The organism is Corynebacterium sp. HMSC072A02 (assembly GCF_001810085.1).
Lineage (GTDB): Bacteria > Actinomycetota > Actinomycetes > Mycobacteriales > Mycobacteriaceae > Corynebacterium > Corynebacterium hesseae.
On the sequence record NZ_KV799855.1, the window covers coordinates 1 to 57218 of the forward strand.

The window sequence follows — 57218 nt, forward strand, 5'->3', positions numbered from 1 at the left end:
CGTTTGGCTGTGGCCGGAAAGCAGACCTTGGTACTCGGGAACCAAGGTGAAACGTGAACCATGGGGACCACTGAGCCGTCATCATCGTGCTTGCGCCTACCCCGGCCCGGCGGCGAGCGACTTCCCACTGCATGAGGAGTACAGCGTCAGTCCATGCCGGCGCATGCAACAACTTTCGAAGAATGGCAGTGGTGAGGTGAAAGGGAATGTTTCCCACAATGACGCAGGGAGTGGCGGGTAACCGGAAGTTAAGGAAATCATCATGGACCACTTCGACCGCCGCCGAGGCGGTCTTTTTTGTGAGTTTGGCAGCTAGTTTTGCGTCTACCTCAACTGCCGTTATCGCCCTCCCCAAGTGGGCCATCGGGTGAGTGAGGGCACCGCTTCCTGGCCCGATCTCAATGATGGGGCCGGAGGTTTGTTTCACAAGATCGACGATGGAGTTGATGATCTTGTGGTCTGTGAGAAAATTTTGGCCATGCTCGTGACGGCCGTATCCGTATGCAGACATCAGGTGTGCTCCTTGGAGTTGAAACGGAGCCGGGCATGACAAATAGCCGCCCGGCTAAAGGACCGGAGCGGTTTCTAACCTGCGGGAGGGAGAAAACCGCCTTAGCGGCTGGTGAGCGGCCGCATGAAAACGGAACCTGAAATCAACATGGGCCTATCGTATCCAATTAATTTCGCAGGGTCCAATACGGTGAGAAAGAAGACAACCGCACCGCAACAGTGCAAGACCTCTCTGGATTGGAATTTGTCCTACCTTCGGCTCGTCGTACAGACGCCACTGGCGTATTTTGTCTCTGGGCAACGAGGGGGAGTTACCCCCACCTCCGGATGTTTTTAAGGTGCACCCCTTATTACGCTGTGGTGCGGGAGTAGTTTTGTCCGACTGATCGGACTACCCACCGACGTGGGGCGGGTAGTTCGAGGTCCCAGCAGATGATCGCGTCGATTTCGCCGCGTTCAAAGGATGCCACCATGGCGTCGTAGTCGGGGCGAGCCACATTCTTCTTTGACGCGGAAATGGACTGATCGACGTAGTTATGTCCTATGTCCAACGTCCAAGCCACGCTGCTTTGCAATGGCTTCACAGTCCTGACGCTGCCGGTCGATGGTGAGGCCATCCACGTCAGCGTCTCGCGAGATACGAAGGTAAATAGGAGCGCGTGTTGCCAAACGCTTTTAATAAGGCCCTTAGCTAACATTGAACTTAAACTCGACCACGTTCCGTAGCCGAATAACCTTTGGAGCCGCGCCGTCAGTTAGCAGAGATGTGGCACCGCAGCGCCTAGGCAAGAGGAGGCAGATGAGTATCGACGATATCGCGGACCACGTCGATGTCGACGCCGAAATACTGGTGCACCAGGATGTTGCGGAAATCCCGAATCTGAGGCCAGACGATCTCAGGGTGCGCGCCGGTGATCTCATCGGGAAGATGGTTCACGGCTTCGCCGGACTGCGACTCACAGCGGCACCGCCTCGGCGAGCGTCGAAGCGGATACCGGGTGCCTGAGCAACTGGGCAGGAAACACGTCGATGCCATCGCGCCCGAACAGAGCGCGACTCTCCTCGAGCAGACCAGACGCACGCATCAGGAGACGTCCCTCCGCAGGGTCCATCCCGACGAGGATGTCGATGTCCGATCCTGCAGACGCGGTGCCGCGCGCGACGGACCCGAACAACTTCGGGTTGGTCGCGCCGTACCGATCGATGAGCACCTGGAACTAGTCAAGACGCGCAACGAGAATCCCGCGTAGGGCAAGCGTCTCAGGCGTCATGACGGTCTCAGACATGCTTCCGGGGGAAACGGGCCCGGCAGCACGTCGACATGGAGCTTTGACATTGAAGCGGAACTCCACCGCGTTCTTAAGGGCCGACGACATTCTCCCGTCTCACCGCCGCACCAGGCGGCACTGACGCGCTGCCACCACTTACAGCCGGTCGTCTCGCCCGCCCGCCATGACGCACTCAACGAACGAGCGATAGAGCAGGCTTACACGCGTCTCGCACTAAACGACCGGGCAGCAGCGTCACGGAGGTTCCGAAGTAGCGGCTATCGCAGTGCACCTAAGGGTTTGGTGAGGGAACCAGCCATTCGGCAGCGGTACGGAACGTAGCCCTCAGTTGCGGGTGCTCCCGCACGATCTCTCGCTGCCGCTCCGCCGGCAACCCGAGCTCGTGCAAGACGTTGAGGATTACGACCGCGGTCGTCACCTCGACGACGGCGATCAGCTCCTCGATGGAATGGTTGGGCGTTCTGCCCTCGTGCGCGAGGTCATTGCGGGCGCGCGTCGTCCACTTCGCCCAATGGTCGACATCCGGTAAGAGCTGTGCGATCGCTTCCTGATCGGGTCGCGCGGCGAGGGCATGGAGCCGATCACGGAGGGTCGGGTCGTTGCGGATCGCCCCCTTGAACCTGTTTCGGTGCTCATCGGGAACCTGCGCCAGCATCGCCTCTCGCATCGCCCTGAACTCCGCGTTGGGGAACGGTTTCTCGTCGATGCGGAGGTTGCGGTGCAACACCTCGGCAGCATCGACTGCCGTCAGAAGATTGTTCTCAACAAAACGGGCCGGTGCGTAGCGCAAGCCCAAGATCATGTTTGTCGCTGCCTCCAGGCGGCCATGGGCCTCGCACCATCGGGGCATGACCTCCTCAAATGGGATCGAGCCGCAGGTGAAGAACATTCGGTGGTGATCGACGACTTTCGCGTCGTGTTTTCCAAGCGCGGCCGGTGAGTAGAGCACATCGGCACGTCGGCGCGGCAGCGGGCGGCCATCAGGGAAGTGCGACTCGGTCCCGGCAACTTCCAGTCGGAGCCAGATCACTCCGGCCGCGCGATGCGTCGCCAGGGAGATCAGGTCCTGCACCAGGCTCGCCTCCTGCAGAGCAACACTCAGAGAGAATGGTTCGGCTGGCACGACGCAGATGGACACCGTGTCCCGCATACGTCCGACGCTTCCTCCCTTGCGCTGGTCGAAGAATGGAAGCGTGTGCGTGTGCTGAAGGCGATACTCAGTGTCGTCGACCACGACCGATTGCGCCTCGACCGGCTTCACCGAGATACGCCCGGTCCCATCGATCTTGCCGTCGGGAGCCCCGAGGGATCCTTCGAACACAGAAGACGCCGCCCAGAGACTCAGATCCTCGACTGAGACTTCTGCCCTAGCGAACGCCGGATCCGCGTCACCGCTGACATGCGCGCCGATGATGGCGACCGTCGCGGTCACGGTCTGCTTATCAGGGCTCGCCACTCGCGCACCCATGGTCCTTCTGGTGCTCCTAGGAACACAGCCAAGCAGTGTGATCTCCCTGAGCTCGGCCACACCGTGCATGACTTCCCAGGTGCGGGTTCCTTCGTGAACAGCAGTCCATCCAGACGAGTCCGTCGTCAAGATCCGATCCTCGAAGGTGCCGATCAGCGACAGAGAGAGACCATCTTCCGGGTCGTACCGTAGGACACCCGGGACCTTCTCGCTAGGGGCTTCCGGCAGCCACCACACGCCAGCCCACTCGCCGGCCTTGTCGAGGTTGAGAGGATCATTAGGCATCGTACTCCCGGTCCCGGGCTCCTTCCTGTCTTGCGGCCAGATGTCAGGTCGAAAATCTTTACTCCACCACATGCCCCCCACGTAGGACAATCTACAGCGAGATCATGGTCAACTGAGATCGGATGCGGCGACTGGCACACAATCGCAGTTCGACGCGACGGCACAGCCCTCGCAACTGGCAACAATCAGCGAGGGCAGACCGACGTCGCCCGGTGGACACACGTGTCCGGGGTCTTTGCCGGCTACCTACACACCGTCGGCTTACACGAAGACGGCACCGTCGTCGCCGTCAGCGACGACAGCAGAGGCCAGTGCGATGTCCAGTCATGGACCGGCATCACAGCGATCGCAGCCGGAGCGAGACACTCGCTCGGGCTGCGGGCGACCACACCGAGCAGCAATGCAATGTCAACGCCTGGGCCGCTCGACCACAGATGAACTGAAGTCCAGCGTGCCCGATAATCGGCGGTCGATCACACGTTGAATCTAAACTCCACGCAGACGACATCCTCAGCCTGCTAGACCTCGCAGACCGCCAGCTCGCCAGCAGCCGCTTTGACACGAAGCTCTCACCGCCTACCGGGCGCGCAGTTCCACGGGCACAGCCTTAAAGCTTGCGGATAAGCTCTGCATCAGCCACGAGGTTTTGCGTGAGCTTCTCAGCTTCAAGCCCACTCAAGTCACAGCTGTCGAAACGGGCCAGCCAGTCGGCCCGAACAGCGGGGGAGTCGAACCAGGTTGCGCGCTCGGCTTCAATATCCTCGATGCCGCTCAAGGTACGGCCGTCGCGGGTGCGGATCTCGAGGTCGTCGACAAGCGGGGCAATCGCTTGAAGCCCTGGGACGATGGCTTTAAAGCCCGACGTATGGGAAACCTCATTGGTCCAGCGCGGGTAGCGGCTCACACGCTGCGCCTCCAGGTAGCGCTGGACGACGCCCAGCCTTGAGACCTCCTGCGCCACCGCCAAGCCCACGACCTTCACGCGGAAACCCGCAGACCGAAACTTGGCTATCTCACCCGCGATGAATTCCGGGTTGGACAGCGTGTTCTCAATGATGAGGGAGTGCCCGTGCTGCCGACCATATTCAATCAGCGAGGACATCCAATAGGGCACCGGTCCATTGGTGAGCACGTCCATGCGCAGGGGGTCGCGCTCCATGATCTCGTCGAGGGCGGGGTGCAGCTTCCGAACCTCATCGGAATCAAGGACCGCGTGACCATTCTTTACAGATTCAATAGCCGTTGATTTGCCTGACGCTGGCTGCCCCGCCACATAAATGACCTCTGGAACAGCCGGACCATGAGCATTCGACCGACCAAAATAGCTAGTTTGCAGAGTCTTTAGCCGTTGCTCCATGACCTGCGGATCAACGGGGAAGTCAGCGGCGGAAAGCATAGGCTATGCCGCTTTGTGCTCGGAGGAGAGGGCTTCAAGCCGCTGCGCAAAGAGAGCCGCAGCGGCGCGGATGGCTTCAATGTCGGTTGAATCAACACCACTGACTATGTCCTCTACCAGCCAATTCTGACGAATCCACCATTGTGATTCAACATCGTTGCCTGCTTCAGCGGCCCGAGTGAGGTAGGCAGCTTTCAGCGAGGACGCAACCTCCTTCATGGCGTCGAAGGCTGCGTACTCGATCTCCGGGACTTTGGCGGTGCTCATGGCGCTAAGAATAGCAGCGCCATGGCGGTTTTAGCCGTTGATGATCTGCGGGTACGCCAGGCCCTTGAGGCCCTCGGTACCGAACTCCACACCGTAGCCGGAGGACTTGATGCCACCGAAAGGCACGCGCGGATCCACAGCACCGTGGGCATTGATCCAGGTAGTGCCTGCCTCCAGCTGCGCAGCGACGTCCAGAGCGCGCTCACGGTTGGAGGACCACACGGAGGAGCCCAAGCCCACGTCAAGCTTGTTGGCCTGCTCGATGGCCCATTCCAGGTCTGTGTACTTCACGATCGGCAGCGCAGGACCGAACTGCTCCTCGACGACCAGCGCGTTATCCGGGTCGATATCCGCCACCAGGGTGGTGGGGTAGAAGTAGCCCGGCGCGTCGTAGTCCGGGTCACCACCCAGCAGCACGCGGGCGCCGGAATCCTTGGCGGCGCTGACAAGCTTGTCCACGATGTCGAACTGCTGCTTGTTCTGCAGCGGGCCGAGCACGTTCTCTTCCTCGAGGCCCACGCCCATCGGGGAGGCCTTGGCTACCTCGACGAGGGCTTCGCAGACGGCGTCGTACAGCGACTCCGGCACATACACGCGCTTCATCGCCGCACAGGTCTGGCCGGTGTTGATGAACGCGCCCCAGAAGAGGTCGCCGGCGATCTCCTTCGGGTCAGCGTCATCCAGCACGATACCGGCGTCATTGCCGCCGAGCTCCAGCGTGAGGCGGGTGAGGTTGTCCGCGCTGGCCTCCACGATCTTCTTGCCGGTGGCGGTAGAACCGGTGAACATGATCTTGTCGACGCCCTCGTGGGTAGTCAGCGCCGCGCCAACCTCACCGGCACCGCTGACGACTTGGAGCACACCCTCCGGCAGCACGGAGTTGACCACCTTGAGCAGGCCCAATACGGAGAGCGGGGTGTACTCGGAGGGCTTGACGACGACCGCGTTGCCCATACGCAGCGCTGGCGCAATCTGCCAGATGGTGATCATCATCGGCCAGTTCCACGGGCCGATAGCACCGACGACGCCGAGCGGGCGGTAGTTGACGGTGGCGGTGATGTCATCATCGACGGCGGTGTAGTTGGGGTGCTCGAAGGAGGCGGTAGCATTCAGCCAGCCGGAGCAGGCACCGACCTCGAAGCGGGCGTTCGGGCCGTTGAGCGGCTTGCCCTGCTCACGGGAGAGAAGCTCAACGAGTGCCTCTGCATTAGCGTCGATGGCGGCGGCGGCCTTGGTGAGAAGCGCGCACCGTTCTTCGTCGCTAAGCTTGGCAAAGTCCTTCTGCGCTGCGCGTGCGGTCTCCACCGCAGCGTTAAGGTCCTCAACGGTGTTCTCTGGCGCGCGGCCAACAACCTCTCCGGTGGCGGGGTTGAGGATTTCGCGTCCGTTCTCGTCCGTGATGGCGTTGAGCAGATCAGCGTAGGTGGCGAACTGAGTCATGAGATCTCCTTGTGAAGAAGTCGTGGGCCCGCGAACAAAGCCCGAAGAAACTTTTATTCGGCATGTTACCTGCACCACATCAATCCGCTTGACTCTGCGTGCATACAATTTGTCCACAAATGTGTGAGCTCTCACGATATGATTCCAGCTATGTCTGCTTCAGCCGTTGAGCATTTCGATATCGCGTCATGGCGCACCGCGTCTTCCGATTCCTTTGGTCAACTCGACGTGGACACCGAAGACCCCGCTTCCTTTCACGCCACGCTGCGGTCAACGAAGGTGGGGGATATTTCCCTCTTCGATATGTGCACCTCGCCCCATACGGTGAACCGATACAAGGTTTCTACCGACGAGGCTCCCTTTTGCAAGCTCAGCCTGCAGATTTCTGGCTCATCAACCATGAGCCAGGACGGGCGAACGTGTGAATTGCATCCAGGGGACCTAGCTCTGTACGTGACCCAACGGCCCTACACGCTGCGCTATCCGGAGGAGCAAAACACACTCATCGTGCACTTCCCGCAGAGCTTCCTCGATATTTCACCAGCGCAGATCCAACGCCTCACAGCGAACCCCATCTCCCGCTCGCACGGCTTGGGTGCGGTGGCAGTTCCCCTCTTTGAGCAACTGGCCAAGAACCTGGACCTATTGAAGGGCCCGCACGCCACCGCCTTGGTCCGCTCCGCGCTCACCATGCTGGTTTCGGTCCTCGCCTCCGATGTGGCCGATGAACCCTCAGCGGGCACACTGTTGTTCAACCAGGCAACCGCCTACATCGAGAAGCACCTGGGCGACCCGGACCTAGGCCCCAGCACCATCGCCCAAGCACTCTTCGTGTCGGTGCGCCACCTCCACGCCAAGTTCTCCGAACAAGGCCTCTCGGTCGGCAGCTACATCAGAACCAGGCGCCTCGAGCACATCCGCCGCGAACTCGTGGACCCGCGGCACTCCGAAGAATCAATCAGCCACATCAGCGCCCGCTATGGCCTGCACGATCCCTCGCACCTCTCGCGCATCTTCAAGGCGGAGTATCACGAATCACCGAGTGCGTATCGTTCATACAATCAGGCGCAGTAACTTTTCCCATTTAAATTGGCCTTCATTAATGCAGCTACACTGCTATTTGCACCGAAGGCAATGCCCACATGTAGCCGCAAAGAGCCCTCACCCTAATAAGTATGTCGCGGCCTTTTCAGCGATCATGATAGAGGGCGCATTAGTGTTTCCCGTCGGCACGAGTGGCATTACAGAAGCATCGGCGATTCGGATCCCCTCAAGCCCATAGACCTTAAGAGTGCGCGGATCAACTACAGCCATCGAGTCAATTCCCATCTTGCAAGTTCCAACTTGGTGGTGATACGTGATAGCGGTGCTGCGAACATAGTCCTCAAGATCCTCGTCGGCTACATCTGGACCTGGGTAGACTTCCTCGGGCCCCCACTCGGCCAATGCCTGCTGGCGGCCAACTTCGCGGCACTGCTTTACGGAAGCTACCAATGCATCGACGTCTGCCTGCACCGACAAAGCGCCGAAATCAATAGCAATGGGATCCGAGGGATTTGGCCCCGTCAGGGTCAACTCACCGCGACTGGCAGGCCTAACAATGCCACCCATTAGCGTAAATCCATTATCTGGCCCCTCCATGCCTTCGTTGTACATGGGGATTGAGAAATATAGCGGCTGAGTATCAGGGACGGCAGCCTCAGGACGCGACTTTGAAAACACGTGTACCTCGGCTGGCAGAACTTCCGGGACGGGTACTTCCTTCTTCGTCGTAGTGAAGATAACAGGGGAGAGTAAGTGATCATGGAGATTCTTGCCTACGCCAGGAAGATCATGAGTCGAGGTAATCCCCAACGCCTCGAGTTCTTCTGCCGGCCCAATACCGGAACGCAGGAGGATTTCCGGCGAATTCAACGCACCCGCACAAAGAATCGTCTCATCAGCACGAAGCTCCTGAAGTTCACCAGCAACTTCGACATTAACGCCAAGGATGGCACCACTTTCAACGAGCAGTCCGTGGACGTGCGCGCTTGTGATAATGGTGAGATTGGGTGCATCCTCGACTGGTTTCAGGTACGCGTGCCAAGTGTTGAAGCGGTTTCCGTTGCGAACATTTGCCTGAATCTTGCCCACGCCTTCCACGTCACCGGAGTTGTAATCCTCGTTAAGTGGAATACCCGCTTCCTGAGCTGCTTGGAAAAGGTCATTTTGAAGCGGGTGACGAGTGTAATTCTCCATTACATCAAGCAATCCCTCGCTTCCACGGACCTCCGAAGCGCCACCATCGTAGTTTTCAATCGATTTGAAAACGGGCAGCACGTCCTCCCAGGACCAGCCGTCATTGCCTAAATAGGCCCATGTGTCGTAGTCCTGCTTAGCGCCACGGACCCAAATGGTGGCATTGAGCGCATGCGAGCCGCCCATTACCTTTCCGCGGGGAATGTGCAGGCTCCGGCCAGCTGCCCACGATTGAGGAACCGTACGATAGTTCCAGTCTTGAGGTGAACCCCAAAGGAGTCCCAAGGTGTGCACCTTCTCAATGTCGGGATTGACGTCATAATCGCCAGCTTCAAGAACTACGACATTCTTTCCCGCGTCAACAAGCCGACGGGCAATAACGCACCCGGCTGACCCAGCTCCTACAACGATGTAATCAAAGCTCTTGGTTTTTTCTTGAGACAAATTCAAACCTCCCTGGGTGCAGACGACTCCGCGTGAGCCGATGACTTGGAATATATTCTGCGACACATCAACAGGGCTTGAGTGATAGCGCACACACTTTGGCTAAATGTGCAGAATGCATACCAAGAAGAGATTGAAGAAAAAGAAAGCCGCCCCGTAGGGCGGCCTTCATCAGTATCGCGAAGCTATTGCACTAGTTATGCATTCGCATAAGGGTTAGGCATGGCAATGTACTGCAGCGACGTGTACTCTTCGATGCCCTCGGCACCGCCCTCGCGGCCCATGCCGGACTGCTTGACGCCACCGAACGGGGCGGCGGCGTTGGAGATGACGCCAGCGTTGAAGCCCATGAGGCCGAACTCGAGGCCGTCGCCAACGCGCCACATACGGTTGGAATCCTCGGTGAACACGTAGGAGGCCAGGCCGTACTCCGTGTCATTCGCAAGCGCGATGGCTTCCTTCTCATCGGAGAAGGTCAGAATCGGAGCGATCGGTCCGAAGATCTCCTCCTGGGCAACGCGGGCATCACGGGAGACGTTCGTGAGAACAGTAGGGGAGTAGAAGTAGCCCTTGCCCTCGCCCGGCTTGCCACCGATGAGGACCTTGGCACCCTTGGCCACGGCGTCGTCGACAAGCGCGGTGATGTTATCCAGTGCCTTCTTCTCCACAAGCGGACCGCAGGTAACGCCCTCATCAAGGCCATTGCCCACCTTGAGCTCACCGATGCGCTTGGCGAACTTCTCCGCAAACTCATCAGCGACGGACTCGTGAACGATGAAACGGTTAGCCGCGGTGCAGGCCTCACCGATGTTGCGCATCTTGGCGCCCATTGCACCCTCAACGGCCTGGTCGATGTCAGCGTCCTCAAAGACGATGAACGGAGCGTTGCCGCCCAGCTCCATCGAGGTGCGCAGGACGTTGTCAGCGGCTGCCTTGAGCAGGGTCTTGCCCACCGGGGTAGAGCCGGTGAAGGAAATCTTGCGCAGGCGGGAATCCGCCATGATCGGCTCAGAAATGGCAGAGGCCGACTTACCGGAGACCACGTTCACCACGCCTGCCGGAACGCCGGCATCAATCATGGTCTGTGCGAAGTACTGGGTGGTCAGCGGCGTCAGCTTGGCCGGCTTCACCACCATGGTGCAACCAGCGGCGATGGCCGGGGCAATCTTGCGAGTAGCCATAGCCAGCGGGAAGTTCCACGGGGTAATAAGCAGGCACGGACCCACGGGCTTGCGGCGGGTAATCATGCGCAGGGTGCCCTCCGGCGCCGGCAAGGTGCGGCCGTAGTTGCGTACGGCTTCCTCACTAAACCAGCGCAGGTACTCAGCGCCGTAGGTGACCTCACCATAGGACTCCGCCAGCGGCTTGCCCATCTCAAGGGTCATCAGCGCAGCGAACTCATCCTTGCGCTCCTGCACCAGGTCAAAGGCGCGGCGCAGCAGGTCGGAACGTTCACGCGTAGACGTGCGTGCCCACTCATCCTGCACGGCGCAGGCGGCATCCATAGCCTTCTTCGCGTCCTCAGAAGTAGCGGACGCAAGGGTGGCAATAACCTCACCGGTTGCCGGGTTTTCTACATCGAAGGTGGAGCCATCGGAGGCGTCCACCCACTCACCGTTAATCAGCAAGCCGGTCGGAACCTTGGCCAGCAGCTCGTCAATATTGACCTTGTTGTTTTCACTCATGGTTCTTTTTTACCCTCCCAAATGGAATTTGTCTGCCAGTTGGCGCGCCGCACCTGAAAGAAGCTGAACATCAGCCCCAACCAGGGCAAATGATGCTCCAGATTCTAAATATTTCTGGGCCTGCTCAAGGTTGAAAGCGTTGACGCCTACCTTCTTTCCGGAAGCGCGGACTGCTTCAAATGTGTGATTGACCGCCTCGAGTACATCCGGATGGGTCTGCTGGCCCAGGAGCCCCATCGAGGCCGCTAGGTCCGAGGGCCCGACGAAGATGTTGTCCACGCCTTCGACGGCCACGATGTCTTCCACGTTCTCCACTGCGGTCGCAGACTCGATCTGCACCGTGAGGCTCACCGTGTCCGAAGCGTTGGTGAGGTAGTCCTCCACGCCGTTCCACCGCGAGGAGCGGGCCAGAGCCGAGCCGACTCCGCGTACACCGCGGGGCGGGTAGTGCATAGCCGCGACTGCCGCCTCAGCTTCCTCGGCCGTATCAATCATGGGCACCATGAGGTTTTGTGCGCCCAGGTCCAGGTACTGCTTGATCAGCGCCGTGTTGTTCACCGGCACGCGAACCACGCGCGTCAGGCCATAGGCATCGGTGGCGCGCAGCAAGGAGAGGATGGTTTCGAGGCCATAGGGCGAGTGCTCGCCGTCGATCAGCGTCCAGCTAAAGCCAGCTGAGGCGATGATCTCTGCCGCGGCCTCCGAGCCAGAACAAATCCATGCGCCAACGAGTGGCTGCTCGGCCTTCTCGAGGACGTCCGCGAAGGTGGGCGGCAACTTTACTGGAATCGGCATGTGATGGACCCCAACTTTCCGTAGTCTGCGTGGACGGTATCGCCCGGTTCGACCCACATGGGCTTGGTGAAGGAACCGGCCAGGATGATGTCGCCGGCGGCCAGGCTATCGCCGTGCGCGTGGAGCTTATTGGCAAGCCATGCCACACCCATGGCCGGGTGGTTCAGCACAGCCGCGGCCACGCCCGTATCTTCGATGGACTCGTTGCGATAGAGCAGCGCGGACACCCAGCGCAGGTCGACGTCCGCGGGATCCACCGGGTTGCCGCCGTAGATCATGGCGCCGAGGGCTGCGTTATCCGAAATCGTGTCGACGATCGTGCGGCCCTCCATCTCGATGCGGGAGGAGAGGATCTCCAGCGCCGGGATGACGTACTCCGTCGCGCGCAGCACGTCGAAAATGCTGCAATTCGGCCCCTTCAGCTCTTCCTTGAGCACGAAGGCCAGTTCGACCTCGATGCGAACATTGGAGAACTGTGCGTGCTCGATGGTGGAGCCGTTCTCGTAGACTTGGTCCTCAAAAATCGCGCCGTAATCGGGTTCGGTGATTCCCGTGGCCTCCTGCATGACCTTTGAGGTCAGGCCAATTTTGCGGCCCACGAGGCGGCGCCCACTTTCCTCACCGCGGCGTACCCATTCGCGTTGCACCGCATAGGAATCCTCGATGCTCATCTCCGGGAAACGGGCAGTCAGCAGCGGGACCATCGTGCGGTCCTTTTCGGCTTGCGCCAGTTCATCTGCGATAGCGATGTGCTGTTTCTCATCCAGCATGTACTTCGCTCCTTAAGGTGTTGTAGAACGTGTTTGTTCTGTTTAACAGGTTTGTTGAACCTGAAGGTTTCACGTGAAACGACAACGCGGCCCCGCGATATGTGCGCTTGCTTCTCGACGCCACGGGGCCACGTTCATCAACCTGAGTACTTAGGTCGTTTTAGAGCTGGTGTCCCAGCTTGTACTCGCCTTGCTTCCACTCCGGCATCTCCTCCGCATCTTCCTTGCGGGTGTAGGAGAAGCCATCCGCGCCAATGGTGGCCTCCAGCTCGGACTCATCCTCACGGGCAACCAGCGGCACCGGGTTTCCATCTAGGTCGAGGACCGTGGAGCCATCGCGGTACCAAGAAGGAACAACCGGGGTTCCCCACCAGTCGCGGCGCTGGTTATCGTGAACATCCCAGGTCACGACCGGGTTATCCGGGTCGCCGGTGTAGTAGTCCTGGGTGTAGATCTCTACGCGGTGGCCGTCCGGGTCGCGCAGGTACAGGTAGTACGCGTTGGAGACACCGTGGCGGCCCGGGCCGCGCTCAATGCGGTCGGACTCGCGCAGCGCACCCAACTTGTCACAAATCGCGATGATGTTGTGCTTCTCATGGGTAGCAAATGCGATGTGGTGCATACGCGGGCCATCGCCACCGGTCATGGCGGTGTCATGCACCGTCGGCTTACGGCGCATCCATGCAGCGTAGACAGTTCCCTCCTCATCGCGGATGTCCTCGGTGGTGCGGAAGCCAAGCTCCTCCATGTACTTCACAGCGGAAGGAACGTCCGGGGTGATCTGGTTGAAGTGGTCGAGACGAACCAGCGCGCCAGGGATGTGGGCGTCGTATGCCCAGGCAAGACGCTCGACGTGCTCTACCTCGTAGAAGAACTCGTACGGGAAGCCCAGCGGATCCTGGACGCGGACGGAATCGCCGATGCCCTTGACAAAGCCATCCTTGTTGCGGCGCACCTCGCAACCGCGCGCCTTGTAGAACTCCTCCGCAAGGTCCAGGTCTTCCGGGGAACGGACGCGGAAGGAGAAGGCAGCGACGGCAGCGACGGGGCCCTGACGCAGCACGAGGTTGTGGTGGATGAACTCCTCGAAAGTGCGGAGGTAGATTTCGTTCTCGTTCTCCTCGGTCACGACGAGACCGAGGGTGTCAACGTAGAACTTACGGGAGGCAGCGAGATCGGTAACGATGATCTCCATGTAGGCACAACGCAGAATGTCGGGGGCCTGAATGTCAGCCATGATGGCTCCTTAGTTAGTTAGTGGTGGGGGAGTAGAGAGTGGACGGCTTAGTCCTGCTTGCCAAAGACCGGGTTGTGTACCTTGTCCAGGTTGATGTGAACAGCCTGCTGGTCGGTGTAGAAGTCGATCGAGCGGTAGCCGCCCTCGTGGCCCAGGCCGGAGGCCTTGACGCCGCCGAACGGGGTGCGCAGGTCACGGACGTTATTGGAGTTGAGCCACACCATGCCGGCCTCAACGTTCTGAGCGAAGTTGTGGGCGCGCTTCAGATCCGAGGTCCACACATAGGCGGCAAGGCCGTACTTCGTGTTGTTGGCCAGCTCGAGGGCTTCTTCATCGGTATCAAACGGGGTGATGGCCACGACGGGGCCGAAGATCTCTTCCTGGAAGATGCGGGCGTCCGGCTTGACGTCAACGAAGACGGTCGGCTGAACAAAGTTGCCTTCCTCGAAGCCCTCCGGGCGCTCGCCGCCGGCGGCCAGGGTGGCCTCCTGCTTGCCGATCTCGATGTAGGAGGTGACCTTCTCGTAGTGCTCCGGGTGGACCAGAGCGCCGACCTCGGTGGTGGGGTCGGAAGGCAGGCCCACCTTCACGCGCTTAGCCTGTGCGGTGTAGCGCTCCACGAACTCGTCGTAGATATCGCGCTGAACCAGGATGCGGGAACCGGCGGTGCAACGCTCACCGTTAAGGGAGAAGACGCCGAAGATGCAGGCATCGATCGCGGTCTCCAGGTCGGCATCGCTGAAGACGATGGCGGGGGACTTGCCGCCCAGCTCCATCGACAGACCCTTGAGGTGAGGGGCTGCGTTGCCGAAGATGATCTGGCCGGTGCGGGACTCGCCGGTGAAGGAAATCAGCGGGACGTCCGGGTGTTTGACCAGCGGGTCACCTGCATAGCCTTCCTCACCAAAGCCGTTGACCAGGTTAAAGACGCCCTTCGGCAGACCGGCCTCCTCAAAGATTCCTGCCCACAGCTGTGCGGAAAGCGGAGTGAACTCGGCTGGCTTCAGGACGACGGAGTTGCCGGTGGCGATAGCCGGTGCGAGCTTCCAGGACTCCAGCATGAACGGGGTGTTCCACGGGGTAATCAGGCCCGCCACGCCAATCGGCTTGCGGTTGACATAGTTGATCTGGCGGCCCGGCACCTTGTAGGCGTCGTCAGCCTGCGCCACGATCAGGTCTGCGAAGAAGCGGAAGTTCTCAGCAGCGCGCTTAGCCTGGCCGTTGGCCTGGGTGATGGGCAGGCCGGAGTCGAAGGACTCCCACGCGGCAAGCTTGTCTGCGCGGGTTTCGACAATGTCCGCAATCTTGTTCAAGACGCGGGCGCGCTCGCGCGGCAAGGCCTTGGACCACGGGCCGTTCTCGAAAGCATCCTTAGCGGCGGCCACCGCCTTCTCAATGTCTTCCGGCTTGCCGGAAGCAGCCTTGATGTAGGGCTTGTTCGTGACCGGATCCAGGACCTCGAATTCATCACCATCTACCGACGAGACAAACTCGCCATTGATGTAGTGAAGAATCTTCTCGGGGAGATCGGTGGGCTTAGCTGCATCGTTGTTCGTAGCCATAGGTGGTTTACACTCCTTAGTCGTTTTTCTTGCGATAGGTGCTGAGGGTGGTCAGTCTGTGTTGCCTGGCCACCTTTTCTATGTAGGTGGGTTCCGCGCCAGCCTCGATGAGGCTGAGCAATTGCTCGTGTTCTCGTGTGGACTCTTGGGCTCTCTCGGGCACGTACCGAAAGGTGGAGACGCGGTGGTATTCCAATTGCTTCCATTGGTCCACCACCAAGTTCTTCAGCCTCTCGTTCGGGCACTTGGAAAAGAGAACGCTATGAAATTCTTTGTTGAGCTGGGTAAATACCTCTGGATCGTGGTGGATATCAAGCTCCCGCATGCGCTGGTTAATCTCCCGCGCCTGGGCAATATCCTCTGAGCCAAGATGCGGGGCGGATTGCGCCGTGGCGTTGGCCTCCACGGTGGCAACGATGTCCATGGATTCGTAATAGGCCTCGCGGTTATACGTGGTCACGCTGGCACCGACGTTGCGTTCGTAGGTGACCATTCCTTCCGCCTCAAGCTGGCGAATGGCTTCGCGGACGGGGACCACGCTGATTCCCAAGTCATCCGCGATTGCTGCCAGCACGAGGCGGTAGCCGGGTTCATACTCGCGAGTACGAATCTTTTCACTTATCCAGTTATAGGCTTTCTGGGACTTGCTCTCCCCAGCTGGTGCCGCGGGTTCCGTCATTGACCACCCGCCTTTCCATCACGGAACGCGATGTAGGCTTCCTTGTTCGCTCCGGTCGGCGGGAAGAGGCCATCCAAGCTGGCGCCCGTCTCCACCTGGGTAGCAACCCACTCATCCTCGTGCTCCTTGGCCAGAGCGGCCTCGGCAACCTCGGCTGCGATGTCGCGGGGAATCACCACGACGCCGTCATCGTCGCCGACGATGATGTCACCGGGAAGGACGGTGGCGTTACCGCAGGAGACGGCGATGTCGCTATCCCACGGAACGTGTTTGCGTCCGAGAACGCAGGGGTGCGCGCCCTGGGTGAAGACGGGAAGGCCAATCTCCTTGACGGCCTCGTAGTCGCGCACGCCGCCATCGGTCACGACGCCGGCAGCACCGCGCACCTTGGCGCGCAGCGCCAGAATGTCACCGAGCGTTCCGGAACCGGATTCCTGGCGAGCCTCGATGACGATGACCTCACCCTCCTTGACCGTGTCGAAGACCTTCTTCTGCTCGTTGAGGCCGCCCCCGTGAGACTTGAACAGATCCTCACGGCCAGCCACGAAGCGCAAGGTGCGGGCGACGCCCACCATCTTGGTTCCCTTGGCTTGCGGGTACACGCCTTCGATCACGGATTGGTTGATTCCGCGCTTGCGCAGCTGAGCGGATAGGCCGGCGGTCGGGGCCTTCTCCAGAGCAGCCTTAAGCTCCGGGTCGAGGCCGCCCTCATCCTTGGGGGGAAGGCCAGCAGATTCGCGGTCACCGTAGGCATCCTCGCGCTGCTTATCGTCAACGTAGGGCAGATTGCCCAGCTGCGGATCGAAGGAGGCGGGGACTTCCTTCACGGTGGTCTTCAGCTTGCCGGAGCTCACGCCTCCTGGAACGTCGACCTCAACCTCCACGACGTCACCAGGCTCGATAACGGAAGATCCAGCAGGGGTGCCGGTGAGGATGATGTCACCGGTCTCCAGTGTCATGTGCTGGGAAAGGTCGGCAACAAACTGGGCGAGAGGGAAGATGAGGTCTTCATCGGACGAGGTTCCCTCCTGAACAACCTCGCCATTGACCCACGTGCGCAGGCGCAGGCCCTTGGGGTCGATCTCCTGGGCGTCGATAAGCTCCGGCCCAATGGGGGTGTACCCATCGCGCGACTTGGAACGGGTGTTGGAGCCCTTGTCCTGAACCTTGTAGTCATACAGGCCAATGTCGTTCGAGGCGGTCACGTAGGCAACGTGCTTCCACGCATCCTCGAGGGATACGTTGCGGGCCGGAGTGCCGATGATGAGTGCGATTTCGCCTTCGAAGGCCAACAGTTCGGTTCCTTCGGGGCGCTCGACTACCCCGTCCGACTCAGCCAGCGTGCTCGTCGCCTTGAGGAAGTAACTCGGGGTCTTGGGCCAGCGACCGCGCTGTGCCGCGCGGGACTCAAAGGCCACATGGACAGCGATCATTTTGCCCGGTTTAACCGGCAAGAACTCAGGTACAGCCATGAAGAATCCTTAATTGTGAACAAATCCTTGCCCAGATCGTATATTATCCTTGGCACCACCGCAAGTGGTTCAACTCACACGTTTTTCCGTATATGGCACACCCCATGCCGAAAGGAATCTCACTATGTCGCACGCAACTGTCACGCCGACAATTTCGACGGCCGAACGCCGCCGCGTCGTCGCCGCGACGACCATCGGTACCGCCATCGAGTGGTACGACTACTTCCTCTATGCAGCAGTGGCCGGACTCGTGTTCAACCACCTCATGTTCGGTCCGCTCGAAGGCGGCCTGGCCACCATCATCTCCTTCCTGACCGTTGGCTTGTCCTTCCTGTTCCGCCCGGTCGGCGCCTTCCTGGCCGGGCACTTTGCCGACCGCTTCGGACGCCGCGTGGTCCTCATGGTCACGCTCATCGCCATGGGCGGCGCAACCACCCTGATTGGTGTTCTGCCAACCTATGAAACCGCTGGAATCTGGGCGCCGATTCTCCTCATCACCCTGCGCATCATCCAGGGCATCTCTGCTGGTGGCGAATGGGGCTCCGCGGTGCTCATGGCGGTGGAACACGCCCCGACTGACAAGCGCGGCCTCTACGGCGCAGGCCCCCAGATCGGCGTGCCCGCCGGCCTGCTGCTTTCCTCCGGCGTGCTGTCCATCATGAACACCATCGCGCCTGGCGACGCCTTCATGGACTGGGGCTGGCGCGTTCCCTTCCTCCTCTCCTTCGTGCTCGTCTTGGTGGGCTACCTCATCCGCATGGGCGTCGACGAATCCCCGGTGTTCGCGGAGATTGCGGAGCGCGAAGAGGAAGAAGCCACCAACCCCATCGGCACGCTGTTTAAGAAGTTCACCCCGCTCGTCCTGGTCGCCGCGCTCGTCTTCGCAGGCAACGGCACCGTCGGATACATGACTACGGGCGGCTACATCCAGCGCTACGCCACCGACCCCGAGGGCCCCGTCGCACTCGGCCGCGGTGATGTCCTCAACGCCGTGACCGTGTCTGCCTTCTCGTGGGCCTTGACCACCTTGTTCGCCGGTTTTATCTCGGATTACATCGGCCGCCGAAATACCTACCTCCTGGGATTCATCTTGCAGGGCATCGGCGCTGCCGCCCTCTTCCCGCTGGTCAATACCGGAAGCCTCGGGCTTCTCTACGGCGCACTCCTCTTCCTCACCGTGGGCCTGGGCCTGACCTACGGCGCGCAATCCGCGATGTACGCAGAACTATTCCCCGCCTCGATTCGCGCCACGGGTGTGTCCATCACCTATGCCCTCGGCTCGGTCCTGGGCGGCGCCTTCGCCCCTATGATCGCCGCCGCACTCGTCGAGGCAACTGGTACCACTTTTGCGGTGTCGGGCTACCTCGTTTCCGCTTCGATCGTCGGCTTCATCTGCACCTTCATCCTGCGTGAGCGCAAGGGAATCGCGCTCGGCGCGGAACACGAGGCCGAGCAATCCCGAGGACACTTCATTTTCAGCCCGCGCTAATCGACGCCCCTCCACATGAGCCCTCACAGTTTCGCAAGGGCCATTGTGCGAGGCGGGCATATCATATATGATTCCCTTCTAAGACCCAGCTCACATCTCAGAGACGCCTTGAACTGAGTCACCACCCTCAAGAGCAAAGCTCACATGGCAGTAGGGGAGTGGCAGCTACCCCCACCACCCCTTCGTTCTCGTTCATTACAACCGCTGACTAAGGAGTCCACAGTGCAGTTCCACCACAATGGCTACGTTTCGGAAGACCCCCGCGTGCACGAGCCCGCCGGGTACGGCGTCGATCGCGCTTCTGAACTTCCAGATGAAATGGACGTTCTCATTGTGGGCTCCGGGCCCGCAGGCATGATCGCCGCGGCACAGCTCGCGATGTTTCCCAACGTCAATACGCGCATCATTGAGCGTCGCCCGCATCGCCTCGAGCTCGGACAGGCCGACGGCATCCAGTCCCGCTCCGTAGAGACCTTCCAGGCCTTTGGCTTTGCCAAGGAAATCACGGAAGAGGCCTATGAAATCACAGAGATGGCCTTTTGGAACCCGGATCCGAATGATCGCTCCAAGATTGTCCGCGGTGCCTGCCCTGTTGATGACGAACAAGGAATCTCCGAATTCCCACACCTCATTGTCAACCAGGCCCGTGTGTTGGATTACTTCGCCCGCTATGCACACCGCGCGCCCGGCCGCATCACCCCGGACTATGGCTGGAATTTTGTCTCCCTAGAGGTAGGGGAGGGCGAGTACCCGGTGACGGTGCACCTCGAGGACGTCGACGGCAACCCGCGCGACGTTCGCGCTAAGTACGTCGTCGGTTGCGATGGCGCTAAGTCACGCGTCCGCAAGTCCATCGGTCGCTCGCTCAAGGGCGACCAGGCTAACCACGCGTGGGGTGTCATGGACGTTGTCGTTGACACCGATTTCCCGGACTGGCGCACCAAGTGCGCCATCCACTCCCAGGCCGGTTCTATCCTCCACATCCCACGCGAGGGCGGCTACCTCTGCCGCGTGTACGTCGATCTCGGCGTGGTGCCAGAGGATGACAACCACAAGGTCCGCAACACGCCGATTGAGAAGATCATCGAGAAGGCGAACGAGATTTACGCCCCCTATTTCGTCGACGTCAAGATGGTGGCGTGGCATTCCGTCTACGAGGTGGGCCACCGCCTTGTCGACGCCTTCGACGATAACGACGACGACCCACGCGTCTTCCTCACCGGCGACGCCTGCCACACCCACTCGGCAAAGGCGGGACAGGGCATGAACGTCTCCATGCAGGATGGCTTCAACATTGGATGGAAGCTCGGCCACGTCCTCGACGGCCGCGCGCCGAAGGAGCTTCTCAGCACGTACCACGGTGAGCGCCAGCCGGCCGCCCAGAACCTCATCAACTTCGACCGCGAGTGGTCGACCCTCATGGCCACCCCGACGGAGGAGCTCGATGATCCGGAGGCAGTGGAGAAGTACTACGTTGCCGCGGAGGAGTTCGCCGCTGGCATGATGACGCAGTACGAGGAAAACCTTATCGTCGGCACTACCCAGCACCAAGACCTTGCTACCGGCTTCCCGGTGGGCAAGCGCTTCAAGTCCTTTGAGGTCCTGCGCCGCTGCGACGCCTACCCTCAGCACCTGGGCCACCAGCACACCGCAGATGGCCGCTACCGCATCTACGCCTTTGCCGATGCCCCCAAGGCCGGCGAGGACTCCACGCTGAGCCAGTGGGCCGAGAAGGTCGGGCCCATCCTGGCCAAGTTCACCCCCGAAGGGGCTGAAGAGAATACCTACTTCGATGTGAAGGCCATCTACCAGCAGACGAACCACCACGACTACGAGATTCTCGACGCCCCTCTTCTCTTCCGCCCTCGCAACGGCAAGTTCAATGTTCCGAATTGGGAGAACGTCTTCAACGCACTCCCCGGGGACAAGGACATCTTTGAAGGCCGCGGCATTTCCCGTGACGGAGCCGTCGTCATCGTTCGCCCGGACCAGTACGTCGGTGCCGTCCTCCCACTCGATGATCCATCAGCAGTCGAGGACTACTTCTCCTCCGCGCTTATCAAGCTCAAGTAGTTCCGCTCTCAAGCTCATGTAGCTTCACACGTGTCAGGGCCCGGCATCGTGCCGGGCCCTTTTTGCCGCCTTGCCGAAACCACCCTCATGGACACAGGGAGGTCGGGACCGCCAAGTACAGCACCTAGGTTTCACGTGAAACACTCACGCATCGACCCCTTCGGCCCGTCCCTCCACTCACCACGGGGGTACCCGCCGGTACATTATCTGTACGGCGGAAGGTATCGGTGTTAGAGTCAGTGATATGAAGAACACAGTTAACCTTTGGTGGTGGCGCGCGTAACCCGCGGGCCTCGTTGTTCTCCCATATTTAAGGCCCGCAGCTGCGGGCTTTTCGGCGTTTTGCTCTCTTGCGAAGCTCGCGGCAGCACACAAAACCGTTAAAGAAAGACAGAATATGCCGTACACAGCCACACGCGAGGTCAGGTACACATCCGACGCCAGCGCACTCTTTTATGCCCTCGCCACCCCACAGAACTCCCTGCTCTTAGAGTCCGCGGACATCGAGTCCAAGAAAAACCTCACGTGCATCGCCATCACCAAGGCCGCACTCAAGGTGGTGTGCCGGGGCCAGGAGGCCACCGCCACCGCGTTGACACCATCGGGTCACCTTCTTATCGACGAACTCCGCGCGGACTTCCAATCACGGATCATCCACAGCTCAGAAGGCAGCGTCACCTTCCGCTTCGCTCTCCCCACCGAGCACGACGAGCGCGCCCGCCTCCGCGCCACCTCCACCGCCGATATTCTGCGCACGTTGCAGTTCAGCCAGCTCTACTCCGGCGATTCCCTCCCGTTCCTTGGTGGCGGATTCGCCTTCGACTACGTCGCGACGTTCGAAGAACTGCCACCGGTACCGGACGGCCCAAACGCGTATCCGGATTATGAGTTTCTCGTCGGCGAGCATGTCCTCACGGTGGACCACCTCACCAAGAGAGCAAAGATTGAGGGGTGGGGCGTCGACAAGCGCGCGCTCGAAGGGGAGCTCGACCGTGCCGCTGCCACCGAGCCCGTCACCCCAGAATCCCCGGCACCGCGCGAGACCATCAGCGCACGCGCCAGCATCGATGACGCTGCTTTCCGCCGCCACGTCGAGCGCCTCCAGGGCAACGTCCATGCCGGCGATATCTATCAGGTCGTTCCTTCCCGCGCCTTCAGCCTCGACTGCCCCGATGCCTTCGCTGCCTACCGCACGCTGCGCGAGACCAACCCCTCGCCGTACATGTTCTACCTGCGCGGGGAGGAACACGAGCTTTTTGGTGCATCCCCTGAGTCCAACCTGAAGTACACGGCCTCTGACCGAAAGGTTCAGCTCTACCCGGTTGCCGGCACTCGGCCGCGCGGTGCCACTCACGAGCTGGATATCCGCAATGAACTGGAGATGCGCACCGACTCCAAAGAAGTCTCGGAGCACATCATGCTCGTGGACTTAGCCCGCAACGACCTCGCTCGCGTCGCCGTCCCCGGCACCCGAAAGGTCGCCGACCTGCTCCAGGTGGACCGCTACTCTCGCGTCATGCACCTGGTTTCCCGGGTCGTCGCCACGCTGCACGAGGATTTCGACGCCCTCGACGCCTACCGAGCCTGCATGAATATGGGCACGCTCACCGGCGCTCCGAAGCTGCGCGCCATGGAGCTCATCCGCGAAACCGAAGGTACTCGCCGCGGCTCCTTCGGCGGCGCAATCGGCTACCTGCGCGGCGATGGCTCGATGGATAACTGCATCGTCATCCGTTCCGCCTACGTCAAGGATGGCACGGCCGTCGTCCAGGCCGGCGCGGGAGTCGTGCGCGATTCCGTCCCACAATCCGAGGCCGATGAAACGGTACATAAAGCCTACGCGGTGCTCAGCGCCATTGCCCAGGCACACAACGCATCTCTGGAGGTCATCCGATGAATCCACACGTCGTCCTCATCGATAACCACGATTCCTTCGTCTACAACCTCGTCGACGCCCTCGCCGGCTATAACACCACCGTCTTCCGCAACACCGTGCCCGTGGAGGAGGTCCTCGCCGCCCAGCCCGATATCATCATCCTTTCGCCCGGCCCGGGTCATCCCCGCGACGCCGGGTCGATGATGCAGCTTATCGACGCCTCCCTCGGCCGCATCCCCATGCTCGGTATCTGCCTGGGCTTCCAGGCGCTCCTTGATCACTTCGGCGGCACCGTCGAGCCCTGCGGCCCAGTCCACGGTTCTTCCGTACCCATGACGCTGACCGACGCCGGCGCCAGCCACCCTCTCTTTCAGGGTCTCACCACCGATTCCGAGCCCGATAACCCGAACTATGTTGGCCGCCTCGTCCCCGTTGCGCGTTACCACTCCTTAGGCTGCGCGAACGTTCCCGCCCAAATGCGCAGTCTCGCCGAGACCAAGACCGCCATTGGTTCCGTCACCATGGCCGCAGAAACACTCGACGGCACGGCTCTCGGCCTCCAGTTCCACCCAGAATCACTTCTCACGCCGACGGGACCGATCATGATCGAGCGGTGTATTAATCAACTTTCTGTTTACCCCACCATTGAAGGATCCAAGTAATGACTGATAATAAGGCATTGACGACATTGCAAGCCTTCCTCGACATCCAGGAGCCGACCCTGGAGCAAGCCATCGAGGTCTTCACCCCACTGACGGTAGGGGAGTATGACGATATCCATATCGCCGCTCTCCTGACCCACATCCGCACCCGCGGAGAGACCTTCGCTGATGTCGCCGGCGCGGCACGCGCTTTCATCAAGGCCGGCCGGCCATTCCCTGTCACCGGCAAGGGGCTTATGGACACCGCGGGAACCGGCGGCGATGGCGCTAACACCATCAACGTCACCACCGGCGCTTCCCTCGTCGCCTCCGCGGGCGGAGTCAAGATGGTCAAGCACGGCAACCGCTCTGTCTCCTCCAAGTCTGGCTCAGCCGACGTCCTGGAGGCCCTCGGCATCCCACTCGACCTCGATCCCGAGCGCGCAGTCCGCCAGCTCGAGGCATCCAATTTCACCTTCCTCTTTGCGCCGGCCTACAACCCGGCCGTCGCCCACGTGCAACCGGTGCGCAAGGGCCTCGGCGTCTCCACTCTCTTCAACACCATGGGCCCGCTCCTCAGCCCCGGCCGCCCGGAGTTCCAAATCATGGGCATAGCCAACCCCGAGCAAGGCCAGCTCATCGCTGAGGTCTTCAAGGACCTCGGCCGCACCCGCGCGCTCGTGGTCCACGGTGCTGGCACCGATGAGATTGCCGTTCACGGCACCACCCAGGTCTGGGAGCTTCGCGACGGCACCATTAGCCACTACGAGCTCACCCCCGAAGACCTCGGCATTTCCCGCCATGACTTGTCCGACCTTGCCGGCGGCAACGGGGAAGAAAACGCGAAGGCCCTCCGGGGGGTCTTCGCCGGTGCGGGCAAGCCGGCCCATCACGACGCGATCGTCGCCACCGCCGGCGCCATGTTCTATCTCAACGGCACAACCGGCACCATCCAAGACGGCGTCGCGCACGCCAACCAACTCATCCAGGACGGCACCGTGGCCGCATGGCTGAAGAAGCACGAGGAGGCGAATTATGGCTCTGCCGACCGTGCTTGAGGGGATCGTCGCCAAGCGCCGCACGCACCTACCAGCTATCCGTGAACGCCTCGCCCACGTGGACCTCACGACTCTCCCGCGTTCTGAGCGTTCCTTCTACGACGCGCTCAACGGGACCAACCGTTTCATCATGGAATGCAAGTCCGCGTCCCCGTCGCTCGGCCTCATCCGTGAGCATTATGAACCGGGAGCCATCGCCCGCGTGTATTCGCGCTATGCCTCAGCCATTTCGGTGCTGTGCGAGCCGGACCGTTTCGGCGGCGACTACGACCACCTGCAGACGGTGGCCCTGTCCACGCACCTGCCGGTCTTGTGCAAGGACTTCATTATCGATCCAATCCAGGTGTATGCCGCGCGTTACTTTGGCGCCGACGCCATTTTGCTCATGATGTCCATCGTCGATGATGAGACTTATGCAGAGCTCAAACATCTAGCAGATTCCCTTGGGCTCGACGTACTCACTGAGGCGATCACTGTGGACGAGGTCGAGCGCGCCACTGCCTTTGGCGTGGACGTCATTGGCATTAACAACCGCAACCTTCACGACCTCAGCATCGATCTCACCCGGTCCGAGCGCCTGTCTCGCTTTGTGCCCTCCGGCAAAGTTGTGGTTTCGGAATCCGGTATCCGCAACAACCAGACCGTGCGCCGCCTTGGGTCTCATGCCAACGCATTCCTTGTCGGCTCCCAACTCACGGGTACGCCTGATATCGATCGTGCTGCACGCGAGCTTGTCTATGGTCACAATAAAGTCTGCGGACTCACGGCGTGGCCTGCAGCTCAGGCCGCCCGCGCCGCCGGTGCAGTCTACGGCGGGCTCATCTTCGAAGAGGCATCGCCGCGCAATGTTTCACGTGAAACCGCGCTCGACATCATCGCCCACGAAGCCGATCTCAGCTACGTCGCGGTCTCTCGCCGCACCACTGGCTGGGAAGAGCTCGCTTTCGACGGCATTGCCGCCCTCCAGATCCATGCCCCCTACCAGGGGAGCACGGAGGCCGAGCTCCAACTCATTGAGTCCGTCCGCGCAATAGCGGGGGAGCGGCAGGTATGGCGCGCCATCGATATGACAGCGCCGCACGGCCCGGAGCTCGCCACTGCGCTTGCCGACGCCTCCGATATGCTCATCCTCGATTCTGGCACCGGCGGTACGGGTAACTCCTTCGATTGGTCAACAATTCCCGACAACGTCAAAGATAAGGCACTTCTCGCGGGTGGCCTTAAACCCGAGAACCTTCGCGATGCGCTTCGCGTCGGCACAGCCGGACTGGACATCAACTCCGGCGTCGAAATTAGCGGCAGGAAGGACACCGCCCTCATCGCTACGGCCTTCAACACCATTCGTCACTTTACGTATTAACCCTTAACCCAAACCTACCCAAAAGGAACACCATGACTAACCCAAAGGACGCCAGGGAGACCATCCTTCCCGCGTATTTCGGCGAGTTCGGCGGACAATTTGTTCCCGAGTCTCTCATTCCCGCACTCGACCAACTCGAAAAGGCCTTCGTCGAAGCGCAAAACGATCCCACCTTCCGTAAAGAACTATCAGGCTATCTTCGTGACTACCTTGGCCGTCCCACCCCTCTCACCGAGGCGACCAAGCTCGGTGGAAAGGCACGTATTTTCCTCAAGAGGGAGGACCTCGTCCACGGCGGCGCCCACAAGACCAACCAGGTGATTGGCCAAGCGCTCTTGGCCAAGCGCATGGGAAAGACCCGCATTATCGCTGAGACCGGCGCGGGCCAGCACGGGACCGCGACTGCGCTCGCCTGCGCGCTGCTCGATCTTGAGTGCGTCATCTACATGGGCGCTAAAGACGTCGAGAGGCAACAGCCCAATGTCTACCGCATGGAGCTCATGGGCGCGAAGGTCATTCCCGTGGACTCCGGATCTGGCACCCTCAAAGATGCCGTTAATGAGGCGCTGCGCGATTGGACCGCAACGTTCCACGAATCCCACTACCTGCTCGGCACCGCTGCCGGCCCCCATCCTTTCCCCACGATTGTCCGCGAGTTCCACAGGGTGATTTCCGAGGAAGCCAAGGCCCAAATGCTTCAGCGCACGGGCGGGCTTCCCGACGTGGTCGTCGCCTGCGTCGGCGGCGGCTCCAATGCCATCGGCATGTTCGCGGATTTCATCGACGAGGAGTCGGTCGAGCTCGTCGGCGCCGAGCCTGGGGGAGAGGGCCTCGATTCCGGACACCACGGTGCCACGATCAACAATGGCACCATCGGAATTCTCCACGGCGCCCGCTCCTACCTCATGCGCAATGCCGACGGTCAAGTTGAGGAGTCCTATTCCATCTCCGCTGGCCTCGATTACCCCGGCGTCGGTCCACAGCATGCTCACCTGGCGCAGACGGGCCGCGCCACCTATGTCGGCATCACCGACGCGGAGGCACTTGAAGCGTTCCAAATCCTTAGCCGCCGCGAGGGCATCATTCCCGCCCTTGAATCCTCACACGCCCTGGCCTATGCGCTTAAGCGCAAAGATGAGGACATCACCATTATCGTTTCCCTTTCCGGGCGCGGCGACAAAGACATCGACCACGTCCGCCGCACCCTCGACGCGCACCCCGAATTCAAGATCACGGAGGACAAGTAATGAGCCGATACGAGAAACTCTTCTCCAACCTTGCCGCCCGCAATGAAGGGGCCTTCGTTCCCTTCATCATGTTGAGCGACCCCGACCCGGACACTGCCCTCGACATCGTTCGCGCGGCCGTCGCCGGCGGGGCCGACGCACTCGAGCTCGGCGTCCCCTTTTCGGACCCTGTTGCCGATGGTCCCACCATTCAGGCCTCACACATCCGCGCGCTTGAAGGAGGGGCAACGGTTGATTCCGCCATCGCCCAAATCCGCCAGATTCGAGCCGAATTCCCAGACCTTCCGATTGGCATGCTCATCTATGGCAATGTTCCCTTCACTCGTGGGTTGGAGACCTTCTACTCCGAGTTTCAAGAAGCGGGTGCTGATAGCATCTTGCTTCCCGATGTCCCCGTCCGCGAAGGCGCACCTTTCGTCGCCGCCGCCGACAAGGCCGGCATTGACCCGATCTTCATCGCCCCGGCACAAGCCTCGGAGCAGACCCTCCAGGGCGTGGCTCAATACTCGAGGGGCTACATTTACGCAATCTCGCGCGATGGCGTCACCGGCACCGAGAAGGAATCGGAAACCCGCGGGCTCGTTGATGTAGTGAACAACGTGAAACGCTTCGGCGGGGCACCGATTCTCCTTGGCTTCGGAATCTCAACCCCTCAGCATGTCGCCGATGCCATCTCCGCTGGCGCAGCTGGGGCCATCACCGGATCTGCTTTAACGAAGATTGTCGACGCTCACCTCGACGAGAACAACAAGCCCACCGACGGACTCGCCTCTGCAGTCACCGACTTCGTATCCAAGATGAAGGCTGCTACCAAGCGTGCCGTTGGCTAAGCGCTTTCCCGAACAATCCTGACCCGCCACGGCCTCTTCCATCACGTCGTGCGCCACCACGCATCACGATGGAAGGGGTCGTTTCACGTGAAACAGCGCGTGTTCCATATGCACAAGCCCATCGGCTACCGTCGTTGTAGCCAGCAGTCACTAATAATGCCGCCTTCTATGCCTTCCAAAGCCTCCTTAATTCCCTAATCCCCAGCAGCGATAGTCTCTTGGCCCTCAGAAGGGGATATCATCGGATGCGTTCGAGTAGCGATCCGCCGGGTCCGTCCTGTCGAAGACTTCGACCAACTCTCCGCCATCAAGCTCAACCTTCAAGGCTTTGGCCTCTTCGTGCATCTTCCGCCGGTGAGCAATGACATCTTCCGCGACGGTTCGTGCCCACACCTTAGACGCCGGGGCCAGAGGACCGGTTGCTTCAGTCACCGCCCAGGTGCCGTCCTCGAACAACCAGACGACATCACCAGTAACTGGGTCCAGGATATAGAAAGCCCGTCCGTCAGTTTTCATGTTGTGGTGGTGCTGGCAAAGGGCAACCAGGTTAGATGGGTGCGTAGGGCCACCGTCGGCGTAGTTAATCCTGTGGTCCAGTTGGCATGTCCACGCCGGTCGATTACAGCCAGGCGCCCGACAGGTCCCGTCGCGCCCTTCGACATACTTTCGCGTCACATCTGATGGCTGGTAGCCTTCACAAGGTTCTGGTGCTTCACTAAAGTCTCTCGTCATAGTCCTCGACGCTGGGACTCCTTCACCGGTCCAGCCGTGTCCCTGAACATAGACCGGCGCTCCCTCCACGTCAGTGGCTTTGAATTCATGCACAACGACTTTTCCAGCCTCCGGCTGAATCTTGCCCGTAATGAGGAGAACTAAGGCATCCGCCATTGAGACGTCATGCTCCTTTGCGGCCAGCTTGATTGTCTCGTGGATTACGACGCCGACGTTGCTATCGACCTCTAACTCGATCGAGGCACGTTCTCCCCGGGTGAGGAGTGAATACCGGTTCTTCTTCCGCTTATCCCGGAACGCGATCGAATCATCCAAGACCTTAGCGATGTCGCGTACCTTGCGCCGAATCTTTTCTGCGCTGGGAAAGACCTGGTTGGGTTTAGTCGGTGTTAGCCACGCCGCCAATTGACTATCGATCTCTGAGATAACTGACTGAATAGGGTTGCCCAGCTTTGCCATTACTTGATCAATAGCAACCAAGGCTTGCATATCGAGTAGGTATTCAGAGTCTTGCATCGCCTTCACCTTCGGCAATTCACTGAGACGAATAAGCCCCATGACATTCCGCGCCACATGTGCCGGAGACTTTCCCGTCTTTTTGCCAAGGGCCATAAATGCAGTGTCTGAATCTGCGTCGAGCGGCGGCTGGACACGTGACCAAAACTCATACTCTATTCTTCGCATGAGTTGCCCCGCCATACATTCTGGATCATGCGGGTTTGAGTGAGAAAAATACGCAGTAGGTACCGAGGTTGAAGAATTTGTTGTGATTCCCATGGGGAGCTGCATCCCTAAACTAACCGGATAATTGCTTCCCCCACTCCCACCTTTAGAATACATGTTCTAAGTTCGTCCCACAAGAGCCACTTCGGTTTTAGGGAAGTAATTTGGCAACACCTTGCACGACCGAGCGGCCCGCGACGTCGGCAACAAGGCATACAAAAATCCCCCTCCCGCAGCCAACCTTCCAATTGATTGGTCTAGACGTATAGACCAGAAATGGAACGCAAGCTAGGGGAGGGGGGAAGCTCTCAGGGTTTCACGTGAAACCTAAGCTTGAAACCTAAGCTTTGCTGAGCTCCTCGTCGGCAGCAGAGGCGTCGGCCTCGGCCTCCAACCCATCAATTTTATTACGAGCGAAACGGTCAACAATCATGGCGATAGCGCCGTCGCCAGTAACGTTCGCGGCCGTACCCACGGAATCGATAGCGATGTAAGCGGCAATCATCAGTGCCACCATCGAATCATCAAAGCCCATATTGGATTGCAACAGACCAACGGCAACCATCACGGCACCGCCCGGAACACCGGGGGCCGCGATCATCATGATTCCAAGGAGAAGAATGAAGCCCAAGGCCTTACCCAAATCTGCTTCCATACCATCAGCCATGTACACAATCGCGAAGGCGTACAACGTCAGCTTGATCATCGAACCAGAAAGGTGGATGGTCGCACAGAGGGGAATAACGAAGCCAGCAACGGGCTTGGAAATGCCGTTCTTCAACGTGGCGTCCAGCGTCACCGGAATCGTCGCCGCCGAAGAAGAAGTACCCAACGCGGTAAAGTAGGCCGGTGCCATGTTCTTCAATGCGCGGAATGGATTCTTACCCGCAATTGCGCCGGCGATGATGTATTGAAGCACGAGGTAAACCAGCGTCATGAGGACCGCAAGCAAAAGAACCTTGGCGAAGGCAACGAGGACCGTCCCGATATTGCCATTCATACCCAAGGAGAGGAACATGCCAAAGATATAGAACGGCAGGAGGGGGATCACAAAGCCCCAGATCACCTTGATGACGACGTTCTCAAATTCCTTGGTAATCGCGTAAAGATTATCGGACTTCACAGTAGTCATCGCCACGCCAACGCAGAAGGACAACAGCAGCGCCGTCATAACTTCGAATGGAGCCGGCATCTCAACGGTGAAGTAGGGCTCGAGCGCTCCGGCATCGATGTCAGCCACATCAGTGTTGAGCGTCTGCCCACCAAGCAACGTGGGGTACAGGACCTGGGTCAAACCGTAGGCAACGAGGCCTGCCACGATAGTGGAACCATACGCAATTCCGGCAGTAATACCCAGCCACTTGCCGGCACCGCGACCGAGGCCCGCGATTGCCGGTGCCACGAGAGCAAGAATGAGAATGGGGATGAAGAAGCCAAGGAAGTTCGAGAACAGTCCGTTGTATGTTGCGAAGGCCCTGCCGAACCATTCCGGCGCAAATTGGCTAACTATGATGCCCAAGACTATCGCTACGAGGATCTTGAACAGCAGAGAGTTGAGAACACTCTTGAATGTCATGATTGAGTCTTTTCTATGGTTGATACCACTACGAGTTTCTCGCCCGGCGATAAACGCTTATTTATCTACCAAGCGACACGAAATGTATATTACAGCACGAAACGAATAAATTGAACCAGCTTTCTCGCTAGCTAGGAGGCGGGATAGACTTAGACGCATGCTCGTAGTCGGAATCATCTTCCTCGTCCTTGCCGCGGTCCTCATCATCGTCGGCGGCCTTGCCACACTCCGTAAACTCCCCGGCAACAGTGTTGTTGGATTGCGCCTCGCAGAGATCCGCAAAACCCGGGAGGCATGGGACAACGCCCACGCTCTTGCGGGCCCGTTCTGGTTCCTGGGAGGGATCGCTCTCGTTTTCGGTGGCGTTATCGCGCTTCGCGCTGAAGGTTGGATGTGGCTAATCCCCGCACTCACAGCCGTCGTAGCTGTCCTCGCGCTCTCCATCGGCTCCAACATGGGTGCCCGCGCGGCCTACCTGTGGGACCAAGCCCATAAAGACGACGATGGTTGCGGCGATTCCTGCAACTGTGGCGACGGCGGCTGCGGGGGAGAGGCGCCGGCTGTCGACGTCTCCGCGATCCGTGCCGCAGCACAACACGCCGATAAAACGGGCCGAGACTAGAGCGGCTTTTTCAGCACAGTGACGTATTCTGGGCAAACAGAAGTCCCCATATGATTTCATCACAAACTATATTTTAGGTGGCCAGCTCAACGCCGGGTAGACCCGATGATTGGTGTGGCCACCTTTCTTTGTCCTGTGCGAGCACTGAGAGCTAAACATCAATTGCGTGGGAACACGGCAGTGTGACGTGACAACAGGAGTCGGGCGGCGCACGATCGTGTTCATGACCAAGAGCACCAAAACTAAAGCGCTACGGCTCGTCGCTGCAACAGCGCTCAGCCTCAGCATCCTCGGCGCGGGGGCCACGTATGCACTCGCCGGAGAACGTCGCGGAGCACACAACGAAGCTGGGACGATCTATAGCGATGTCGGCACATCATACGGTGCCTACGATTTCAGCGGCAGCAGGGAAGAGGAGCTTCCCGTGTGGGACGGCAAACTTAGCTAACAGCACATTGTCCTCTCCCTACACAGCCAACGAATCAGATAGAGTAATCCACATGACTACGTGTTCACGCCGCCTTTTCCTGCTCGGTACTGCGACCACCTTTGCTGGGGCCTACCTCGCCGCCTGCGGTAAGGAACCTTCCGCGGAAGTCGCAGCGACGGAAATCCCCGTTGGCTCCGCCATCATTGTGGACAAGGTGATCTTCGCTCAACCCACCGAGGGAGAGTTCAAAGCATATTCGCAGACCTGCCCGCACCAGGGTTCCCTCATCACGAAGATTGAAGGCTTGACCGCCACGTGCACGAGCCACTACTCAAGCTTTGACCTCAGCAGCGGCGAAGTCACCGGCGGCCCCAGCCCTAAACCGCTCACTGAGTACGGAGTGGAAAACAACGGGGGAACAGTCAAAAACGTCTCCGCCTAATGGATATCCCCGGAGACTCAGGGGGGGTTTGAAAAGATGTTTCACGTGAAACCGTGAGGGGCGTCTAGACTCTCTTCTATGATTGAGCGCCTAAAAAGACTCGACCCCCTCATCGTCCTCATCCTGTGCGCCGTCGCAATCGCTATTGCTTTTCCCGCGCGGGGAAGCTTTGCAGACAGCTTCGATGTCCTCACGAATATAGCGATCGCCCTTCTCTTCTTCCTCTACGGCGCCCGACTCTCAACGCGCGAAGCCATCAACGGGATCAAACACTGGAAGCTCCATCTCACTATTCTGGCGTTTACCTTTGTGGTCTACCCAATCATCGGCCTCGCACTGCGCCCGCTCACCGCGTTCATCCCAAACGATCTTTACTTGGGAATTCTCTACCTCACGCTTGTACCGTCAACAGTGCAATCGTCGGTAGCCTTTACCTCGATCGCCCGCGGAAATGTTCCCGGAGCAATCGTCTCTGCGTCTGCCTCAAACCTCGCTGGAGTTCTGCTTACGCCATTGCTCGTCATGGCACTCATGGGGGCCGGCGATGGGATTCACATCGATAGCTCTGTTTTCTTTGAGATTTCTGTTCTTCTGCTCCTACCTTTCGTGCTCGGCCAGCTCACCAGAAAATGGGTGGGCAAACTCGCAGCAAGCAAAGCCACGAAAGTGGTGGACCGAGGCTCCATCGCGATGGTCGTCTATGCGGCCTTTTCTAAGGGAATGGTGGACGGGATTTGGGCGTCGATTAGCGTATGGCAAATCCTATTCCAGATTGCCTTTTCCGCCGCGCTTGTCTTCTTTATGCTCTGGCTCACCAAGGCGGTCAGCCAGAAGCTGGGGTTCAACAGAGAAGACACCATTGCTATTCAGTTCTGCGGGTCAAAGAAATCCCTGGCCACCGGATTACCCATGGCCTCGGTGATTTTTGCCTCCGGCGGCACCTCGTTGGGGCTGCTCATCCTTCCCCTCATGATTTACCATCAGGTCCAATTGATGATCTGCGCGTCTATGGCGGCACGCTACGCCCGGGGAGAGTGAGAGCACATGAAAAAGCTTTATGTTCGCACCACCATGACCATCCCGGAGGTCGGCACCGCCACACACATCGCGGAGCTTGAGGAAATCAACGCTGAGGCCTGCTCCATGCTGCGCATGATCGCCCTCGCTCCGAATGACTCCATCGTCGGCGCTGCAACACCGGAGACCTCAGTGGGCAATGCCGAGGTCCCACAGCGCGTGGTTCCACACCCCGACACCTACGACGCATTCCCCGACATCAACGCCGAGCTTATCGACGCCTTCCAATTCCACTCCTTGTGGACAGAGGCCATCGCCCTCTACGGGGACTTTTAAAGCACCACGTTCACCAACAGCATGTACACGGCGGTGCCTCCGAAGATGGACAAGCCGGAGTTGCGGCGCCACAGATGCAGCAGGGCAGTAGCCGCGGCGCCTACAAGAGGAGCCACAAAGCTTCCCGTGTCTTGGGTCTGGCTAAACAAGGTGTAAACCACCAGGACCGTCATCACACCCACGGGCATAGTGAAGCCCAGCATGCTAATGAATTGGCTATCCTTTAGGGCCTTCACAAAGACGAAGGGAAGCCAGCGCAAAACAACCGTCACCACCCCGACGGGGATAAGCACGGCGAGGATGCTGAGCAGGGTTACTCCAGCTGGCATTAGGACTCCCTGCGTAGAATCATCGCGCTGTCGACACGAGGGGAAAGGTAGCGCACCACCAAGAGCAGGAAGTAGGCGCTCAGCGCCACCATGAGTAGCTGCCCTGGAAACAGAAAGCCCGCGAGGACACCCAGGACCGCAGCAGACAGCGGAAGCGAGTAATCCTTGTTGTTCTGGAAGGAATCAATCGCTAGGACAATGAACAAGGCGACGAGGGTGAAATCCAGACCCTTCACCGAGGGCGGAATAGCCTGGCCTGCCAGCGCACCAATGATGCCCGAGACAACCCACAACACCTGGCAGAAAAGCTGCACGGTGAAGACAAATGCACCACTCGGGCGCGAGCCGCGGGGAAAGGCGGAGAGGACGGCATAGGATTCGTCGGTCAGCGCGTACGTAGAATAGGCGCGGCCGAAACGATTCCGAATCTCATCGCGCGGAAAGGTTAACCCATAAAAGATGTGGCGGAAGTTCACCATGAAACCCGTCACCGCGGCAACGGCGGGCGTCACGCCGCCGGTCACCATGGAAATGCCGAGGAATTCCATCGAACCAGCGTAAATAACGATAGAAAAGATGGGGGTCCCCCACCAGTCGAAACCGGTCTGGACCATGAGCACGCCGAAGGCGAGGCCCAGCGGCACCACCCCCACGGCGATGGGCATGCAGGTCCGTATTGCCTTGATGATCTCCGCACGCATGGCAGAGATGTTAGCGCAGAGGGTGGAGAGGAACTCTAATTATCTTCATCGATATAGCGCGGGAAGGTGGCAAACAACGGCAGGGGCATAGCTTGGCGGCGCATGACGTCTGACCACGTATCTGTTGATCCGGAGGAGACCACGTCCTGGGGCAGCGCAGGGGCCACGTACCACTCACCGCGATCGATTTCCTCATCGAGTTCGCCCGGTCCCCACTCGAAATGACCGGCGAAAAAGCGCATACCTTCCACCAGTTCGGTGACGGCATCGGGACCCACGCGCAGATCGACGAGTGCCACCCGTGGGGCGAGACGGCTCAACGAAGGCTGTTTCTCGATGTCGACGCCCTGCTTGGTCAGCGCCACGCCGATGGCAGCCTGCTGGTCGTGCGGGCCGCCGATGTAGAGGGCCTGCGGCTTAGCCACCACAGGAAGCCACTCCGGCATGACGTTGAAGACCGCGACCTCGGAGCGCTTGGTCAGATCCACTCCATACGTGCGCCCCGCATGCTGCTCGGTGATGAGGATGACCGAGCGATTGTACTGGGGCGCGAGAGTGTCGGGAGCCGCCACGAGGAGCTGGCCAGGGGCGGGATCATTGCGCTCAAGGGCGTTGAAAAGTCTGTCTGCGTACATCCCTATCTAGAATTCCACCACTCGCGCAGCTTCGCAATAGCAACTTCGCGCTCCAAGGGGCCTTCTTCGAGGCGCAGCTCCTTGAGGTAAGACCAGGCCTTGCCTACCTCCGGGCCGGGTTCAAGGCCGAGGATCTCCATGATCTCGTTGCCGTCGAGGTCTGGGCGCACACGGGCGAGGTCTTCCTTGGCCGCGATATCCGCGATGCGTTCCTCCAGCTGATCGTAGATGCGCTGGAGGCGGCGGGCCTTGCGCTCATTGCGGGTGGTGCAATCGGCGCGCACAAGTTTGTGCAGGCGCGGGAGAAGATCGCCGGCATCGGTGACATAGCGGCGCACGGCGGAATCGGTCCACTGGCCATCGCCGAAACCGTGGAAACGCATGTGCAGGTAGACCAGCTGGCCGATGTCCTCCGTCGTGGCCTTGGGGAACTTCAACTTGCGCAGGCGCTTGCGGGTGAGCTTGGCACCAACAACCTCGTGGTGGTGGAAGCTGACCTTGCCGTCGGTAGTGTCGCGGGTATCCGGCTTGCCAATGTCATGGAGCAGGGCAGCCCACCGCAGGATCAGGTCGGGACCGTCTTCCTCCTGCTCCATGGCTTGCCGAAGTACAGTCAGCGAGTGCGCGTACACGTCCTTGTGCTGCGCGTGCTCGTCGGGGGCCATGCGCAATGCCGGGATCTCCGGAAACACATAGTCCGCAATACCTGAGTCAACGAGCAGGTCAATACCCTTCCACGGCGCGGTGCCGCAGATGAGCTTGTTGAGCTCCACCTGCACGCGCTCCACGGTGATGCGCTGGATTTCAGCGGCCATGTCCTTCATGGCATCGCGCACGCGCTGGGCGACGTCAAACTCCAACTGCGCCGCGAATCGCGCAGCGCGGAGCATGCGAAGAGGATCATCGTGGAAGGAAATCTCCGGCGCATCCGGGGTATCGAGAATGCGGTTCGCTAGGTCTTCGAGTCCGCCCATCGGATCGTGGAATTCGCGGGTGCCGTCTGGGCGCAGCTCGATGGCCATGGCATTGACCTTGAAATCGCGGCGCACGAGATCGCCCTCGAGGGTATCGCCGTAGACCACTTCGGGGTTGCGGGAATCGCCGTCGTAGCTATCAGAGCGGAAGGTGGTGATCTCAATCTGCTGGCCCTTATAGGCCGCCGAGACCGTACCGAAGTCAATGCCGGTATCCCACACGGTTTCGGCCCACTCCTCCAGAATCGAATACACCACGTCGGGCCGGGCCGGGGTGGTGAAGTCGAGGTCATTGCCCAGGCGGCCGAGCAGGGCATCGCGGACGGAGCCGCCGACGAGGTAGAGGGGGGCATCGTGAAGCGCGAAGCGTTCCACCAGGCCACTGAGGAGGCCACTGAGCTGGGCGACGGTGGCGTCCGCGCGAGCAAGAACGCCGATTAGCTGAGTGTCCTGAAAATTCACGGATCGAAGTCTACTACGATTAGCAGGGATGACTAAGAACACGCCAGGGTCCAAGCGCCGCCGCCGGCGGGGCGCGGGCCACCGGAACCACCGCACGGGACGCCCCCAGCGCACGTCCACCAACCGCATGACCACGCGGGATGAGACGTCCGCAGGCGGACTCGTCGTGTCCGGATTGGCGGAGGCCGTCGACGAAGACAGCAACGTCGACCTGTCCCAAATCTATGTGGCACTCATCGGCAGGTTGGACCGCCGCGGGCGCCTGCTGTGGTCCATGCCGAAGGGCCATGTGGAAAACGGCGAGGCCAAGGAACTCACCGCCGAGCGCGAAGTATGGGAGGAAACCGGAATCCACGGCAAGGTCTTCGCGGACCTGGGCATGATTGATTATTGGTTCGTCTCCGATGGCGTGCGCATTCACAAGACCGTGCACCACCACCTGCTGCGTTTCGTGGACGGCATCATGAATGACGAGGACCCGGAGGTCACCGAGGTGTCCTGGATCCCGGTCTCCGAGCTCATCGAGCACCTTGCCTATGCGGACGAGCGCAAGCTGGCCCGCATCGCCCACGACCTCCTCCCTGATCTCGCGCGAAAGGAAGCTGCCGCAGGAAAGGCGACTCCGCGGTGAGTTGGCGCGCAGCGGTTGCCATCACGGCGCTGGCGGTGGGCTGCGCCGTCCCCGTGGCCCAGGCACAAACTCCCGACGCCGAGAGCAACGACTCCCACTATTGGCTCGGCTCCCGCGGCCCCGATGAGCTCGAACTCAGCTTGCTCAGCGCGACGGAGGCGCGAGTAGGGGAGACGCTTAAAGTCCAGCTGCGCATCCACAACCCGACGGATAGCGCCGTTGATGACTTGCAGATAACCTCCCGGCGCAGCAATGCTGTGAACTCCACGACGGAGGCCCGCCAAGAGCTCGCTGCGGGATCCTTTCCTTATTATGGGGCTTCGCTCGGCGCAGGAGCACTGGAGCCGGGGGAGAGTCGCGACGTAACCGTTCAGGTTCCCACCGCGTTGGGAGATGACTCCACGCTGGCCATCACCGATCCCGGCGCCTACCCGCTCCTATTTACGCTCACCGGCACCCGCGACGGCCAGGCCGCGAGTTTTGCAGAAGAGCGGACAATCCTGGATTTCAGGGGCGGAAATCAGGATCCGACGCCCGACGCAGAAGACGACGGCAAACACGAGTTCTCACTGATCTATCCCCTCACCGCCCAGGTCGACGTCGTGCCGGGGGATACCGGCGGCGAAGAGCTCATCTTAGAAAGCGAGCAGCTCGCTGAACAGCTCTCACCGGGCGGGCGCCTCGATCAGCTGCTCGACGCCTACCTGCAGCATGATCTGCACGGTTCAGGCTGCGTGGCCCTGGACCCCGCGCTTGTCGACGCCGCCGACCGCATGTCCGCCGGCTACACCGTCAACGAGACCCGCCCCTCCACTGCCAAACACCCCACGCGCCTTCGCGATTCCTGGTTTAGCAGCACCGATTCCAATCGCGGCAAGCCGGGCGCGGGCGCCCAAGACGCCGCCGCGTGGCTGGAGAAACTGAAGAAGGTGGACTGCCGCATGCTCATGCCGTGGGCTAACGCAGACACCGATGCCGTGGCCCAGGTAGGAAACGAGTGGCTCACCCACGAGGCCGTCGAGCAGGGCGCTGACACCATCGAGCGCGTCCTCGGCGCCCCGCTCAGCACGCCACTGACCGCACCGGCCTCAGGGACAAGCGAGCACGCGATGCCCGTCCCGCTGCTGGTGGCGGATAATTCCGAGTGGGCCGGCAAGGCCGCCACCTTTGATGCCTCCCTCGGAGCACTGTTGGCCCAGACCGGTTCCAAGCCGCAGACCACTGGGTACTCCAACCCGGAGCTGCGCTACGACTTTTCGATTGATTCGGAGCAGGCGAGGGCGTTGACGGCGGGGGCGTCGATAAGCGTGGCGTCCGCGCAAGAGGAGACCGTGGCCAAGCTGCCGAACTTCCAGGACCCTGCCGCCGCGCGCGCGGTGATGGAAGCAGCGCAGCGCCTGCTCAATTCCGGGCGCCTCGAGCCCCGTCCCGTTGCCGCGCTGCCCATCGAGCCCGGCAGCGGCAGCCCTGGAAGTCCCTACCCAGATCCCGCAGCTTTCCACGACGCCGAGATCACTCAGGTGACGCAGCAGGCCCGCTATACCGATGAGCTGATGTCCATCATGGTCAACGATCCCGGTATCGCCATGACGCGCTATAACTTCACGGCGCCCCTGCGCCGCGATCTCCTCACGGCGCTCAGCGCTACCGAACGCTCCAGCATCCACGGTTTTCCATCCTCGGTGGAGCGGAGCCGCGCCCGGCTGGAGAAAAACGCGGATATGCTCCGCGAGCTTCGCGCTTCCGTGGCGCTCATCCCGCCGGGCAACGTCTTTACCCGCGTTTCGGAGTCATCACCGCTGCTCATCGTGGCGGAGAACGGCCTGCCGCTGCCTGTCGACGCCCACCTAGCCTACGACGCCCCCGACGGCGCCACGTTGAACACGCAGGACTTGATTCACATCCCGGCCAAGGGATCTATTACCGTGTCCATGACCGCTGACCTGCCCAGCAACGTTGACCAGATGTCGTTGCGCCTATGGCTTGCAACACCATCTGAGCACCTCATATCGGATCCAATCGATATCACGGTGCAGACGCGTGCCGGTATCGTTAGCGTCTATGGAGTCGGCGCGATCGCCGCGCTCGCCCTCGTCCTTGCCGCATTGTTCCGGCTGGGTAAGTGGAAGAAAAAGAAGTCTCACGGATAGTTTTCTCAATGACACATGAACCTAAGTCTGGTGCCCGCCGACGCATTGTCACGCCTTCGCCGCCGGCGCCGGTACCGGAAAAGCGCGCGCCGAGTGGCGTCGTTGCTGTCGACGACGAACTCGAGGACCGCTCGGGACTGAAGGGCAAGGCAGCCGCTGCCTCGAGTGAGCCCTCCGGCGAAAAGAACTCCGACGGCGCCGTCGTTCGCGCAACCGGCTCCATGGCCATTGCGACGATGATTTCCCGCATCACGGGATTCATCCGCAACGTGCTCATCGGCTCGTCGCTCGGCCCGGCTATTTCCTCCGCCTTCACCACGGCGAACCAGCTGCCCAACCTCATCACGGAGATCGTGCTGGGCGCGGTGCTGACTTCGCTCGTCGTGCCCGTGTTGGTACGCGCGGAAAAGGAAGACGCTGACCGTGGCGAGGACTTTGTCCGGCGCCTCTTCACGCTGGCCTTCTCCCTGTTGGCCACGATCACGGTGCTTTCCTGTATCTTTGCCCCGCAGTTGACACGCATGATGTTGCCGGAGGACGGCGAGGTCAATGCCGTGCAGGCCACCTCCTTTGCCTACTTGCTGCTGCCGCAGATCTTCTTCTACGGGCTTTTCGCGCTCTTCCAAGCGGTGCTCAACACCAAGAGCATCTTTGGGCCAGGCGCGTGGGCACCGGTGGTCAATAACATCATCTCGATCACGGTGCTCGTGGCCTACCAGCTGCTGCCGGGCAGCTTGCATCCCGATGCGCCTTCGCCGATCACGGACCGGCACGTGCTGCTCCTAGCCCTAGGTACCACGGCCGGTGTGGTGGTGCAATGCCTCATCCTTTTCCCTTATCTCAAGAAGGCGGGCATTAACCTCAAGCCGCTGTGGGGCCTAGATGACCGCCTCAAGCAGTTCGGCGGCATGGCCATGGCCATCGTGGCCTACGTGGCGGTTTCCCAGCTGGGTTACGTCATCACTTCCCGCGTGGCGGCCCATGCGGACAAAGAAGCGCCGTTTATCTACCAGCAGGCATGGCTTCTCCTGCAGGTACCCTATGGCGTCATTGGCGTCACGCTGCTCACCGCAATTATGCCGCGCTTGTCCCGCAACGCCGCGGACGGTGACGTCAAGGCCGTGGTCCGGGATCTCACGCTGGGCACGAAGCTGACGTTTATCGCCCTGATTCCCATCGTCATCTTCATGACGGGATTCGGCATCCCGATCGCCCGCGGCCTTTTCCAATACGGCGCCTTCAACGCCAAGGCGGCCGAGGTACTCGGCCTCACGCTGAGCTTCTCTGCCTTTACCCTCATCCCATACGCCCTCGTGCTGCTGCACCTGCGCGTCTTCTACGCCCGCGAAGAAGCGTGGACGCCGACGTTTATCATCGCCGGCATCACGCTCACCAAGTCGGTGCTCTCCCTGCTTGCCCCACACGTGGCGGATTCCCCCGACCGCGTGGTCGTCCTTCTGGGCACTGCCAATGGCTTCGGCTTCGTGGCCGGCGCGGTGATCGGCGGCTTCCTGCTCAAGCGAAAGCTGGGCAGCCTGGGTGGCCGCGCGGTTATCGCGACGACTATCTGGTCAGTGCTGGCCTCCCTCGTGGGCCTCGTGGTGGCCTTCGTCATCAATTACGTCATCAACCTCGTGCTCCCGGAGCAGGTGCCGCCGTTCGTGTACCTGCTGAAGCTTGCCGTGGCGGGCCTCATCTTCGTGGCTGTCACCGGCATCGTGCTTTCGCGCTCGGGCTTGCCGGAAGTCATCAACCTTGGCCGCCAGCTGCAGCGCATCCCCGGCATGTCCCGCATCATCAAGATCGAGCATGCCGAGGCCATCGAGGTCGAGGCCCCAGAGCAGCTGGAGATCCAGCCGATCTTCAGCGTGGATGCCTTCAACTCCTCGCCGGTACCGCCGCCGATGTCTGCCGGTATCGTCCGCGGTCCACGCCTGGTGCCGGGCGCCCCGGTCTCCGATGGCCGCTTCCGCCTCCTCAAGGACTACGGCTCCGCCGCGGGTACCCGCTTCTGGAAGGCGCGCGAGCAGGCCACCGGCCGCCTTGTATCGCTGACATTCGTGGACACCACGGGCGAGGCTCCGATGGCACCGGCCACCCCGGCGGTAGCCGCCCGCCGCTCCGCGGAGGTCTCCCGCGCCACGCGCCGCCTGGCTGAGATGGAACTGGATGCCATGGCGGAGAACATCGACATCCTGTCTTACCGCCAGGGCTGCCTCGTCGTGGCGGACTGGGTGGAGGGCACCTCCCTGAAGACGGTGTCGGAGGATGAAGACCTCGATCCGCGCGCCGTCGCCCACGCCTTGGTCCCGCTGGTGCGCACCACGGCTGCCGCCCATGCGGCGGGCCTCGTGCTGGGAATTGAGAACCGCAACCGCATCCGCATTTCCACTGAGGGCATTGCCACCCTGGCCTTCCCCGCGGTGTTGCACAGCAACGATGAGGAGACTGACCGCTCGGCGCTGGCCTCCGCCATCTCGCTCCTCGTGGAATCCACCAGTCCGACACCGGAGGTGCTACAGGAGATTGCTGCCGACGCCGAGGAGGGCCAAGACTCCGATCTCGAGGACATCGCCAACCGCTTGGCGGCCTTCGCCGGCGATGGCGACGACGGCGAGGAGACCCTCCAGATTCCAGTGGAGGAGACCCCGCGCAAGGAGGACCCGAGCCCCGCTCCGGGTTTCGGCGGCCGCGGCTATTCTGGCTCCGGCATCATCGTCCTAGGCGCGCTGGCCACCCTCTTCGTCGTGGCGATGGCCGCGCTCAGCGTGTGGATCCTGTCTCATGTGGGTAATGAGAAGACTTCCCCAGTGGTGACGAAGAGCGAATCGACGACTGAAACCTCATTCCCCAACGTGCCGCCGGTGCTCCTGAAGGACGTCAAGACCACCTCCGTTCCGGAGGGCAAGGAAGTTTCTGGTTCATGGTCCACGAAGAAGGCAGACACTGGACTCCTGCTCAGCATTGACAAGCCCACGCAACTCCGAGCGCTTCCGCTTCAGCAGAGCAAGTCCACCGGCGCCAAGTACGAAGTCTATGGCGTTAATACCAAGGATTTTGACCCCACGGATCCTGACTCCGGCAAGCTCACCGAGCTCGCACACGGCACGCTAACCAACGCGCGCCAAGACATCGAGCTCAAGGAGAAGCCCGTGGCCTTCGACGGCGCCCTCATCGTCTTCACCGACATGCCCAAGTCCGGCTCCGTCACACTGAAGGAGGCCACCCTGGTGGGCATCCCAACCAACTAACCCACCACCTCACGCATTTCCCCAGACCTCGATCCCGAAACTCCCTGCTCGCTGACTCAGACGCGCCACGCGCTTGACGACGCCCACCTGCAGGTTTCGGGTAGCAGGTCTGGGGCTTTAGTGTTCTTGCAATTTCTTCCCTTGACAGATAAGTGAAGGAGCGTATAATTCTTGTTGTCACGTCAACAATCTAGAGAAACCTAGAAGAAACGAGGAACCCATGACTATCACCGCAGGAACCTACGCACTGGATCCGGCACACACCACTATCGGCTTTGTAGCTCGCCACGCCATGGTCACCAAGGTGCGCGGCAACTTCAACGAGTTCGAAGGCACCCTGACCGTAGGGGAGAACATTACTGACTCCGCCGCCACCGCCACGGTAAAGACGGCATCCATCGATACCAAGAACGCCGACCGCGATGCACACGTGAAGAATGAGGACTTCTTCGATGTTGAGAAGTTCCCAGAGATGACCTTCACCGCGACCAAGTTCGACGTTAACGACGAGGGTGAGGGCACCGTCACCGGTGACCTCACCATCAAGGGCATCACCAAGTCCGTCGATTTCAAGGTAGAAGAGACCGGCGTGGCCGAGGATCCCTTCCGCAACACCCGCCTTGGCTTCGAGGCTAAGACCTCCATTAACCGCACCGACTTCGGCATCGACTTCAACGCTCCGCTGAAGACCGGCGGCGTGCTCGTCTCCGAGGAGATCAAGATCGAGCTCGAGGTCTCTGCCATCAAGCAGTAAGCCATCAAGCGCGATACCTCACCTTGAGAAGTAGTTTTTAGTTGTTGCCCGTAGTGCCCATTTCGGTACTGCGGGCAACAACTTTTTAACAATTAAAGGCACCACAACCGAGTAATAAACAACTCTAAAACAACCCCTCAACAACTCGCGCAACGCTGTGGCTTGCACTTTTAAGAACAAATCTGCGTCAGAGGCTGTCATATTAGTCAATAGTTGTTTATTAGTTGTTGCGGAGTTGTTTGAAACAACTCCGCTATACTACAGGCCATGAGAGAGGACGAACTCGACTTCATCATCCAGGCACTGCGCTCGATTGAAACCGGCGCAACCGCCGATAGCCTGGAATCCGAGATTCTCGGTTTCAAAGAGGACCCTGCAGTCCACCCAGGAAATCGCAATCCAGACGCAACCCTTGTTGAATTCCTCATCGATGAAGCCGTGTGCTTTTCCAATGCCGATAACGGGAACGCTTTCATCGTGCTTGGAGTCGCAGACAAGAAATCAGGACCAGAGGCATTTACAGGCACCCAGAGGGAACTGGACTGGCTCATAAGAAAGATCTTCGAAGGAACACAGCCCAACATCCACGTCGAAGCAGAGGAGCTGGAGTGGTGCGGAGCCCGGCTCATCGTCTTGCGAGTTCCCCGTGGTATCACGCTGTATCAGCGCCCGAAGGGACAGGCAAGCAAGCGGGTTGGTACTCGCTGCGTACCCCTCACCGAGCACCAACGCCGCGCACTCTTTTTTGAACGCGCTAACCCGGATTACACCGCTCACCCCTCCCGGCGAGGACTTGAGGAACTCGATATGACGGCCGTCGATCAGGCGCGGCACCTACTAGCTCAAGCTAGAGCGATGTCCGGTTCCCAGGAGCCTGTTCCCGCGACGACCCGCGAACTTTTGGGAGAACTAGGGCTGCTGGATGGCTCACAAAACCCCACATACGCGGCCGAAATCCTCTTCATGCCTCCGGTATCCCAGCAGGTTACAGTTCGGCACCTCCTCCGTCTTGTCCCTGGTGGTGAGCCGAGAACAACGGAAATCTCTGCACCCCTCATCACCGCATACTTGCGGTTGAAAGAGCTAATTCGAGTCAATGCCCAGCAAGAAGTGGAGCGCATCGCACTTGCCACAGGTCAAGAAGTATCGATCAAGGCTTTCCCAGACACCGCTGTCGACGAACTCGTCTCCAACGCCTTAGCCCATCGCGACTGGGACGCATCGGCTGCAGTAGTCATCGACCAATCTCCCATAGCCTTCTCTGTATGGTCACCCGGTGGTCTTCCCACAGGTGTACAACGCAATCGAGTTCTCACAACACAATCAATTCCCCGAAATCCCCGCCTTATGACGGCGTTAAGGATGCTGGGGTTAGCAGAGGAATCCTCCCGTGGATTCGACCGCATGTGGGCATCGATGCTGTCGAGTGGTCGCCATATTCCGGAACTTCGCGCCGAGGAATCCTTCGTCGAAGTTATTTTGTCCTCTGGCCGCGTTGACACCGCGTTTGTTAAGGCCTTGACCGAACTCAAAGGTGCTTTCGGCGCTGAGCCTTTCGACAGCGTCAATGGTCTCATCATTGCCCGTCACCTTATGGACAACCAGATCCTGCTGTGCCACACTGCTGCCCAACTCATGCAAGTCAGCGAAGATCAGGCTGCGGATACCCTTCGGTGGTATGAGAGCCTCGGTTTCGTAGAACAACTACGGGAAGCGCGAGAGTGGATACTTACCACCAAGGCCCGATCACTGATGGGGCTTCACATAGAAGGACACATCGCAGCGACCTCCGTTCAGGACTGGATCCTGGCTCAACTCAAAGAAGGAGCTGCACTGACTACGCGTGAAGTCGCCGAAGAACTGGGAGTAGACCGGGCAACTGTCACGGGAATACTGCGCCACCTGCGGACTATAGGCCAAGCGCGCATCGATCCTGATGGCCCACAGCGCGGGCCCAACACGCGGTGGGTTCTATCTTGACCGCCCTGTGATACGCACCGCAGCGACGTTTAAGATGTAGCGCATGACTACCGCAAACCTCACTCATGCAGAAGCCACCGCCCGCAGCGCCGCGCTGCGTTTGAGCACCTACGAGCTGCACCTCGACGTCACGAGCGCGCCAACCGACGCCGACTCCTACGAGGTCACCTCACGTATTACGTTCACCACCACTAAGCCCAAGACCTTCGTGGATTACTTGGGCAAGGCCGTGCACGCAGTGCGCGTCAACGGTGAGGAGGTGGAGAACACCTTCGACGGTGGACGGGTCTACCTGAGCAACCTTCCAGTGGGGGAGGAACTCACCGTGGAGATCACCGGCTCCTCCTATTACTCCCGCACCGGCCAGGGCCTGCACCGCATGCACGACCAGGCCGATGACACTACGTACCTTTACTCGCACCTCGAGCCATCCGATGCCCGCCGCATCTTCCCCTGCTTTGACCAGCCGGACCTCAAGGCCAGCTACGAGGTGCACCTCACCGGCCCGCAGGGCTGGCAGCTGCTCAGCAACCAGCCGGAGGTCGGCCGCGAGAAGACGGATAGCGGGGAAGTAGCGCACTTCGCGCCGACCCCTCTGCTGTCGACGTATCTGACGGCGTTTGCGGCGGGGCCGTACGTCGAGAAGCACAGCACCTGGACCGCACCCGATGGCTCCTTGGAAGTGGAGCTGCGCGCCTTTGCCCGCGCCTCCATGGCGGAGTATCTGGATGATGAAATCCTGCAGGTCACAGCACAGGGCATGGACTTTTTCCACAGCAACTTTGGCTACCCGTATCCGTGGGGCAAGTATGATTCCATCTTCGTTCCGGAATACAACCTGGGCGCCATGGAGAACCCCGGCCTCGTGACCTTTACGGAGCACTACCTCTTCCGTTCCGCCGCCACCCGCGCGCAGCATGCCGGCCGCACGAATACCATCCTGCACGAGATGTCGCACATGTGGTTCGGTGACCTAGTCACCCCACAGTGGTGGGATGACCTGTGGCTCAAGGAGTCCTTCGCGGAATTCATGGGCGCGGATTCCTCAGTCCACGCCACCGAATACACCGAGGCGTGGGTGAACTTCGCCGGGCAACGAAAGAACTGGGCGTACCTGCAGGATCAGCTGCCCACCACGCACCCGATCAAGGCCGAGATCCCGGACGTCGATGCCGCGCGCCAGAACTTCGACGGCATTACTTATGCCAAGGGTGCAGCGGTGCTCAAGCAGCTGGTGCACTACGTGGGCCGGGAGAACTTCTACGCCGGCGCGCGCGACTACTTCCAGGAGCACGCCTTTGCTGCCGCCACCTTCGAGGACCTGCTCACGGCGCTGAAGAAGCACACCGACCGCGACCTGGACGCCTGGTCCACCGCCTGGCTGCGCACGTGGGGCCCGGACACGCTCACCCCGGAGCTGCACACGGACGGCGATAAGATCCACGAGCTCGCCATCGCGGTGGAAGCCGAGGACACCACGCGCCCGCACCGCCTCAACGTGGCACTCTTCGATGACTCCCTGAACAAGTACGCCACCCTCGACGTCGATCTGGAGGGCGAGCGCACCATCCTCGATGAGGCATCGGGACTTCAGGCACCTGCGTTGCTGCTGCTTAACGACGCCGACCACACCTACGCCAAGGTCCGCTTCGACGAGACCTCCCTGGACACCATCCGCACGCGCCTGTCTGAAGTTCCGGATGAGCTTTCCCGCGCGGTCATCTGGACTTCCCTGTGGAATCTCACCCGCGATGGCGAGTGGCCGGTACGCTCTTACCTGGACACGGTGCTCAACCACGCCCCGGCGGAGTCCAACCCCACGCTTCTGACCACAGCCTTTGCCAATGCCCGCTATGCCATCGACCACTTCGTGAGCGAGGATGTTCGCGAGGAGATCCGCGCCGACTACGCTGAGCGCCTCTGGGAGGTGCTGCAGGCCGCCCCTGCTGGCTCCGACGCCCAGCTCACCGTCGCACGCGCCGCCATCCAGGCACTCGCGGCCACGCCGGAGGAATCCGGCACGCAGCGCCTGCGCGCGCTGTACGACGGCTCCCTCGACGGCCTCGCCCTCGACCCGGACATCCGCTGGGCCATCCTCCGCGCGCTGGCCGCCCGCGATGCCGTCGGCGCCGAGGAGCTGGAGGCTGAGAAGGAGCGGGACAACACGCTCACCGGTGCCGCCGCCTACCTGGGCGCCTCCCACGCTTTCCCATCTGCCGAGCTGAAGCGCGAAGTCTTTGACCTCGTGCGCACGCCGGGCAAGTACTCCAACGCGGAGGTGGATTCCCTGCTCGCGGCGTTTAACGCCCCGCGCTCGGCCCACCTCACCGAGGCCTTTGCCCAGGAGTATTTCGACTCTCTGACGAAGCTGTGGGAGGAGCACCCCATCGAGATTGCTAACCGCCTCGTGCGCGGGCTCTACCCGGATCTCGCGATGGCCGACGCCGCCACCAGCGAGCTCCTGAGCAGCGAGCACCCTCGGGCGCTACGCCGCGTGCTGCTGGAATGCCAGGATGCGCTGCGTCGTGCGCAACGCGTGCGTGCGGCGCAGTAGACGCGGCGCGTAGCGGACAGAAGAATCTTCCCGTAAACTCGCAGACACATTAACGGGGGACAATCACACACCATCGGCTTCGGCCAAGGGACTGTGTTGACCCATGTGTCATTGCTCAAGTTTCCGGGGGGATTCTTCTTGTCAGCTCAGCCGACCGATCGTGAACTCGTCGACGCCTTCATCGGCGGAGATACTAAGGCCTTTTCGGCAATCGTCGAGAAGCACCGTGCGCGCCTGACGGCCATGGCGCGGCGCTACACGCGCAACGATGATGATGCGCAGGACATCGTGCAGGAGGCACTGCTCAAGGCCAGCTGCAACATGGCCTCCTACCGGCACGATGCCACGCTGAGCACATGGCTGCACAGGCTGGTGATGAACTCCGGCTATGACTTCCTCAACCATCGCTCCAACCGAGAGAACGCCTCCCTGGATGCGGAGATCATTGAGGATGACCGCAACTACGCACTCGCGCACAATCCCAGTGAGAACTTGGCGGAACGCATCACGGTGGCCCAAGCGATGGAGACGTTGCGCGAGGACCAGCGAGAAGCGCTGTACCTGACCGATGTTGCAGGCTATCCCATCGATGCGGTGGCCAAAGTGCAGGGCGTTGCGCCAGGCACGGTGAAGTCGCGGCGAGCCCGGGCTCGGCAAGTGCTGCGTGCGGCGATAGACTGAGGCCGAGTAGAATCACACTATCTTTCGCGCGATGTGCGCGAACATGAATCAGATTCTGTCCAAGAATTGTCGTCTCAAGGGAGTTTTTTGTGACCATCCACGATGTCGCCATCGTCGGCTCCGGCCCCGCCGGCTACACCGCAGCACTCTACGCAGCACGTGCCGAGCTCAATCCCATCGTCTTCGAGGGCTTTGAATACGGCGGCGAACTCATGAACACCACCGAGGTGGAGAACTACCCGGGCTTCCAGAAGGGCATCATGGGCCCAGAGCTCATGGAAGAAATGCGCGCCCAGGCCATCCGCTTCGGTGCGGACCTGCGCATGGAGGTTGTCGATTCCGTCGAACTCGAGGGCGAGGTAAAGAAGCTGCACGTCGGTGACGAGGTCTTCGAGGCCCGCACCGTCATCCTCGCCACCGGTGCAGCGCCGCGCTACCTGGGCATTCCGGGTGAATCCGAGCTCGCTGGACGCGGCGTGTCCGCCTGCGCCACCTGCGATGGCTTCTTCTTCAAGGGCCACAACATTGCCGTCGTCGGCGGCGGCGATTCCGCCATGGAGGAGGCCACCTTCCTCACCAAGTTCGCCGAAACCGTAACGATCATCCACCGCTCCGAGAACTTCCGCGCCTCCAAGATCATGCTGGAGCGCGCCAAGGAGAACCCACAGATCAAGTGGCTGACCAATACCACCGTTGAGCGCGTCCTGGATAAGGACGGCAAGGTTGGCGGCCTGGAGGTCAAGAACGCCCTAACCGGCGAAACCAGCGAACTCGATGTCACCGCCATGTTTGTGGCGATTGGCCATGACCCGCGCTCCGGCTTCCTCGAGGGCCAGGTGGCCACCAATGAGGCTGGCTACGTCGTAGTGGAACAGCCTTCGACCAAGACCTCGCTGCCTGGTGTCTTTGCCTGCGGTGACTTGGTGGATGACCACTACCAGCAGGCCATCACCGCGGCTGGCTCCGGCTGCCGCGCGGCCATTGATGCGGAACATTTCCTCGCCGATAACCGTTAGTAGTCACATGAGCAACATTAAGAACGTCACTACTGATTCCTTCCGCGCGGACGTCGTGGAGGCAGGCAAGCCCGTCGTCGTGGACTTCTGGGCTGAATGGTGTGGGCCGTGCAAGAAGTTGTCCCCGATTCTCGAAGAGGTCGCCGAAGAACTCGATGATGACGTCTCCGTGGTCAAGGTCAACGTGGACGAGGAGCGCACCCTGGGTGCCATGTTCCAGATCATGTCGATCCCATCCGTGCTGATTTTCAAGAATGGTGAGAAGGTCGACGAGTTCGTCGGCCTGCGTTCCAAGGCCGACATCGTGGCGCAGATAAAGAAACAGCTCTAACTGGTATTCTTTAACTCGTTGATGGCGCACTGCGGTGCGCCTCCTTGATCACGAAAGGGGTAGGTGTGAATCGCGTTTTACGTGTAGGTGACCAGAGCGTTCGGGTCGCCGAAGCACGCGCAACCCTTGCCCGCCTCGGCCTGATGACTGACTACCAGGGGACGTTGTCCGACTGGAAGAAGCAAAAGTACTCCGAAGCCGATAAGCACTTTGATAACAATTTGGCCGAGGTCCTCAAGGCCTTCCAGCAATCCCGCGGCATCGTGCCTAGCGGCGATATTGATGACCTCACTCTGCGCGAGCTGCGCCAGGCTTCCTACACGCTGGGCGCCCGCGTTCTGGCCTATGAACCGGGCAACGTGCAGGTGGGCGATGACGTAGCACAGCTCCAAGAACAATTGCAGGAGCTTGGCTTCTACCAAGAACGCATCGATGGCCATTTCGGTGCCCGCACCTACGCGGCGCTGGCGGAATACCAACTCAACTCTGGCCTGCGCAGTGACGGGATCTGTGGCCCTGCCACCATTAACGCCCTCAACCTGCTGGGTCGGCGTATCACTGGCGGCTCGGCGCACAATATCCAGGAACGCGAGCGCGTGCGCAATGCCGGGCCAAAGCTGGCCGGCAAGCGCGTTGTGATCGACCCCAGCCTGGGTGGCCTCAACAAGGGCCGCACGGTCAGGGGACGCTTCGGCAACATCACGGAAGAGGAGATCCTCTGGGACTTGGCCGAGCGTGTTGCCGGGCGCATGATCGCCGCCGGCATGGAGACCATCATCTCCCGCCCGCGCAACGATGACCCATCGATCCGTGACCGCGCAGACATGGCCAATGCATTCGACGCCAACCTGGTTATTTCACTGGCCTGCGATGAATACCCCACGGAGAAGGCCAACGGCGTAGCCACCTTCTACTTTGGGTCGGAATCCGGCAACTCTTCCCTCATCGGTGAGACGCTCTCCGGCTTCATCCAGCGTGAGATCGTTGCCCGTACCGAGCTGGGTAACTGCCGCAACCACGGCCGCACGTGGGCGTTGTTGCGCCTGACGCAAATGCCGGTGGTGCAGGTCGTGCTGGGTTACCTGACCAGCCCCAAGGACGTGGCTATCCTTACCAACCCGGACCGCCGCGATGACATCGCCGAGGCCATCGTCGTCTCCGTCAAGCGCCTCTACCTCTTGGACGAGGATACCGCCGTGACTGGCACCTATCGCTTCGACGAGCTGCTGCGCGCCGAGCGCTCTTCCTAAAGGGCTTAGGCCAAAGCGCGGGCGAGGAGGTCCTCCACCGCGGCTGCGGTCAGCAGGTCGAAAGCTGGTGGAAGCTCGAGGCGCAGGCGTGGGGTAATAGGGTGATCGCGCACCACCATGAAACCGGCGGACTCCAGCGTCTCCACAGGTAACAGGCCAATGCGAGCGGGTTTCTCGCGAAGGAGCTCTTCGGCCTGGCGGGCATCACGAAAGCCAAAGGCCTCAACGGCGCTAGCCTCGCGTGAGGTGAGGTGCATGATGGTGGCGTCGAGAAGCACTGCTTCCAAGCCCTTCGCCGCGCGGTGCGGCTTTACAAATAGTGAAGTCACCAGGACCGCATCCTCCGAGACGGGGGAGGTGGGCAGCTTGGCCGCACCGGGGGCAAGCTCAGGCGGGCAGAAGAGGACCGTGGCCTCATCGCCCACGGTGAAACCGCACTCGCCGCAGCGCAGCAGGGTGGCGCTGATCCACGCTTCCTTTTCAAATGCAGGGTCAGCGACCGTGGTTTTCATCTCCCAAAAAATAGATCGGGCCGCCAAGGGGTTGATAGCAACACCTTCCTTGACGGCCTGAACGAGCATGGTGAGCTAGCTGCCTTCTTTGCCCTCAATGAGCGCTAGGATGCGCTCGAAGTCCTCTTGGTCACCGAATTCGACGACCATTTTGCCCTTGCGCTTGCCCATGGTGACGGTGACCTTGGTGTCGAAGCGATCGGCCAAGCGCTCGGCAGAGTCCGTAAAGAACTGCGGCTGCGGGGCAGCGGGCTTCTTGGTTGGCTCGGCTGGCTTGCCATCGCGCTTGTACAGGGTGACGGCTTCCTCGGTGGCTCGCACAGAAAGGCCCTCGGCCACGACGCGGTTGGCAATGAGCTCCATGGCCTCTGCATCCGGCAGGCCCAGCAACGCGCGGGCGTGACCGCCCGATAACGTACCCGCGGCAACGCGCTTCTGCACGTCCACCGGCAGCTTGAGCAGGCGGATCATGTTGGTCACCTGCGGGCGCGAGCGACCAATGCGGTCAGCCAACTCATTTTGGGTAACCCCAAATTCTTCAAGAAGCTGCTGATAGGCGTGTGCTTCTTCCAACGGGTTGAGCTGCACGCGGTGGATATTCTCCAGCAGAGCGTCCCGCAGGAGGTCATCATCCTTGGTATCGCGGACGATAGCCGGGATGGTGGCCAGGCCCGCCTTGGAAGAGGCGCGCCAGCGGCGCTCACCCATGATGAGCTCGAAGCCGCCCTCCTCGGAAGGCCGGACCACGACCGGCTGCAACAGACCGAATTCCTTGATGGAGTGGACCAGCTCGGCCAGGTCATCCTCGTCGAAGACAGTACGCGGCTGCTTCGGGTTGGGCATGATGTCACCGACGGAAATCTCGCGGTAAGTCGCACCAATCACCGAAGGCTTGGCCTGACGCTTCTTCGAACCCGAGGATTGCTGGATAGTGGGCGCACCCTGCACCCTTTTCGTGCCGGCATCCTTAGGAGCGCCGGTGGACGCACCGAGAATGATATCTGCGGCGGAATCTCCCAAGCGTGGCTTGCGGGAGGGCGCACCCGGGCCGGACGGGATGAGCGCGGCCAAGCCCTTGCCCAAACCGCCCTGGCGCTGCTCCGGCTTGTGGTCTGCCTTCTTATCTGCCACGGTGTCCTATCCTTCCAATTCCGCGAAAATCTCTGGGCTCACGCCAATGGCACCCGTGGTGGGGTGCGGCGTGTAGTCCCCGCGCTTATCCAACTCGCGTGCGGCGGCGGCGTAGGCGCGGGCGCCTGTCGACGACGGGTCATAAGCGATAACCGTCTTACCATAACCCGGCGCCTCCGAAACGCGAACGGAGCGCGGGATGACGTTGCCTAAGACGACGGCGCCGAACTGCTCGCGCACTTCATTGGCCACCTGCTCTGCCAGCTTGGTGCGGGCGTCGAACATGGTGAGCAGCACGCCGGAGATGTGCAGATCCTCGTTGAGGTGCTCACGGATCATGGAGATATTTCCCAGCAGCTGGCCCACGCCCTCCAGGGCGTAGTACTCACACTGGATGGGAATAATGACCTCTTCTGCGCACGTCATCGCATTGATGGTGAGCAGGCCCAGGGAAGGCGGGCAGTCGATAAAAACGTACTCAAAGCCATGCTCTTCGAGGAAGCCGTTGTGTAGGGCGTCATAGAGGCGAAACTCGCGGCGAACCAGGGAGACCATTTCAATCTCCGCGCCGGCGAGGTCGATGGTGGCGGGGATGCAGTAGAGGTTTTCATCGTCGGGGGAGTGCTGCATCGCATCCTCCGCGCTGCAGTCACCCAACAAAACCTCATAGCTGGATTTGGTGCCGGAGGTGTGCTCCGCGCCCACCGCGGTGGAGGCATTGCCCTGCGGGTCCAAGTCGATCACCAGGACCTTCTTGCCGGCCTCAGCGAGCGCGGCGGCAAGGTTGACGGCGGAGGTGGTTTTACCCACGCCACCCTTCTGGTTCGCGATGGTGATAAGACGAGGATGAGTCATGCCGTCTACTTTAGTTCACGCGCGGGACACGGATAATGGTGGTGCCGTGGATGGTCATGACCTCGGCTTTTCCGCCACCGGCGCGCTTGATGTCGGCAGCGTCGCGCTCCAGCTCCTCGTGCACCGAGGAACCCTTGAGAGCGATCATCTCTCCGCCCTTGCGAACCAGCGGCAGGGACCACTTGGCCAGCTTGCCCAACGGGGCCACCGCGCGGGAGGTCACGATGTCGGCACCCTTAACGGCCTTTTTCACCGGGCCTTCCTCGGCGCGGCCGCGGATGACGGTGACGTTATCGAGGCCCAGCAGGTCGACGACCTCGTTGAGGTAAGTGGAGCGCTTCAGTAGCGGCTCGATGAGAGTGATCTTCAGGTCAGGGCGCGCGATGGCGAGCGGGATGCCGGGCAAGCCTGCGCCACTGCCGACGTCGATAAGCGTGGCGCCCTGCGGCATTACCTCCACGACCACGGCGCAGTTGATGAGGTGGCGCTCCCACAGGCGCGGGACCTCGCGGGGGCCTATAAAACCACGGGTGGACCCGTCCGTAGCCAGCGAATCGTGGTATTTCTGCGCGAGCGGCAGACGCGATCCGAAGACGTCAGACGGGTCCAGTGGCACAGTGTCGGACACAGATTCAGTCACTGTGAAAACTCCTGGGTTACGTTCTAGTTGTTCTTGCGGCGCTGCTTCTTAGAGCGGTGATCCTTCTTGCGTGCGCCCGGCTTCGGGGCAGAAGTGCGCTTGAGCTCAGCCTTGGCGGCTGCCTCTTCTTCTTCCTCCCGGTCCATCTTGGCGTAGACAATGCGGGTTTGGAAGAAGGTCCACACGGTGTTGGCCAGCATGTAGAAGAGCAGGCCGATGGGCCAGATGAAGCCGGAGAACACCAGCATTGCCGGCATAAACCACAGCATCATCTTGTTCATCATGGCCATCTGCTGCTGCATCATCTCCGCGTTCTGACCCTGCGGGGTAGCGGTCTTGCCGGCCGCGCGGCGCGCCTCCTGACGGTTCAGCGTCATGCGGGCGTTGAAGTGGGTCAGCGTCGCAATGATGGCGATGAGCGGCACGATGATGAAGGCCGCCTGTGCGGTGGTGGCTTCCTTAACAATCTCCAGACCGGAGTTGAGGCGCAGGTTGGCCACGAGCGGGACACCGAAGATCTTGGCGTCTACGAACTGCTTCACCAGCTCAGGTTCGAAGATGTAGTTCGCAATGGAGGCGTTCATCTCCTCCGACATTGCTTCACCCGCCGGGTGGCCCACGCCACCGGCGACGGCAACGGTGCGGTCGAAGGAACGCAGCACGTGGAACAGACCAATGAACATGGGGATCTGCGCGAACATCGGCAGACAGCCCGCCACGGGGCGCACGCCGGCTTCCTTGTAGATGCGCTGCATCTCTTGGGCAGCCTTGGTCTGGTCATTGGCGTACTTGGTGCGCAGTTCCTGAATTTGTGGCTGGATCTCCTGCATCTTGCGTGAAGAGCGCAGCTGCGTGATGGTCGGCTTGACCATGATGGCCTTGAGCGTCCACGTCAGAAGAACGATGGCGATGATCCAGGTTCCGCCCCATGCGGAATCAAGGACGAAGCTCAAGAGCCAATGCCAGAACCACAGGACGGCTGAAATTGGCCAATAAATGAAATTAAGCACGAGAGTTGTTTACCTCAGTTGTTGTTTGGTCGGTACCGGATCAAACCCGCCCGGGTGCCAGGGACCGCACTTGCATAACCTGGCAAGCGCCATGCCCGTCCCCTTGAAGGCTCCATGGATGGAGATGGCTTCGAGAGCATAGGCACTGCACGTCGGTTCAAAACGACAGGTGGAGACCATCTTAAGGCCTGACAAGTGCTTTTGGTAGAAGCGCACCCCGTGAACTAGGACTCTCCCGAACCCGCGGGCTTCAGGAATCTCCTCTCCTTGAGAGTTCAGATATCCCATGTGCTTAGTGCTTTGCGGATATCACGCTCAAGGCGCTCACTGGTGGCACTACCGCTAGCGGGCAAGGCGCGGATAACAATGTCAACATTGGCGGGCAATACTGTCCCGTTGACGCCATCGCGCATGAGGGACATGCACACATGACGAAGCCGCCGAGAGGTGCGGTGGCGAACCACGGCATTCCCGACGGCCTTCGACACGATGAGGCCGAACCGCGGCCCAGTGGCCGCGATGTCGTCTTCACCGTCGTTAAAGCGCAAATGCACGACGACAGTGCGCGTGCCCGCCCGGCGCCCGCCCTTGATGGTCCTCCGAAATTGCCTCGGGGACGTGAGCTTGTGCTGGGCTGGAAGCATGAATTAAGCGGTGAGCTTAGCGCGACCCTTCTTGCGACGAGCGGCGACGATGGCGCGGCCGGCGCGGGTGCTCATGCGGGTACGGAAGCCGTGCTTACGAGCGCGACGACGGTTGTTCGGCTGGAAGGTACGCTTACCCTTTGCCACGATTAACTCCTTGAAGTTGTTGGTGGATGGCACAGCCACACGCCGGTGAGGGCGGTGGGCATAAACATCCACTGATGAATGGTGTACGTGGGGATGTGGCTTCGCACGTGAAGCGCCGTGAGGCGTGGCGAGGCATTCCCACATGCAACATGTGCACCATGCACTGTTGCGATAGACCATCACAGGTTACGTGACAGATAGTGCGCGAAACAAATCGACACACTGGGTGTCCCCGAAATTACAAAGATGTTTTTATCCGCAGCTAGAACGCCACTTTTTGCCCACATGCTGCGCGGCAAGCGCCCCCTCTCGCCGTTCTTGCGCCGCGCTTGGCGCCACCGTGCCGAGCGCGCATAAAAGTGCGTTAGACAGCGCCCCCATAACGCGGTACAACTGAGGAATCGAATTCCACAGTCACCCACAGGGTGTGGATAACTCTCAATGAAGACTTGAGACTTTCGCTGTTTATGCAGGTTAACTGTATTGAGGAGCCGATGTACAGTTATCCACAGCTATGAGATAGGCTGTGGATAAACCACCTATCCACACTTGTGGATAACTTTGTGGATTCCGAGGTTACGCACCAAAACA

55 protein-coding genes are annotated in these 57218 nt (G+C 60.6%); 25 read left to right on the top strand and 30 right to left on the bottom strand.

All coding sequences use genetic code 11. The features are described 5' to 3' along the window. The 5 genes from erm to HMPREF2698_RS08260 form a co-directional block, all read right to left on the bottom strand. Window positions 1-511, bottom strand: a 511-nt coding sequence (erm, locus tag HMPREF2698_RS08240; RefSeq protein ID WP_141748938.1) for a 23S ribosomal RNA methyltransferase Erm, incomplete at its 3' end; no start/stop codon positions are given. 349 nt (window positions 512-860) lie between these two features. Beyond that, window positions 861-1094, bottom strand: a complete 234-nt coding sequence (locus HMPREF2698_RS08245) for a recombinase family protein (protein ID WP_224784272.1) — start codon at window positions 1092-1094, stop codon at window positions 861-863. 197 nt (window positions 1095-1291) lie between these two features. After that, entirely contained in the window at window positions 1292-1546 is a 255-nt protein-coding gene (locus tag HMPREF2698_RS13685; protein WP_081636726.1) for a HepT-like ribonuclease domain-containing protein, read from the bottom strand. Further along, complete coding sequence (locus HMPREF2698_RS13630; protein WP_232745419.1) at window positions 1467-1721, bottom strand: nucleotidyltransferase family protein; 255 nt, start codon at window positions 1719-1721, stop codon at window positions 1467-1469. The genes HMPREF2698_RS13685 and HMPREF2698_RS13630 overlap by 80 nt, the downstream gene beginning before the upstream one ends. Window positions 1722-2070: 349 nt before the next feature. Next, a complete protein-coding gene (locus tag HMPREF2698_RS08260) occupies window positions 2071-3552 on the bottom strand; it encodes an ApeA N-terminal domain 1-containing protein (protein WP_070512995.1) in 1482 nt (493 codons plus the stop codon). Between the two features lie 30 nt (window positions 3553-3582). On the opposite strand from HMPREF2698_RS08260, the gene HMPREF2698_RS12975 reads away from it, so the two are divergent. Further along, window positions 3583-3990, top strand: a complete 408-nt coding sequence (locus tag HMPREF2698_RS12975; protein ID WP_232745421.1) for an RCC1 domain-containing protein — start codon at window positions 3583-3585, stop codon at window positions 3988-3990. A gap of 169 nt (window positions 3991-4159) precedes the next feature. Here HMPREF2698_RS12975 and HMPREF2698_RS08265 read toward each other — a convergent pair whose 3' ends face one another. Genes HMPREF2698_RS08265 through HMPREF2698_RS08275 form a run of 3 tightly spaced genes read right to left on the bottom strand, consistent with a single transcriptional unit; the run spans window position 4160 to window position 6655 of the window. Beyond that, the gene (locus HMPREF2698_RS08265) at window positions 4160-4948 is read right to left on the bottom strand and encodes a zeta toxin family protein (protein ID WP_070563600.1); all 789 of its coding nucleotides are present in this window, start codon (window positions 4946-4948) and stop codon (window positions 4160-4162) included. A gap of 3 nt (window positions 4949-4951) precedes the next feature. Next, complete coding sequence (locus HMPREF2698_RS08270) at window positions 4952-5215, bottom strand: hypothetical protein (RefSeq protein ID WP_070524133.1); 264 nt, start codon at window positions 5213-5215, stop codon at window positions 4952-4954. Window positions 5216-5245: 30 nt separating this feature from the next. Then, a complete protein-coding gene (locus HMPREF2698_RS08275) occupies window positions 5246-6655 on the bottom strand; it encodes an aldehyde dehydrogenase family protein (protein ID WP_070563603.1) in 1410 nt (469 codons plus the stop codon). Between the two features lie 150 nt (window positions 6656-6805). Here HMPREF2698_RS08275 and HMPREF2698_RS08280 point away from each other — a divergent pair, with 150 nt between their 5' ends. Beyond that, entirely contained in the window at window positions 6806-7729 is a 924-nt protein-coding gene (locus tag HMPREF2698_RS08280; protein ID WP_070563606.1) for an AraC-like ligand-binding domain-containing protein, read from the top strand. A gap of 87 nt (window positions 7730-7816) precedes the next feature. Here HMPREF2698_RS08280 and HMPREF2698_RS08285 read toward each other — a convergent pair whose 3' ends face one another. From HMPREF2698_RS08285 to HMPREF2698_RS08320, 8 genes are all read right to left on the bottom strand, one after another. Continuing rightward, entirely contained in the window at window positions 7817-9337 is a 1521-nt protein-coding gene (locus HMPREF2698_RS08285; RefSeq protein WP_070563721.1) for a GMC family oxidoreductase, read from the bottom strand. 197 nt (window positions 9338-9534) lie between these two features. Further along, a complete protein-coding gene (locus HMPREF2698_RS08290) occupies window positions 9535-11022 on the bottom strand; it encodes an NAD-dependent succinate-semialdehyde dehydrogenase (RefSeq protein WP_070521819.1) in 1488 nt (495 codons plus the stop codon). 9 nt (window positions 11023-11031) lie between these two features. Continuing rightward, the gene (locus HMPREF2698_RS08295) at window positions 11032-11817 is read right to left on the bottom strand and encodes an HpcH/HpaI aldolase family protein (RefSeq protein ID WP_070563609.1); all 786 of its coding nucleotides are present in this window, start codon (window positions 11815-11817) and stop codon (window positions 11032-11034) included. Next, a complete protein-coding gene (gene hpaH, locus HMPREF2698_RS08300; protein ID WP_070563612.1) occupies window positions 11802-12587 on the bottom strand; it encodes a 2-oxo-hept-4-ene-1,7-dioate hydratase in 786 nt (261 codons plus the stop codon). Before hpaH ends, HMPREF2698_RS08295 begins: the two co-directional genes overlap by 16 nt. Before the next feature lie 160 nt (window positions 12588-12747). Beyond that, the gene (hpaD, locus tag HMPREF2698_RS08305) at window positions 12748-13824 is read right to left on the bottom strand and encodes a 3,4-dihydroxyphenylacetate 2,3-dioxygenase (RefSeq protein WP_070563615.1); all 1077 of its coding nucleotides are present in this window, start codon (window positions 13822-13824) and stop codon (window positions 12748-12750) included. A gap of 47 nt (window positions 13825-13871) precedes the next feature. Next, window positions 13872-15386: a 5-carboxymethyl-2-hydroxymuconate semialdehyde dehydrogenase gene (hpaE, locus tag HMPREF2698_RS08310; RefSeq protein ID WP_070563617.1), complete on the bottom strand. Its 1515-nt coding sequence runs from the start codon at window positions 15384-15386 to the stop codon at window positions 13872-13874. Between the two features lie 16 nt (window positions 15387-15402). Beyond that, window positions 15403-16065, bottom strand: coding sequence for a GntR family transcriptional regulator (locus HMPREF2698_RS08315; RefSeq protein ID WP_070563620.1), 663 nt, complete (start codon window positions 16063-16065; stop codon window positions 15403-15405). After that, window positions 16062-17537: a fumarylacetoacetate hydrolase family protein gene (locus tag HMPREF2698_RS08320; RefSeq protein WP_070521837.1), complete on the bottom strand. Its 1476-nt coding sequence runs from the start codon at window positions 17535-17537 to the stop codon at window positions 16062-16064. The genes HMPREF2698_RS08315 and HMPREF2698_RS08320 overlap by 4 nt, the downstream gene beginning before the upstream one ends. Before the next feature lie 124 nt (window positions 17538-17661). Here HMPREF2698_RS08320 and HMPREF2698_RS08325 point away from each other — a divergent pair, with 124 nt between their 5' ends. The 8 genes from HMPREF2698_RS08325 to trpA all read left to right on the top strand — a co-directional run bounded on the left by HMPREF2698_RS08325 (window position 17662) and on the right by trpA (window position 28111). Next, on the top strand, window positions 17662-19026 hold the full coding sequence (locus tag HMPREF2698_RS08325) for an MFS transporter (protein ID WP_070563623.1): 1365 nt from the start codon (window positions 17662-17664) through the stop codon (window positions 19024-19026). Between the two features lie 222 nt (window positions 19027-19248). Beyond that, window positions 19249-21099, top strand: a complete 1851-nt coding sequence (locus HMPREF2698_RS08330; protein WP_070563626.1) for an FAD-binding monooxygenase — start codon at window positions 19249-19251, stop codon at window positions 21097-21099. A 397-nt stretch (window positions 21100-21496) separates the two neighbouring features. Further along, window positions 21497-22996, top strand: a complete 1500-nt coding sequence (locus HMPREF2698_RS08335) for an anthranilate synthase component 1 (RefSeq protein WP_070563629.1) — start codon at window positions 21497-21499, stop codon at window positions 22994-22996. Continuing rightward, on the top strand, window positions 22993-23637 hold the full coding sequence (locus HMPREF2698_RS08340; RefSeq protein WP_070563632.1) for an anthranilate synthase component II: 645 nt from the start codon (window positions 22993-22995) through the stop codon (window positions 23635-23637). Before HMPREF2698_RS08335 ends, HMPREF2698_RS08340 begins: the two co-directional genes overlap by 4 nt. Then, on the top strand, window positions 23637-24674 hold the full coding sequence (gene trpD, locus HMPREF2698_RS08345) for an anthranilate phosphoribosyltransferase (RefSeq protein ID WP_070563635.1): 1038 nt from the start codon (window positions 23637-23639) through the stop codon (window positions 24672-24674). Before HMPREF2698_RS08340 ends, trpD begins: the two co-directional genes overlap by 1 nt. Next, window positions 24652-26034, top strand: a complete 1383-nt coding sequence (gene trpCF, locus HMPREF2698_RS08350) for a bifunctional indole-3-glycerol-phosphate synthase TrpC/phosphoribosylanthranilate isomerase TrpF (RefSeq protein WP_070563638.1) — start codon at window positions 24652-24654, stop codon at window positions 26032-26034. The genes trpD and trpCF overlap by 23 nt, the downstream gene beginning before the upstream one ends. A 32-nt stretch (window positions 26035-26066) precedes the next feature. After that, window positions 26067-27281 (top strand): tryptophan synthase subunit beta, encoded by a 1215-nt coding sequence (gene trpB, locus HMPREF2698_RS08355; RefSeq protein ID WP_070563641.1) that lies wholly within the window; start codon window positions 26067-26069, stop codon window positions 27279-27281. Further along, complete coding sequence (trpA, locus tag HMPREF2698_RS08360; protein ID WP_070563645.1) at window positions 27281-28111, top strand: tryptophan synthase subunit alpha; 831 nt, start codon at window positions 27281-27283, stop codon at window positions 28109-28111. The genes trpB and trpA overlap by 1 nt, the downstream gene beginning before the upstream one ends. 225 nt (window positions 28112-28336) lie before the next feature. On the opposite strand, the gene HMPREF2698_RS08365 is transcribed toward trpA, so the two are convergent. Both HMPREF2698_RS08365 and HMPREF2698_RS08370 read right to left on the bottom strand, forming a co-directional pair. After that, complete coding sequence (locus HMPREF2698_RS08365) at window positions 28337-29620, bottom strand: HNH endonuclease signature motif containing protein (protein ID WP_118854820.1); 1284 nt, start codon at window positions 29618-29620, stop codon at window positions 28337-28339. Between the two features lie 286 nt (window positions 29621-29906). Then, window positions 29907-31142 carry a dicarboxylate/amino acid:cation symporter gene (locus HMPREF2698_RS08370; protein ID WP_070563648.1) on the bottom strand — a complete coding sequence of 412 codons (1236 nt, stop codon included), beginning with the start codon at window positions 31140-31142 and terminating at the stop codon, window positions 29907-29909. A gap of 157 nt (window positions 31143-31299) precedes the next feature. Here HMPREF2698_RS08370 and HMPREF2698_RS08375 point away from each other — a divergent pair, with 157 nt between their 5' ends. The 5 genes from HMPREF2698_RS08375 (at window position 31300) to HMPREF2698_RS08395 (ending at window position 33989) form a co-directional block, all read left to right on the top strand. Beyond that, complete coding sequence (locus HMPREF2698_RS08375) at window positions 31300-31764, top strand: SdpI family protein (protein WP_070563651.1); 465 nt, start codon at window positions 31300-31302, stop codon at window positions 31762-31764. 223 nt (window positions 31765-31987) lie between these two features. After that, complete coding sequence (locus HMPREF2698_RS08380; RefSeq protein WP_070563654.1) at window positions 31988-32212, top strand: hypothetical protein; 225 nt, start codon at window positions 31988-31990, stop codon at window positions 32210-32212. Window positions 32213-32264: 52 nt separating this feature from the next. Continuing rightward, on the top strand, window positions 32265-32636 hold the full coding sequence (locus HMPREF2698_RS08385; RefSeq protein WP_070521874.1) for a Rieske (2Fe-2S) protein: 372 nt from the start codon (window positions 32265-32267) through the stop codon (window positions 32634-32636). Window positions 32637-32714: 78 nt separating this feature from the next. Beyond that, window positions 32715-33674: a bile acid:sodium symporter family protein gene (locus tag HMPREF2698_RS08390; protein WP_070563657.1), complete on the top strand. Its 960-nt coding sequence runs from the start codon at window positions 32715-32717 to the stop codon at window positions 33672-33674. Window positions 33675-33680: 6 nt separating this feature from the next. After that, on the top strand, window positions 33681-33989 hold the full coding sequence (locus HMPREF2698_RS08395) for a hypothetical protein (protein ID WP_070521880.1): 309 nt from the start codon (window positions 33681-33683) through the stop codon (window positions 33987-33989). On the opposite strand, the gene HMPREF2698_RS08400 is transcribed toward HMPREF2698_RS08395, so the two are convergent. The 4 genes from HMPREF2698_RS08400 to HMPREF2698_RS08415 are packed head-to-tail and all read right to left on the bottom strand — an operon-like array spanning window position 33986 to window position 37090. After that, window positions 33986-34318, bottom strand: a complete 333-nt coding sequence (locus tag HMPREF2698_RS08400) for a branched-chain amino acid transporter permease (RefSeq protein ID WP_070563660.1) — start codon at window positions 34316-34318, stop codon at window positions 33986-33988. The genes HMPREF2698_RS08395 and HMPREF2698_RS08400 overlap by 4 nt on opposite strands. Continuing rightward, complete coding sequence (locus tag HMPREF2698_RS08405; RefSeq protein WP_070563663.1) at window positions 34318-35019, bottom strand: AzlC family ABC transporter permease; 702 nt, start codon at window positions 35017-35019, stop codon at window positions 34318-34320. Before HMPREF2698_RS08405 ends, HMPREF2698_RS08400 begins: the two co-directional genes overlap by 1 nt. A gap of 35 nt (window positions 35020-35054) precedes the next feature. Next, window positions 35055-35654, bottom strand: coding sequence for a YqgE/AlgH family protein (locus HMPREF2698_RS08410; RefSeq protein WP_070563666.1), 600 nt, complete (start codon window positions 35652-35654; stop codon window positions 35055-35057). A gap of 2 nt (window positions 35655-35656) precedes the next feature. Continuing rightward, a complete protein-coding gene (locus tag HMPREF2698_RS08415) occupies window positions 35657-37090 on the bottom strand; it encodes a CCA tRNA nucleotidyltransferase (protein WP_070563668.1) in 1434 nt (477 codons plus the stop codon). Between the two features lie 28 nt (window positions 37091-37118). Here HMPREF2698_RS08415 and HMPREF2698_RS08420 point away from each other — a divergent pair, with 28 nt between their 5' ends. From HMPREF2698_RS08420 to HMPREF2698_RS08465, 10 genes are all read left to right on the top strand, one after another. Next, entirely contained in the window at window positions 37119-37721 is a 603-nt protein-coding gene (locus tag HMPREF2698_RS08420; RefSeq protein ID WP_070563671.1) for an NUDIX hydrolase, read from the top strand. After that, window positions 37718-39871, top strand: a complete 2154-nt coding sequence (locus tag HMPREF2698_RS08425) for a hypothetical protein (RefSeq protein WP_070563674.1) — start codon at window positions 37718-37720, stop codon at window positions 39869-39871. Before HMPREF2698_RS08420 ends, HMPREF2698_RS08425 begins: the two co-directional genes overlap by 4 nt. A gap of 8 nt (window positions 39872-39879) precedes the next feature. Then, entirely contained in the window at window positions 39880-43122 is a 3243-nt protein-coding gene (gene murJ / locus HMPREF2698_RS08430) for a murein biosynthesis integral membrane protein MurJ (protein ID WP_070563677.1), read from the top strand. Window positions 43123-43342: 220 nt separating this feature from the next. Then, window positions 43343-43876 (top strand): YceI family protein, encoded by a 534-nt coding sequence (locus HMPREF2698_RS08435; RefSeq protein ID WP_070563680.1) that lies wholly within the window; start codon window positions 43343-43345, stop codon window positions 43874-43876. A 267-nt stretch (window positions 43877-44143) separates the two neighbouring features. Continuing rightward, entirely contained in the window at window positions 44144-45856 is a 1713-nt protein-coding gene (locus HMPREF2698_RS08440) for an ATP-binding protein (RefSeq protein ID WP_070563683.1), read from the top strand. Window positions 45857-45899: 43 nt separating this feature from the next. After that, entirely contained in the window at window positions 45900-48410 is a 2511-nt protein-coding gene (gene pepN, locus HMPREF2698_RS08445; RefSeq protein WP_070563686.1) for an aminopeptidase N, read from the top strand. A gap of 138 nt (window positions 48411-48548) precedes the next feature. Further along, entirely contained in the window at window positions 48549-49091 is a 543-nt protein-coding gene (locus HMPREF2698_RS08450) for an RNA polymerase sigma factor (RefSeq protein WP_070533756.1), read from the top strand. Between the two features lie 89 nt (window positions 49092-49180). Beyond that, window positions 49181-50107 carry a thioredoxin-disulfide reductase gene (gene trxB, locus HMPREF2698_RS08455; protein ID WP_070521911.1) on the top strand — a complete coding sequence of 309 codons (927 nt, stop codon included), beginning with the start codon at window positions 49181-49183 and terminating at the stop codon, window positions 50105-50107. Between the two features lie 7 nt (window positions 50108-50114). Beyond that, complete coding sequence (gene trxA, locus HMPREF2698_RS08460; RefSeq protein ID WP_070521914.1) at window positions 50115-50438, top strand: thioredoxin; 324 nt, start codon at window positions 50115-50117, stop codon at window positions 50436-50438. A 65-nt stretch (window positions 50439-50503) separates the two neighbouring features. Continuing rightward, window positions 50504-51688: an N-acetylmuramoyl-L-alanine amidase gene (locus HMPREF2698_RS08465; RefSeq protein WP_070521917.1), complete on the top strand. Its 1185-nt coding sequence runs from the start codon at window positions 50504-50506 to the stop codon at window positions 51686-51688. Window positions 51689-51693: 5 nt separating this feature from the next. Here the strand turns inward: HMPREF2698_RS08465 and HMPREF2698_RS08470 are convergent, their stop codons facing one another. Genes HMPREF2698_RS08470 through rpmH form a run of 8 tightly spaced genes read right to left on the bottom strand, consistent with a single transcriptional unit; the run spans window position 51694 to window position 56627 of the window. Next, a complete protein-coding gene (locus HMPREF2698_RS08470; protein WP_070563689.1) occupies window positions 51694-52269 on the bottom strand; it encodes a hypothetical protein in 576 nt (191 codons plus the stop codon). Between the two features lie 6 nt (window positions 52270-52275). Beyond that, window positions 52276-53331, bottom strand: coding sequence for a ParB/RepB/Spo0J family partition protein (locus HMPREF2698_RS08475; protein ID WP_070521924.1), 1056 nt, complete (start codon window positions 53329-53331; stop codon window positions 52276-52278). Window positions 53332-53337: 6 nt separating this feature from the next. Continuing rightward, complete coding sequence (locus HMPREF2698_RS08480; protein WP_070521927.1) at window positions 53338-54186, bottom strand: ParA family protein; 849 nt, start codon at window positions 54184-54186, stop codon at window positions 53338-53340. Between the two features lie 10 nt (window positions 54187-54196). Further along, window positions 54197-54826: a 16S rRNA (guanine(527)-N(7))-methyltransferase RsmG gene (rsmG, locus tag HMPREF2698_RS08485; RefSeq protein ID WP_070563692.1), complete on the bottom strand. Its 630-nt coding sequence runs from the start codon at window positions 54824-54826 to the stop codon at window positions 54197-54199. A 23-nt stretch (window positions 54827-54849) separates the two neighbouring features. Beyond that, on the bottom strand, window positions 54850-55836 hold the full coding sequence (gene yidC, locus HMPREF2698_RS08490) for a membrane protein insertase YidC (protein WP_070563695.1): 987 nt from the start codon (window positions 55834-55836) through the stop codon (window positions 54850-54852). 9 nt (window positions 55837-55845) lie between these two features. Continuing rightward, window positions 55846-56124, bottom strand: coding sequence for a membrane protein insertion efficiency factor YidD (gene yidD, locus HMPREF2698_RS08495; protein ID WP_070444526.1), 279 nt, complete (start codon window positions 56122-56124; stop codon window positions 55846-55848). After that, the gene (rnpA, locus tag HMPREF2698_RS08500; protein WP_070521939.1) at window positions 56112-56480 is read right to left on the bottom strand and encodes a ribonuclease P protein component; all 369 of its coding nucleotides are present in this window, start codon (window positions 56478-56480) and stop codon (window positions 56112-56114) included. The genes yidD and rnpA overlap by 13 nt, the downstream gene beginning before the upstream one ends. Window positions 56481-56483: 3 nt before the next feature. Next, window positions 56484-56627, bottom strand: a complete 144-nt coding sequence (rpmH, locus tag HMPREF2698_RS08505; RefSeq protein ID WP_003847033.1) for a 50S ribosomal protein L34 — start codon at window positions 56625-56627, stop codon at window positions 56484-56486. Window positions 56628-57218: the final 591 nt, after the last annotated feature.

Excerpts from the sequence above, each read along its gene's own strand:
- HMPREF2698_RS13685 (WP_081636726.1), bottom strand. The coding sequence starts at position 1,546 with ATGGCATCGACGTGTTTCCTGCCCAGTTGCTCAGGCACCCGGTATCCG.
- HMPREF2698_RS08260 (WP_070512995.1), bottom strand. The coding sequence starts at position 3,552 with ATGCCTAATGATCCTCTCAACCTCGACAAGGCCGGCGAGTGGGCTGGC.
- HMPREF2698_RS08265 (WP_070563600.1), bottom strand. The coding sequence starts at position 4,948 with ATGCTTTCCGCCGCTGACTTCCCCGTTGATCCGCAGGTCATGGAGCAA.
- HMPREF2698_RS08270 (WP_070524133.1), bottom strand. The coding sequence starts at position 5,215 with ATGAGCACCGCCAAAGTCCCGGAGATCGAGTACGCAGCCTTCGACGCC.
- HMPREF2698_RS08275 (WP_070563603.1), bottom strand. The coding sequence starts at position 6,655 with ATGACTCAGTTCGCCACCTACGCTGATCTGCTCAACGCCATCACGGAC.
- HMPREF2698_RS08280 (WP_070563606.1), top strand. The coding sequence starts at position 6,806 with ATGTCTGCTTCAGCCGTTGAGCATTTCGATATCGCGTCATGGCGCACC.
- HMPREF2698_RS08290 (WP_070521819.1), bottom strand. The coding sequence starts at position 11,022 with ATGAGTGAAAACAACAAGGTCAATATTGACGAGCTGCTGGCCAAGGTT.
- HMPREF2698_RS08295 (WP_070563609.1), bottom strand. The coding sequence starts at position 11,817 with ATGCCGATTCCAGTAAAGTTGCCGCCCACCTTCGCGGACGTCCTCGAG.
- hpaH (WP_070563612.1), bottom strand. The coding sequence starts at position 12,587 with ATGCTGGATGAGAAACAGCACATCGCTATCGCAGATGAACTGGCGCAA.
- hpaD (WP_070563615.1), bottom strand. The coding sequence starts at position 13,824 with ATGGCTGACATTCAGGCCCCCGACATTCTGCGTTGTGCCTACATGGAG.
- hpaE (WP_070563617.1), bottom strand. The coding sequence starts at position 15,386 with ATGGCTACGAACAACGATGCAGCTAAGCCCACCGATCTCCCCGAGAAG.
- HMPREF2698_RS08315 (WP_070563620.1), bottom strand. The coding sequence starts at position 16,065 with ATGACGGAACCCGCGGCACCAGCTGGGGAGAGCAAGTCCCAGAAAGCC.
- HMPREF2698_RS08320 (WP_070521837.1), bottom strand. The coding sequence starts at position 17,537 with ATGGCTGTACCTGAGTTCTTGCCGGTTAAACCGGGCAAAATGATCGCT.
- HMPREF2698_RS08325 (WP_070563623.1), top strand. The coding sequence starts at position 17,662 with ATGTCGCACGCAACTGTCACGCCGACAATTTCGACGGCCGAACGCCGC.
- HMPREF2698_RS08335 (WP_070563629.1), top strand. The coding sequence starts at position 21,497 with ATGCCGTACACAGCCACACGCGAGGTCAGGTACACATCCGACGCCAGC.
- HMPREF2698_RS08340 (WP_070563632.1), top strand. The coding sequence starts at position 22,993 with ATGAATCCACACGTCGTCCTCATCGATAACCACGATTCCTTCGTCTAC.
- trpD (WP_070563635.1), top strand. The coding sequence starts at position 23,637 with ATGACTGATAATAAGGCATTGACGACATTGCAAGCCTTCCTCGACATC.
- trpCF (WP_070563638.1), top strand. The coding sequence starts at position 24,652 with ATGGCTCTGCCGACCGTGCTTGAGGGGATCGTCGCCAAGCGCCGCACG.
- trpB (WP_070563641.1), top strand. The coding sequence starts at position 26,067 with ATGACTAACCCAAAGGACGCCAGGGAGACCATCCTTCCCGCGTATTTC.
- trpA (WP_070563645.1), top strand. The coding sequence starts at position 27,281 with ATGAGCCGATACGAGAAACTCTTCTCCAACCTTGCCGCCCGCAATGAA.
- HMPREF2698_RS08365 (WP_118854820.1), bottom strand. The coding sequence starts at position 29,620 with ATGGGAATCACAACAAATTCTTCAACCTCGGTACCTACTGCGTATTTT.
- HMPREF2698_RS08370 (WP_070563648.1), bottom strand. The coding sequence starts at position 31,142 with ATGACATTCAAGAGTGTTCTCAACTCTCTGCTGTTCAAGATCCTCGTA.
- HMPREF2698_RS08375 (WP_070563651.1), top strand. The coding sequence starts at position 31,300 with ATGCTCGTAGTCGGAATCATCTTCCTCGTCCTTGCCGCGGTCCTCATC.
- HMPREF2698_RS08380 (WP_070563654.1), top strand. The coding sequence starts at position 31,988 with ATGACCAAGAGCACCAAAACTAAAGCGCTACGGCTCGTCGCTGCAACA.
- HMPREF2698_RS08385 (WP_070521874.1), top strand. The coding sequence starts at position 32,265 with ATGACTACGTGTTCACGCCGCCTTTTCCTGCTCGGTACTGCGACCACC.
- HMPREF2698_RS08390 (WP_070563657.1), top strand. The coding sequence starts at position 32,715 with ATGATTGAGCGCCTAAAAAGACTCGACCCCCTCATCGTCCTCATCCTG.
- HMPREF2698_RS08395 (WP_070521880.1), top strand. The coding sequence starts at position 33,681 with ATGAAAAAGCTTTATGTTCGCACCACCATGACCATCCCGGAGGTCGGC.
- HMPREF2698_RS08400 (WP_070563660.1), bottom strand. The coding sequence starts at position 34,318 with ATGCCAGCTGGAGTAACCCTGCTCAGCATCCTCGCCGTGCTTATCCCC.
- HMPREF2698_RS08405 (WP_070563663.1), bottom strand. The coding sequence starts at position 35,019 with ATGCGTGCGGAGATCATCAAGGCAATACGGACCTGCATGCCCATCGCC.
- HMPREF2698_RS08410 (WP_070563666.1), bottom strand. The coding sequence starts at position 35,654 with ATGTACGCAGACAGACTTTTCAACGCCCTTGAGCGCAATGATCCCGCC.
- HMPREF2698_RS08420 (WP_070563671.1), top strand. The coding sequence starts at position 37,119 with ATGACTAAGAACACGCCAGGGTCCAAGCGCCGCCGCCGGCGGGGCGCG.
- murJ (WP_070563677.1), top strand. The coding sequence starts at position 39,880 with ATGACACATGAACCTAAGTCTGGTGCCCGCCGACGCATTGTCACGCCT.
- HMPREF2698_RS08435 (WP_070563680.1), top strand. The coding sequence starts at position 43,343 with ATGACTATCACCGCAGGAACCTACGCACTGGATCCGGCACACACCACT.
- HMPREF2698_RS08440 (WP_070563683.1), top strand. The coding sequence starts at position 44,144 with ATGAGAGAGGACGAACTCGACTTCATCATCCAGGCACTGCGCTCGATT.
- pepN (WP_070563686.1), top strand. The coding sequence starts at position 45,900 with ATGACTACCGCAAACCTCACTCATGCAGAAGCCACCGCCCGCAGCGCC.
- trxA (WP_070521914.1), top strand. The coding sequence starts at position 50,115 with ATGAGCAACATTAAGAACGTCACTACTGATTCCTTCCGCGCGGACGTC.
- HMPREF2698_RS08470 (WP_070563689.1), bottom strand. The coding sequence starts at position 52,269 with ATGCTCGTTCAGGCCGTCAAGGAAGGTGTTGCTATCAACCCCTTGGCG.
- HMPREF2698_RS08480 (WP_070521927.1), bottom strand. The coding sequence starts at position 54,186 with ATGACTCATCCTCGTCTTATCACCATCGCGAACCAGAAGGGTGGCGTG.
- yidD (WP_070444526.1), bottom strand. The coding sequence starts at position 56,124 with ATGGGATATCTGAACTCTCAAGGAGAGGAGATTCCTGAAGCCCGCGGG.
- rnpA (WP_070521939.1), bottom strand. The coding sequence starts at position 56,480 with ATGCTTCCAGCCCAGCACAAGCTCACGTCCCCGAGGCAATTTCGGAGG.